Source organism: Sphingobium sp. PAMC28499 (assembly GCF_004795815.1).
Lineage (GTDB): Bacteria > Pseudomonadota > Alphaproteobacteria > Sphingomonadales > Sphingomonadaceae > Sphingobium > Sphingobium yanoikuyae.
In genome coordinates, this window is sequence record NZ_CP039248.1 from 3,228,014 (window position 1) to 3,283,159 (window position 55,146).

Annotated in this window: 56 protein-coding genes and 3 tRNA genes (1 of these 59 running past the window's edge); 36 read left to right on the forward strand and 23 right to left on the reverse strand. The window is 64.2% G+C overall.

What is annotated here, in order from left to right; all coding sequences use genetic code 11:
- A protein-coding gene (purF, locus tag E5554_RS15385; RefSeq protein ID WP_004207288.1) for an amidophosphoribosyltransferase crosses the window boundary here: on the forward strand, positions 1-274 show its end. It extends 1,205 nt beyond the left edge of the window; the window shows 274 of its 1,479 coding nt (coding positions 1,206-1,479); its start codon lies off the left edge, out of view; it ends in the stop codon at positions 272-274.
- A gap of 96 nt (positions 275-370) precedes the next feature.
- A complete protein-coding gene (locus E5554_RS15390; RefSeq protein ID WP_136187339.1) occupies positions 371-1,087 on the forward strand; it encodes an SDR family NAD(P)-dependent oxidoreductase in 717 nt (238 codons plus the stop codon).
- On the opposite strand, the gene E5554_RS15395 is transcribed toward E5554_RS15390, so the two are convergent.
- Both E5554_RS15395 and E5554_RS15400 read right to left on the reverse strand, forming a co-directional pair.
- The gene (locus tag E5554_RS15395) at positions 1,084-2,352 is read right to left on the reverse strand and encodes a cyclopropane-fatty-acyl-phospholipid synthase family protein (RefSeq protein ID WP_136187340.1); all 1,269 of its coding nucleotides are present in this window, start codon (positions 2,350-2,352) and stop codon (positions 1,084-1,086) included. The genes E5554_RS15390 and E5554_RS15395 overlap by 4 nt on opposite strands.
- Before the next feature lie 37 nt (positions 2,353-2,389).
- Positions 2,390-3,766, reverse strand: coding sequence for a deoxyribodipyrimidine photo-lyase (locus E5554_RS15400; protein ID WP_136187341.1), 1,377 nt, complete (start codon positions 3,764-3,766; stop codon positions 2,390-2,392).
- 189 nt (positions 3,767-3,955) lie between these two features.
- Here E5554_RS15400 and E5554_RS15405 point away from each other — a divergent pair, with 189 nt between their 5' ends.
- The 10 genes from E5554_RS15405 to E5554_RS15450 all read left to right on the forward strand — a co-directional run bounded on the left by E5554_RS15405 (position 3,956) and on the right by E5554_RS15450 (position 14,122).
- Positions 3,956-4,441 carry an RNA pyrophosphohydrolase gene (locus E5554_RS15405; RefSeq protein WP_069337025.1) on the forward strand — a complete coding sequence of 162 codons (486 nt, stop codon included), beginning with the start codon at positions 3,956-3,958 and terminating at the stop codon, positions 4,439-4,441.
- A gap of 41 nt (positions 4,442-4,482) precedes the next feature.
- The gene (locus E5554_RS15410; RefSeq protein ID WP_010337856.1) at positions 4,483-5,382 is read left to right on the forward strand and encodes a DUF481 domain-containing protein; all 900 of its coding nucleotides are present in this window, start codon (positions 4,483-4,485) and stop codon (positions 5,380-5,382) included.
- 41 nt (positions 5,383-5,423) lie between these two features.
- Entirely contained in the window at positions 5,424-6,641 is a 1,218-nt protein-coding gene (locus E5554_RS15415; protein WP_136187342.1) for a hydrolase, read from the forward strand.
- Between the two features lie 16 nt (positions 6,642-6,657).
- Positions 6,658-7,677 (forward strand): arginine N-succinyltransferase, encoded by a 1,020-nt coding sequence (locus tag E5554_RS15420; protein WP_210729757.1) that lies wholly within the window; start codon positions 6,658-6,660, stop codon positions 7,675-7,677.
- Complete coding sequence (locus E5554_RS15425; RefSeq protein WP_136187344.1) at positions 7,674-8,933, forward strand: N-succinylarginine dihydrolase; 1,260 nt, start codon at positions 7,674-7,676, stop codon at positions 8,931-8,933. Before E5554_RS15420 ends, E5554_RS15425 begins: the two co-directional genes overlap by 4 nt.
- A gap of 29 nt (positions 8,934-8,962) precedes the next feature.
- Positions 8,963-9,184, forward strand: coding sequence for a hypothetical protein (locus tag E5554_RS15430; RefSeq protein ID WP_029547748.1), 222 nt, complete (start codon positions 8,963-8,965; stop codon positions 9,182-9,184).
- Positions 9,185-9,307: 123 nt separating this feature from the next.
- On the forward strand, positions 9,308-10,216 hold the full coding sequence (locus E5554_RS15435; RefSeq protein ID WP_069336973.1) for a histidine kinase: 909 nt from the start codon (positions 9,308-9,310) through the stop codon (positions 10,214-10,216).
- A gap of 166 nt (positions 10,217-10,382) precedes the next feature.
- The gene (locus E5554_RS15440) at positions 10,383-10,829 is read left to right on the forward strand and encodes a TadE/TadG family type IV pilus assembly protein (protein ID WP_037519947.1); all 447 of its coding nucleotides are present in this window, start codon (positions 10,383-10,385) and stop codon (positions 10,827-10,829) included.
- The gene (locus E5554_RS15445; protein WP_136187345.1) at positions 10,826-12,469 is read left to right on the forward strand and encodes a pilus assembly protein TadG-related protein; all 1,644 of its coding nucleotides are present in this window, start codon (positions 10,826-10,828) and stop codon (positions 12,467-12,469) included. The genes E5554_RS15440 and E5554_RS15445 overlap by 4 nt, the downstream gene beginning before the upstream one ends.
- Positions 12,470-12,673: 204 nt before the next feature.
- Complete coding sequence (locus tag E5554_RS15450; protein WP_136187346.1) at positions 12,674-14,122, forward strand: cobyric acid synthase; 1,449 nt, start codon at positions 12,674-12,676, stop codon at positions 14,120-14,122.
- Between the two features lie 72 nt (positions 14,123-14,194).
- Here E5554_RS15450 and E5554_RS15455 read toward each other — a convergent pair.
- The 4 genes from E5554_RS15455 to E5554_RS15470 form a co-directional block, all read right to left on the reverse strand.
- Positions 14,195-14,271, reverse strand: a tRNA-Arg gene (locus E5554_RS15455).
- Positions 14,272-14,391: 120 nt separating this feature from the next.
- Positions 14,392-14,574, reverse strand: a complete 183-nt coding sequence (locus tag E5554_RS15460; protein WP_136187347.1) for a DUF4175 domain-containing protein — start codon at positions 14,572-14,574, stop codon at positions 14,392-14,394.
- Between the two features lie 93 nt (positions 14,575-14,667).
- Complete coding sequence (locus tag E5554_RS15465) at positions 14,668-14,847, reverse strand: hypothetical protein (protein ID WP_136188388.1); 180 nt, start codon at positions 14,845-14,847, stop codon at positions 14,668-14,670.
- A 106-nt stretch (positions 14,848-14,953) separates the two neighbouring features.
- Positions 14,954-15,030 (reverse strand) — tRNA-Arg (locus E5554_RS15470).
- Between the two features lie 138 nt (positions 15,031-15,168).
- On the opposite strand from E5554_RS15470, the gene E5554_RS15475 reads away from it, so the two are divergent.
- Entirely contained in the window at positions 15,169-15,660 is a 492-nt protein-coding gene (locus tag E5554_RS15475) for a hypothetical protein (protein WP_136187348.1), read from the forward strand.
- Between the two features lie 46 nt (positions 15,661-15,706).
- On the opposite strand, the gene ppdK is transcribed toward E5554_RS15475, so the two are convergent.
- The 3 genes from ppdK to E5554_RS15490 form a co-directional block, all read right to left on the reverse strand.
- A complete protein-coding gene (ppdK, locus tag E5554_RS15480) occupies positions 15,707-18,406 on the reverse strand; it encodes a pyruvate, phosphate dikinase (protein ID WP_136187349.1) in 2,700 nt (899 codons plus the stop codon).
- A 138-nt stretch (positions 18,407-18,544) separates the two neighbouring features.
- On the reverse strand, positions 18,545-20,791 hold the full coding sequence (glyS, locus tag E5554_RS15485) for a glycine--tRNA ligase subunit beta (protein ID WP_136187350.1): 2,247 nt from the start codon (positions 20,789-20,791) through the stop codon (positions 18,545-18,547).
- Positions 20,792-20,897: 106 nt separating this feature from the next.
- A complete protein-coding gene (locus tag E5554_RS15490) occupies positions 20,898-21,770 on the reverse strand; it encodes a glycine--tRNA ligase subunit alpha (protein WP_004207307.1) in 873 nt (290 codons plus the stop codon).
- Between the two features lie 134 nt (positions 21,771-21,904).
- Between E5554_RS15490 and E5554_RS15495 the strand changes: the two genes are divergently transcribed.
- The 4 genes from E5554_RS15495 to pth all read left to right on the forward strand — a co-directional run bounded on the left by E5554_RS15495 (position 21,905) and on the right by pth (position 25,111).
- Positions 21,905-22,831, forward strand: a complete 927-nt coding sequence (locus E5554_RS15495; protein ID WP_136187351.1) for a TraB/GumN family protein — start codon at positions 21,905-21,907, stop codon at positions 22,829-22,831.
- Positions 22,832-22,835: 4 nt separating this feature from the next.
- The gene (locus E5554_RS15500; RefSeq protein ID WP_136187352.1) at positions 22,836-23,726 is read left to right on the forward strand and encodes a TraB/GumN family protein; all 891 of its coding nucleotides are present in this window, start codon (positions 22,836-22,838) and stop codon (positions 23,724-23,726) included.
- A 115-nt stretch (positions 23,727-23,841) separates the two neighbouring features.
- Positions 23,842-24,453 (forward strand): 50S ribosomal protein L25/general stress protein Ctc, encoded by a 612-nt coding sequence (locus E5554_RS15505; protein ID WP_004207310.1) that lies wholly within the window; start codon positions 23,842-23,844, stop codon positions 24,451-24,453.
- An 88-nt stretch (positions 24,454-24,541) separates the two neighbouring features.
- Positions 24,542-25,111 (forward strand): aminoacyl-tRNA hydrolase, encoded by a 570-nt coding sequence (pth, locus tag E5554_RS15510; RefSeq protein WP_136187353.1) that lies wholly within the window; start codon positions 24,542-24,544, stop codon positions 25,109-25,111.
- 6 nt (positions 25,112-25,117) lie between these two features.
- On the opposite strand, the gene E5554_RS15515 is transcribed toward pth, so the two are convergent.
- Positions 25,118-25,924 (reverse strand): hypothetical protein, encoded by an 807-nt coding sequence (locus E5554_RS15515; RefSeq protein ID WP_136187354.1) that lies wholly within the window; start codon positions 25,922-25,924, stop codon positions 25,118-25,120.
- Between the two features lie 18 nt (positions 25,925-25,942).
- Positions 25,943-26,998 carry a linear amide C-N hydrolase gene (locus E5554_RS15520; protein WP_136187355.1) on the reverse strand — a complete coding sequence of 352 codons (1,056 nt, stop codon included), beginning with the start codon at positions 26,996-26,998 and terminating at the stop codon, positions 25,943-25,945.
- A 225-nt stretch (positions 26,999-27,223) separates the two neighbouring features.
- On the opposite strand from E5554_RS15520, the gene E5554_RS15525 reads away from it, so the two are divergent.
- Both E5554_RS15525 and E5554_RS15530 read left to right on the forward strand, forming a co-directional pair.
- Positions 27,224-28,852, forward strand: a complete 1,629-nt coding sequence (locus tag E5554_RS15525; RefSeq protein ID WP_136187356.1) for an alpha-D-glucose phosphate-specific phosphoglucomutase — start codon at positions 27,224-27,226, stop codon at positions 28,850-28,852.
- Between the two features lie 93 nt (positions 28,853-28,945).
- Positions 28,946-29,629 carry a DUF2490 domain-containing protein gene (locus tag E5554_RS15530; protein ID WP_247594284.1) on the forward strand — a complete coding sequence of 228 codons (684 nt, stop codon included), beginning with the start codon at positions 28,946-28,948 and terminating at the stop codon, positions 29,627-29,629.
- A gap of 9 nt (positions 29,630-29,638) precedes the next feature.
- Here the strand turns inward: E5554_RS15530 and E5554_RS15535 are convergent, their stop codons facing one another.
- A complete protein-coding gene (locus E5554_RS15535) occupies positions 29,639-30,874 on the reverse strand; it encodes a hypothetical protein (RefSeq protein ID WP_247594285.1) in 1,236 nt (411 codons plus the stop codon).
- Here E5554_RS15535 and E5554_RS23385 point away from each other — a divergent pair.
- The gene (locus E5554_RS23385) at positions 30,869-31,228 is read left to right on the forward strand and encodes a hypothetical protein (protein WP_247594286.1); all 360 of its coding nucleotides are present in this window, start codon (positions 30,869-30,871) and stop codon (positions 31,226-31,228) included. The genes E5554_RS15535 and E5554_RS23385 overlap by 6 nt on opposite strands.
- A 39-nt stretch (positions 31,229-31,267) precedes the next feature.
- A complete protein-coding gene (ychF, locus tag E5554_RS15540) occupies positions 31,268-32,368 on the forward strand; it encodes a redox-regulated ATPase YchF (RefSeq protein ID WP_007704566.1) in 1,101 nt (366 codons plus the stop codon).
- A gap of 60 nt (positions 32,369-32,428) precedes the next feature.
- Here the strand turns inward: ychF and E5554_RS15545 are convergent, their stop codons facing one another.
- Positions 32,429-33,436: a DUF2167 domain-containing protein gene (locus E5554_RS15545; protein ID WP_136187359.1), complete on the reverse strand. Its 1,008-nt coding sequence runs from the start codon at positions 33,434-33,436 to the stop codon at positions 32,429-32,431.
- A gap of 51 nt (positions 33,437-33,487) precedes the next feature.
- Between E5554_RS15545 and E5554_RS15550 the strand changes: the two genes are divergently transcribed.
- The 5 genes from E5554_RS15550 (at position 33,488) to E5554_RS15570 (ending at position 38,347) form a co-directional block, all read left to right on the forward strand.
- The gene (locus E5554_RS15550) at positions 33,488-34,015 is read left to right on the forward strand and encodes a DNA-deoxyinosine glycosylase (protein ID WP_136187360.1); all 528 of its coding nucleotides are present in this window, start codon (positions 33,488-33,490) and stop codon (positions 34,013-34,015) included.
- A 74-nt stretch (positions 34,016-34,089) separates the two neighbouring features.
- A complete protein-coding gene (locus E5554_RS15555) occupies positions 34,090-35,370 on the forward strand; it encodes an ectonucleotide pyrophosphatase/phosphodiesterase (protein WP_136188389.1) in 1,281 nt (426 codons plus the stop codon).
- A 45-nt stretch (positions 35,371-35,415) separates the two neighbouring features.
- On the forward strand, positions 35,416-36,966 hold the full coding sequence (locus E5554_RS15560; protein ID WP_136187361.1) for an alkaline phosphatase D family protein: 1,551 nt from the start codon (positions 35,416-35,418) through the stop codon (positions 36,964-36,966).
- Positions 36,967-37,082: 116 nt separating this feature from the next.
- Complete coding sequence (locus E5554_RS15565) at positions 37,083-37,547, forward strand: MaoC family dehydratase (protein WP_136187362.1); 465 nt, start codon at positions 37,083-37,085, stop codon at positions 37,545-37,547.
- Positions 37,548-37,720: 173 nt separating this feature from the next.
- Positions 37,721-38,347, forward strand: coding sequence for a LysE family translocator (locus E5554_RS15570; RefSeq protein ID WP_136187363.1), 627 nt, complete (start codon positions 37,721-37,723; stop codon positions 38,345-38,347).
- Between the two features lie 13 nt (positions 38,348-38,360).
- Here E5554_RS15570 and E5554_RS15575 read toward each other — a convergent pair whose 3' ends face one another.
- A complete protein-coding gene (locus E5554_RS15575) occupies positions 38,361-39,014 on the reverse strand; it encodes an MOSC domain-containing protein (protein ID WP_136187364.1) in 654 nt (217 codons plus the stop codon).
- A 73-nt stretch (positions 39,015-39,087) separates the two neighbouring features.
- On the reverse strand, positions 39,088-39,306 hold the full coding sequence (locus E5554_RS15580) for a DUF2945 domain-containing protein (protein ID WP_029547743.1): 219 nt from the start codon (positions 39,304-39,306) through the stop codon (positions 39,088-39,090).
- Positions 39,307-39,429: 123 nt separating this feature from the next.
- On the opposite strand from E5554_RS15580, the gene E5554_RS15585 reads away from it, so the two are divergent.
- From E5554_RS15585 to E5554_RS15600, 4 genes are all read left to right on the forward strand, one after another.
- A complete protein-coding gene (locus E5554_RS15585; RefSeq protein WP_136187365.1) occupies positions 39,430-40,608 on the forward strand; it encodes a glycosyltransferase family 1 protein in 1,179 nt (392 codons plus the stop codon).
- Positions 40,609-40,636: 28 nt separating this feature from the next.
- Entirely contained in the window at positions 40,637-41,950 is a 1,314-nt protein-coding gene (locus E5554_RS15590; protein WP_136187366.1) for a replication-associated recombination protein A, read from the forward strand.
- Positions 41,947-42,804, forward strand: coding sequence for a hypothetical protein (locus E5554_RS15595; RefSeq protein ID WP_136187367.1), 858 nt, complete (start codon positions 41,947-41,949; stop codon positions 42,802-42,804). The genes E5554_RS15590 and E5554_RS15595 overlap by 4 nt, the downstream gene beginning before the upstream one ends.
- Before the next feature lie 28 nt (positions 42,805-42,832).
- Positions 42,833-42,904: transfer RNA gene (locus tag E5554_RS15600), tRNA-Thr, on the forward strand.
- 517 nt (positions 42,905-43,421) lie between these two features.
- Here E5554_RS15600 and E5554_RS15605 read toward each other — a convergent pair.
- Positions 43,422-43,859, reverse strand: a complete 438-nt coding sequence (locus E5554_RS15605; protein WP_136187368.1) for a cupin domain-containing protein — start codon at positions 43,857-43,859, stop codon at positions 43,422-43,424.
- Between the two features lie 121 nt (positions 43,860-43,980).
- On the opposite strand from E5554_RS15605, the gene E5554_RS15610 reads away from it, so the two are divergent.
- The gene (locus E5554_RS15610) at positions 43,981-44,283 is read left to right on the forward strand and encodes a glycine zipper 2TM domain-containing protein (protein WP_004207333.1); all 303 of its coding nucleotides are present in this window, start codon (positions 43,981-43,983) and stop codon (positions 44,281-44,283) included.
- A gap of 77 nt (positions 44,284-44,360) precedes the next feature.
- On the opposite strand, the gene E5554_RS15615 is transcribed toward E5554_RS15610, so the two are convergent.
- Positions 44,361-44,651: a hypothetical protein gene (locus E5554_RS15615; protein ID WP_010337758.1), complete on the reverse strand. Its 291-nt coding sequence runs from the start codon at positions 44,649-44,651 to the stop codon at positions 44,361-44,363.
- Between the two features lie 149 nt (positions 44,652-44,800).
- Positions 44,801-45,208, reverse strand: a complete 408-nt coding sequence (locus E5554_RS15620; RefSeq protein WP_136187369.1) for an EVE domain-containing protein — start codon at positions 45,206-45,208, stop codon at positions 44,801-44,803.
- Between the two features lie 99 nt (positions 45,209-45,307).
- Here E5554_RS15620 and E5554_RS15625 point away from each other — a divergent pair, with 99 nt between their 5' ends.
- The gene (locus tag E5554_RS15625; RefSeq protein ID WP_017499520.1) at positions 45,308-46,255 is read left to right on the forward strand and encodes a 2-oxoglutarate and iron-dependent oxygenase domain-containing protein; all 948 of its coding nucleotides are present in this window, start codon (positions 45,308-45,310) and stop codon (positions 46,253-46,255) included.
- 60 nt (positions 46,256-46,315) lie between these two features.
- Here the strand turns inward: E5554_RS15625 and E5554_RS15630 are convergent, their stop codons facing one another.
- A complete protein-coding gene (locus E5554_RS15630) occupies positions 46,316-46,699 on the reverse strand; it encodes a dihydroneopterin aldolase (RefSeq protein WP_004207337.1) in 384 nt (127 codons plus the stop codon).
- Positions 46,700-46,824: 125 nt separating this feature from the next.
- On the opposite strand from E5554_RS15630, the gene E5554_RS15635 reads away from it, so the two are divergent.
- Genes E5554_RS15635 through E5554_RS15650 form a run of 4 tightly spaced genes read left to right on the forward strand, consistent with a single transcriptional unit; the run spans position 46,825 to position 49,761 of the window.
- The gene (locus E5554_RS15635; RefSeq protein ID WP_136187370.1) at positions 46,825-47,343 is read left to right on the forward strand and encodes an N-acetyltransferase; all 519 of its coding nucleotides are present in this window, start codon (positions 46,825-46,827) and stop codon (positions 47,341-47,343) included.
- A gap of 51 nt (positions 47,344-47,394) precedes the next feature.
- Entirely contained in the window at positions 47,395-47,961 is a 567-nt protein-coding gene (locus E5554_RS15640) for a DUF1285 domain-containing protein (RefSeq protein WP_136187371.1), read from the forward strand.
- Positions 47,958-48,569: a CoA pyrophosphatase gene (locus E5554_RS15645; RefSeq protein ID WP_004207340.1), complete on the forward strand. Its 612-nt coding sequence runs from the start codon at positions 47,958-47,960 to the stop codon at positions 48,567-48,569. Before E5554_RS15640 ends, E5554_RS15645 begins: the two co-directional genes overlap by 4 nt.
- Positions 48,550-49,761, forward strand: a complete 1,212-nt coding sequence (locus tag E5554_RS15650) for a CCA tRNA nucleotidyltransferase (RefSeq protein ID WP_136187372.1) — start codon at positions 48,550-48,552, stop codon at positions 49,759-49,761. Before E5554_RS15645 ends, E5554_RS15650 begins: the two co-directional genes overlap by 20 nt.
- On the opposite strand, the gene E5554_RS15655 is transcribed toward E5554_RS15650, so the two are convergent.
- The 4 genes from E5554_RS15655 to E5554_RS15670 form a co-directional block, all read right to left on the reverse strand.
- Positions 49,725-51,479 (reverse strand): EAL domain-containing protein, encoded by a 1,755-nt coding sequence (locus E5554_RS15655; protein WP_136187373.1) that lies wholly within the window; start codon positions 51,477-51,479, stop codon positions 49,725-49,727. The two genes, E5554_RS15650 and E5554_RS15655, sit on opposite strands and share 37 nt — an antisense overlap.
- Before the next feature lie 68 nt (positions 51,480-51,547).
- Entirely contained in the window at positions 51,548-53,875 is a 2,328-nt protein-coding gene (gene parC / locus E5554_RS15660; protein WP_136187374.1) for a DNA topoisomerase IV subunit A, read from the reverse strand.
- Positions 53,876-53,946: 71 nt separating this feature from the next.
- Entirely contained in the window at positions 53,947-54,177 is a 231-nt protein-coding gene (locus tag E5554_RS15665; RefSeq protein ID WP_017499512.1) for a type II toxin-antitoxin system CcdA family antitoxin, read from the reverse strand.
- Between the two features lie 39 nt (positions 54,178-54,216).
- A complete protein-coding gene (locus E5554_RS15670) occupies positions 54,217-55,137 on the reverse strand; it encodes a LysR substrate-binding domain-containing protein (protein ID WP_210729758.1) in 921 nt (306 codons plus the stop codon).
- Positions 55,138-55,146 lie beyond the last annotated feature (9 nt).

The following is a 55,146-nucleotide window of genomic DNA, read 5'->3' on the forward strand; positions in this document are numbered from 1 at the left end:
TAGCTGCTTCTATGGCGTCGATACGCCCGAGCGCACCAAGCTGCTGGCGCACAAGCTGGACATTGGCGGCATGCAGGACTTCATCCACGCCGACAGCCTGGCCTTCATCTCGATTGACGGCCTGTACAAGGCGCTGGGCGAGGCGAAGCGCGCCGACATCCGTCCGCAATATTGCGACGCCTGTTTCACTGGCGACTATCCGACCAAGCTCACCGACCAGGATGAAGCCGTGGTCGAAAACCAGTTCGAGCTGCTGGCAGAACGGGTCTCCTGACCCACGGGCAAGGCCCGACCGGGCGGGGTCGCACGACCCCGCCCTTTCCTTTTCCCACGACGACACCCGGCATCGGTCGGGGCGAACGGAGAGCCGATGTCTGATACCTTGCCGCTGTTCGGAAAACTTGCGCTCGTCACCGGCGCCAGCCGAGGCATCGGCGCCGCGACGGCAGAGGCACTGGCCGCAGCCGGCGCCCATGTGATCCTGACCGCGCGCACCAGCGGCGGACTGGAAGAGGTGGAAGATCGCATTCATCAGGCCGGCGGCAGCGCCACCATCGCACCGCTCGACCTGATCGACGGCGAAAGCATCGGCCGCCTGGCCCAGGCTATTTCGGGTCGCTGGAAGGCACTCGACATCCTCGTCCTCAACGCCGCGACGCTCGGGTCGCTGGCATCGGTTCCGGCGATCGATGCCAAGGAATTTGCCCGGCTGCTGATGCTCAACATCGCTGCGCCCCAGGCGCTGATCGCCGCCTTCGATGCGATGCTGCGGGCGAGCGTCGATGCGCGGGTGATCGCGCTGACATCCTCGGTCGGTGCCACGCCGCGTGCCTATTGGGGTGCCTATGGCGCGTCCAAGGCCGCGCTCGAAACGCTGGTCGGCGCCTATGGCGAGGAGATGAAGAACATCTCCGCCATCCGCACCCATATCGTCGATCCCGGCGCCACCCGCACCGCGATGCGCGCGCGCGCCTTCCCCGGCGAGGATCCCGCAACTCTAAAGGGGCCGGAGACGGTCGCCAAGGCGATCCATGATCTGGTGCTGAGCGATGCCCCGAACGGCCACCGCCTGCGCGTCGAGGGTTAAGCGGCCGGCTTCACCAGCGTGACCTGGGCGACATCGATGGTGCCGCCCCGGAAACCGCCTTCGCAATACATCAGATAATAGCGCCACAAGCCGACGAAATGCTGGTCGAAACTGGCCGGTAATCGTCCTTCGTCGATCGCCCGATCGAACCGCTCGCGCCAGCGGCGCAGCGTTTCGGCATAATGGTCGCCAAAGTGGCGCACGTCGCGCCATTCCAGCCCACGTTCCCGCGCCAAGGCCCGAAAACGACTTTCGGATATCAGCATTCCGCCGGGGAAGATGTAGGTCTGGATGAAATCGGCGCCGCGCGCATAATGATCGAAGATCGCATCATCGATCAAAATATATTGGATCGCGGCGCGCCCACCGGGCTTCAGCAGGCGTGCGACCGCATCCAGATAGTCGGGCCAATAATGCTGGCCGACCGCCTCCACCATTTCCACACTGGCGATGGCCTCATATTGCCCCTGTGCGTCGCGATAGTCGGTCAGGTCGATTTGCGCGCCGGACCCCAGCCGATCGCGCGCATAATCAGCCTGCTCGACCGACAGGGTCAGCCCGTCATATCGGACGGCGCAGCGCTCCATCGCCTGTTCGGCGAGGCCGCCCCAGCCGCATCCGATTTCCAGCAGTGCCTGTCCGTCGCGCAGGTCCAGCCGTTCCAGCAGGGCATCCACCTTGCGCTGCTGCGCCCGTTCCAGGCTTTCGATCCGATCCTCAGGACTGAGGAACAAGGCACTGGAATAATGCATGTTCCTGTCCAGCCACAGGCCGTAGAAATCATTGCCCAGATCATAATGGAAGGCGATGTTCCGGCGCGAGCCGTTACGGTTGTTCCGCCGCGCCCAGTGCAGCAATCGTCCTGCCCAACGGGCCGGTCCATGGGGCCGAGCAACGCGCCCCAGCGATACGGCGTTAGCCATGAACAGCGCGAACAGCGGAACCGGATCGGCACTGCGCCACTCACCCGCCGTCCAGGCGCGATACCAGCCCGCCGAGCCACCCATCGCCAGCCGCACCAAGGCGCGCCAGTCGACCAGGTCCACAACACAGTCGAACCCCGGCGCCCGTCCGCCCAATAGCCGGCGCGTGCCGTCCGGCAAAGTCGCATCCAGCGAACCCTGCTCCAGTCCCTGGTCGATGCGATCGAGCATGCGATGAAAAAGCGGCGCGAACAGGCGCGCCCGCCATCCCGGCGTCCGCTCTGCCGGCGGTCGCCGGATCGACAATGCGGCCTTGCCGCGACGGGGGTCGACTGCATTCATCGGGCCTCTTTCTGCCCCATGCCGCGCGTCGCCGCAATCACCCCTTCATCTGGCGATAGGCCGCCAGCGCACGCTCACGCCCCTCGCGATGGCCGATCCGCTTTTCGGGATAGGATGATGGCCTAACCCCATGAAAATCCGGATCATGGATGACGCGATCGTCCAGATCCGCCAGTTCCGGCACCCATTGGCGGATATAATCGGCGGCATCGAATTTGTCCGACTGGGTCAGCGGCGCCATGATCCGGGTGAAGAGATTGGCGTCGACGCCGCTGCCCGCCACCCACTGCCAGTTGACGCTGTTATTGGCATAATCCGCATCGACCAGCGTGTCCCAGAACCAGCGCGCGCCATGGCGCCAGTCGATCAGCAGATGCTTGATGAGGAAACTGGCCGCGATCATCCGCACCCGATTGTGCATCCAGCCCGTCTGCCAGAGCTGGCGCATGCCGGCATCGACGATCGGATAGCCGGTCCGGCCCCGTTTCCACGCGGTCCAGTCGCCTCGCGCCTCGCGCAGATCGCGCCAGTGCATGGCATTAAAGCCCGGCTGGGCATTTTCCGATCCATAGGTTGGCAGAGCCCAGACCTGATTATGCGCATAGTCGCGCCAGATCAGTTCCTTGAGATAGACGGTCGCGTCCCCCGGCGCCTGCGCCACCCGATGCCAGACCTTGGCCGGCGAAATCTCCCCGAAGTGAAGATGCGGGGACAGACGGGACGTTCCCTCCTGCGACGGCAGATCGCGCGCGACCGCATAGTCGCCGACCTCTCCCAGAAAACTGTCGAGATAGCGCTTTGCCCCCTCTTCGCCCGGCGACCAGTCGGCAGGGAAGCCGCGCGCCCAGTCCGGGTCGCGCGGCAGCAGCAGCCAGTCCTCCAGCCTGTCGCTGACCGGCCAGTGCGATGGGGCATCGATCCGCTGCGGCGCGGGCTGTGGTGGCGCGGGTGGCATATGCAGCATCACCGCGCGGGAAAAGGGCGTGTAGATGCGATAGGGCGTCCCGCCACCCGTCCGCACCGCCTCCACTGGCAATAGCAGTCCGCCGTCATGAAGCCGCAGGTCGATCTGCCTTGCCACCGCCTTTTCGGCATTGCGCCACCAGGGTTCATGATGGCGGATCGCATGCACGACCTGCGCGCCGCTTTCCTGAGCCACCTGCGCCAGCACATCGGCGCAGCGTCCGCGCCGCAGGATCAATCGCGATCCCTTGCCCCTCAGTCGCTCGTCCAGGCTGGCGAGGCTGTGATGCAGCCACCAGCGGGATGCGCCACCCATCGCCCATTGGCGCGGGCTTTCATCGTCAAGGATATAGAGCGGAATGACCGGGCCGGCCTGCGCGGCGGCGGCGAGCGCCGCCTGATCCGATAGGCGCAGATCCTGGCGGAACCAGATTATGGTGGGGGATGGCATGACCGCCCAATGCCTGCCTAGCCCCCCGGTTCCAAATGAATTTTCCGCGCCCTTCCGGGAGATGAACTGCAAATCCGATGAATGTCGATTCGGCCAATGGACGCGCGCATCGCCGCCGCCTATTCTGGAACCCAATACACTAGCCATGGGTCGTCAACCGGCCATGGCTGCAGCGATGCAGGGGAAGACATGGCGTCGATGCCAGATAATGCAGAACTGAATTACCGGCCGTGCGTCGGGATCATGCTGGTCAACATGGCGGGCAAGGTCTTCGTTGGCCAGCGCCTCGATAATGTGGTGGAAGCCTGGCAGATGCCACAGGGCGGGATCGACGAAGGCGAAGACGCCAAGACGGCAGCGCTGCGCGAACTGGGCGAAGAGACCGGGATCACGCCCGAACATGTCGAAATCATCGCCAAGAGCCGCGACGAGCATTTCTATGATCTGCCGCCTGAACTGATCGGCAAGCTGTGGGGCGGCAAATATCGCGGCCAGCGCCAGATCTGGTTCCTCGCCCGCTTCCTGGGCAAGGACAGCCATATCGATATCCAGACCAAGCATCCCGAATTCCGGGAATGGAAATGGGCTGCGCCCGAAACGCTGCCGGAACTGATCGTGCCGTTCAAGCGCAAGCTTTACCGGGACATATTGCAGGAATTCCACGACTTGATCTGATGGGGGCTTAAAATCCCCGTTCGGTTCGCTATGACAGCGGCATGCGTCACTGTCTGGCTATCCTGCCCTTTCTCTTTGCCACCCAGGCCTGGGCCAACGCGCCTGCGCTGCTGCCGCCGTCCGTCCGCGAGATGCTGGAGGCGGCGATTGCCAATGGCAATGAGACGGAAATTGCGACCGTCGCCAAGATCGCCAAGCAGACCAATCCGCAATCGGCTGACCAGATCCAGCAGATGGTCAACAGCTGGAAGGAACGGACCAAGGCGACCCATGACACGGTGATTCGCGAGGCGCGCTTCACCGAATTATGGACCGGCAAGCTGGAAGCCGGCGGCTTCCGCTCGACCGGTTCGACCAGCGAAATCGGCATCAGCGCCGCGGCGCAGGTCAAGCGCGAAGGGCTGGAATGGAGCCATAAGCTCAGCGCCACGGTCGATTATCGCCGTGCCAATGGCGTCACCTCGCGCGAACGCTACACCGCCAGCTATGAACCGCGCTATCAGTTCGACCCGCGCGGTTTCGCCTATGGCCTGACCCAGTTCGAACGCGATCCCTCGATCGGCTATGACGAGCGCTACACCGCCTCGGCCGGTATCGGTTACAAGGTGATCGTCAGCAAGCCGATCGACCTGTCGCTAGACTTGGGCCCGTCCGTCCGTCATGCCAAATATGTGATCGGGCCGCGCGAAACCAAGCTGGGCGCGCGTGCATCTATGGACCTGGCCTGGCGTCTGGCGCCCAATGTCACCTTCAAGCAGACCGCTGCAGGTTACGCGGAAACTGACGTATTTTCCGTCAATTCCCTGACACAATTGCAAACCAAGGTGAGCACGCGCCTGTCCGCCGGTCTGTCCTACACGGTGCAGTATGAGTCGGAGACCCTGCTGTCCGCGCGCGACTTCGACACGCTCAGCCGCCTGACCCTCAGCTACGATTTCTGATCGGGGTGGAGCAGGCGCCCGCGCTCTGATAGACCTCCGGGATGAACGGCATCCACCCGCCCGTAACAGCCCCTGAAACCGCCCTGCTGGAGCAGGCCGCCGCCCCGCCGATGCTGGCACAGGTCGAGTCATGGGCCAGCATCAACAGCGGATCGCGCAACCTGACCGGGCTTGCCGCCATGGCGGCTACCCTCGCCGACGCCTTTTCGGCGCTGCCGGGCGAGGTAGACCTGATCGAACCCGATCCGGTCGAAACCGTGGCGCCCGACGGCCGCATATCGGTGATCCGCCATGGCCAGCATCTTCGCCTGACCGTCCGCCCCGATGCGCCGGTCCAGTTGCTGCTGACAGGGCATATGGACACGGTATTTCCCGTCGACCACCCGTTTCAGACGCTTCGCTGGCTGGAACCCGGCATTCTCAACGGCCCCGGCGTCGCCGACATGAAGGGCGGCATCGCCGTCATGCTCGCCGCCCTGACGGCAATCGAGCATAGCGAGGCGCCCCGGACGCTTGGCTATCAGGTGGTGATCAACAGCGACGAGGAAGTCGGCAGCCCCTCTTCCGCTGCCTTGCTCCGCCAGGCCGCAGCCGGCAAGCGCGCCGCCTTCACCTATGAACCGGCCCTGCCCGATGGCACGTTGGCCGGCGCGCGGGCGGGCAGCGGCAATTTCTCGATCATCGTCACCGGCCTCAGCGCCCATGCCGGCCGCAATCCCGACGATGGCCGCAACGCCCTGCTCGCGGCCGCCGATCTCGCGCTGCGCCTGAAGGCCGGCAGCGGCAGCGGCTTTTCCTGCAATCCCGCCAAGATCGACGGCGGCAGTCCCAATAATGTCGTGCCCGACCATGCCGTGCTGCGAGTCAATTTCCGCCCGCGCACGCCGGACGATGAAATCGCGGCCCGCGCCCTGCTGGATCGGGCCATGGCCGATGTCGCCCGCGACCATGGCGTCAGCCTGCATCTCCATGGCGGCTTTGGTCGCCCGCCCAAGCCCATGGATGCCAAGGCCGAGCGCCTATTCGGCCTGGTCAGGCGCTGCGGCGCGGACCTCGGCCTCGATATCAGCTGGCGCGACACCGGCGGGGTGTGCGACGGCAACAATATCGCGGCCTGCGGCGTCCCGGTGGTCGACACGATGGGCGTGCGCGGCGGCAGCATCCACAGCGATGCCGAATTTCTGATCAGCGACAGCCTGGCCGAGCGTGCGCGACTGTCCGCGCTGGCGCTGCTGCGGATCGCCCAAGGACAATATTGAGAGAGAGGACCGCCTTTTGAGTTTCTACATGCGCACCGCGCGAGCGGACGACCTGCAGACCTTGTATGAAATGGCGAAGCTGACCGGCGGCGGCTTCACCAACCTGCCGCCCGATCGCGCCGCCCTGACCGCCAAGCTGGAGCGCACCGAACAGGCGCTCAGCCGGCAGGATGGCGGGATCAAGGATGATCTGATCGTCCTGGTGCTGGTCAATGCGCAGACCGGCCAGGTGCGCGGCACCTGCCAGATCTTCAGCACGGTGGGACAGAGCTGGCCCTTCTATTCCTATCGTCTGGGCGTGCTGACCCAGCACAGCCGCGAACTGGCCCGCACCTTCCGCGCACAAATGCTCTCGCTCACGACCGATCTGGAAGGATCGACCGAGGTTGGCGGCCTCTTCCTCCACCCGCGCGAACGGGCCGAGGGACTTGGCCTGCTGCTCGCGCGCAGCCGCTATCTCTATATCCGCAACCATCGCGATCGCTTCGGCGACCGGGTGATTGCCGAATTGCGCGGCGTGATCGACGAAGCGGGCGGCTCGCCCTTCTGGGACGGCCTTGCCGGCCGCTTCTTCGGCATGAATTTCCAGGAGGCCGACGAGTTCAACGCCGTCAACGGCAACCAGTTCATCGCCGACCTGATGCCCAAGACGCCGATCTACACCGCAATGCTGACCGACAGCGCCCGCGCCGTCATCGGCCTGCCCCATCCCAATGGTCGCGCGGCTATGCGGATGCTGGAGACCGAGGGCTTCACCAATGCCGGCTATGTCGACATTTTCGACGGCGGCCCGACCATGGTGGGTCAGATCGACCAACTCCGCACCGTGGCCCAGGCACGCGACGTGACGCTGGCGGCGACCCATGACAAGGGCGGCGACAAGATGCTGGTGTCGACCGGCCTGCTCGCCGATTATCGCTGCACCTATGGCTATGTGCAGGAGGGCGAGGATGGCAGCATCTCGCTCGACGCGGCCAGCGCCGCGCTGCTGCAACTGGACATCGGACAGGCATTCACCATGGCGGGGCGGGCATGAGCGTGCGCGAGATCAATTTCGACGGGCTGGTAGGGCCAAGCCATAATTATGCCGGCCTCAGCCTTGGCAATCTGGCCTCGTCCCGCAATGCCGGCGCGGTGTCGCACCCCCGCGCCGCAGCCCTGCAGGGGATAGAGAAGATGCGCGGCAATCTGCGCCTCGGCCTCGCCCAGGGTATTTTCCTGCCGCAATGGCGTCCTGAAGGCGCCTGGCTCGCGACCTTGGGCACCGACATCAGCAATGCCGATCCGCACATCCGCGCCGCCGCCATGTCGGCCTCATCCATGTGGGCGGCCAATGCCGCGACCGTCTCGCCGGCCGCCGACACCGCCGATGGACGCACCCACCTGACCGTCGCCAATCTCGTCACCATGGCGCATCGCAGCCATGAATGGCCCCAGACGCTGGCGCAACTGCGCCTCGCCTTTTCCGACACCCGCGCCTTTGCAGTGCATGGGCCCATCCCCGCGCCCTTTGGCGACGAAGGCGCGGCCAATCATATGCGCCTGTGCGACAGCCATGGCGCATCGGGCATCGAGGTCTTCGTCTATGGCCAGTCGGGTGGCCCCTTCCCCGCCCGCCAGCATGTCGAGGCCAGCAAGGCCGTCGCCCGTATTCACGGCCTCGATCCGGCCCGCACCCTGTTCGTGCAGCAGTCGCAGGAGGCGATCGCTGCCGGCGCCTTCCACAATGACGTCGTCGCCGTCGCCAATGAGCGCGTTCTCTTCACGCATGAACAGGCCTTTGCCGACAAGCAGGCCTTCTACGCCTCGCTGCGCACGCTGTTGCCATCGGTCGAGATCGTCGAAGTGCCCGCCAGCGCCGTCAACCTAGCCGACGCGATCAAGAGCTATTTGTTCAACGCGCAGCTCGTCACACTTCCTGACGGCACCATGGCGTTGATCCTGCCGAGCGAGGCGCAAGCAGTCCCGGCCGTATGGACCTGGCTGGAACAGATGATCGCCGGCAATGGCCCGATCCGCCGCCTCGTTCCCGTCGATGTGCGTCAGTCGATGGCCAATGGCGGCGGCCCCGCCTGCCTGCGCCTGCGCGTGGTCGCGGATCCAAAGGATATCGACCCGCGTTTCCTAGTCGATGAGCCGCGCCTGGATGAAATCGCCCGCATCGTTTCGGACTATTGGCCTGAAACCATTGCGCCCGACGACCTGTCCGACACGCGCCTTATTGCCCGGATCGAACAATCATGGTTAAGCCTTGTTGACCATTTGCAACTTTCGGGCGACTTAATGCCTTAGAAGATGGACGAAAGCCTCGGATGAGTCTGATGGAACGGATCAAACGCCTCTTCACGATCAAGACCAAGTTCGAGGCTTTTCTCGTGATCTACGCGCTTGCGTTGGGCGCCAGCGAGCGGGGCGTCGTCTATATGCATCAATATCCCGGCGTGGGCGGCCAGTTGCTTGCCCTCGCCTGCTCCGGCGCTGTCTTCATGGCGGGCGGAAAAATGCTCGATGCCTTGGAACTCCAGCGCAGTTACGGCTCTTGATACTGCCTGAACACCATTGCTCGCAAAGCAACACCAGTTCGCCGCACATAAGGGATATTACGTAGCCGCCGCCCGTTGGTGAGGGCCTTTGTGCCTGCACCCAGATTTGGGAGAGGGTCAATCATGCCGGACGACATAAGCGACAGGAGTGTCACCGCTGCGGAACTGGTCCGCAACTTTGCCCATTGGCGCGAGATCGGCGCGCGACACCCCCTGCTGATCACCCATCATGGCCGCGAAACCCATGTCTTCATGGGGCTAGACCGGTTCAAGGCGCTCGCCAGCCAGGACGAGTTCGATCAAAATCCCGATCGATTGCGCGAACTGGCCGTGCGCATGGCCCAGGGACTGATCCTGTGCCGCGCCGATTTTCGCATCGACCTGATCAATCCGGTCGCGCTGGCCATGGCACGGCGCTGGGACCGCCGGCTGGAAGGGCAGATGCTTTGGGATGCGCTGCCAGAACTGGTCGGCACACTGACCGAGGCGCATGCCCGGCATAGCCAGGTGTCCGGCGAAATCAGTGCTGCGGATATTCCATCCCCCTTCCGCGACGATAGCTGGCTCCACGTCGAAACCTTTCCCTTCGCCGACGGGATCGGCCTGCTGCTGCGCGACATCACGTCCGACGTGCAACGCCATCGGCTGGCCGACGTCAAATCGGCCATTCTCAAGGCGATGGGCATCCATGGCGGCGTCGGCTATGCCCGCCTCTCCAACCGGGGTTTCATCGAATATGTCGATGCCACCATCTGCACCCTGGTCGGGCTCCCCGAAGCCCGCCTGATCAACGCCTATATGACCGACCTCATCGCCCTGCCACAGCGGCCGCATTTCCGCCAGGAACTGGAAGCCGTGCTGCGCGGCGAGGGCGACCGCCGGGTCCAGGCCCATCTGCTCACCAACGGCGGCGCCTTGCTTCCCATGGAGGGTGCGCTGGTCCAGTTGCGCGGCACCTACGGAACGGAGGGCGTCGTACTGGTAATGACCCCGCCCTGCTTGAGCGAAAACGACCAAGCTGGCCCCCAATGATGTAAAATCCAGCGGTCGTAGCGGATTTGTCCGTGTAGACCGTTCAGTATCTCCCCGAAATGTCCGAAAAGCCCCGAAAACACTGCCTCTGATTTACACAATTCGCACAAAAGGTGCGCGAATTTCACATACCGCTTTTTGAATGTTGCGCCTCTATTGAGGTGACATGCGGAACCCTCCTCTCCATGCGGTGCTTCGCCTCGCCCGACTGGGCCAGGCCATGTCCCGTCATGAGCGTGGCAGCGTGCTTGTCGAAGCCGCCTTCGCCCTCCCCCTGATGATCGTCCTGTTGCTCGGCATCCTGCTCTATGGCGGCTGGTTGATGACCGCCCATAGCCTGCAGCAGGCAGCCAATGACGCGGCGCGCGCGGCCGTGGCCGGCATGACCGCGACCGAACGACGGGCGCTGGTCGACGAAAGCGTCAATGCCAGTCGCCCATCCTTTCCGCTGCCGGGGGCGCAGACGATCGGCGTCGCCGCCAATGCGAACAGCGGCTATTATACGGTCACGCTGACCTATAATCTCAGCAACGCACCGTTCTTCTCCGCTGCCATCTTCCCGATGCCCGCTGCCCAGATCCAGCGGAGCGCCGTCGTGCGGATCGCGTCATGACCCGGACACGCAACCGCATGGCCCGCCTGATTGCCGACAAGCGCGGCGGCATCAGCGTTCTGTTGGCGGGATCACTGTTCATGCTCGCCGGTGCCGCCACGGTCGCCGTCGACCTGGGTTCGGTCTATCTTGCCAAGCGCCAGTTGCAGGGCGTGGCCGATGCCGCCGCGCTGGCAGCGAGCAGCGGCGGGCGATCGGCCGCCGAAGCGCTACTGACCAAGAGCGGCGTGCCTGGCGTATCCCTTGTGGCGGTCCAGACCGGCTATTATGACCAGAATAGCGCAGTCGCGGTCGGCAATCGCTTTGTATCGGGCGACCCGCGCGCCAGCGCGATCCAGGTCCAGGTCCAGCGCCGTACCCCCCTCTTCTTCGGCCGCCTGCTGGTCGGCAGGGATGGCGTCGACGTGCGCGCCCATGCCACCGCCGCGCGCTCCGACGCGGCAGCCTTCTCGATCGGCACCGGCCTTGCCTCGCTCAGCGGCGGCCTTCCCAACATGCTGCTGTCCGCCCTGGCCGGAACGGAGCTTAATCTGTCGGTCATGGACTATCAGGGGCTGGCCAACCTGAACGTCGACCTGCTCCATTTCGCCGATGCGCTCAAGGTTCGCACCGGCCGCAATGATGCCGCCTATGGCGAGTTGTTCGGCGCCAATATTCCGCTGTCCGACGTCATCGGCGCCATTGCCGACACCGCGGACAATAGCAGCACGGCCGCCCTACTCCGCAATATCGGCGGCAAGCTGCCGGGCAAGAGCGTCCGCCTTAGCGATGTCATCGACCTGGGGCCGATGAAGGGGACCGGCAGTTCGACCGGCCAGCCCAGCCTGCTGCTCGACTCCTTCTCGATGCTGCGCATGGTGCTGAGCCCGCCATCCTCGACCGCCGTGCCGCTGGACCTGACCCTGAACGTTCCGGGCCTGACCAGCACGCGGCTGAAGCTCATCACCGGCACCGGCCAGGCCAGCACCCCCCTGATCAGCATCACCAACGACAAGAATTTCATCCTGCGCACGGCGCAGACCCGCATCTTCCTGGAGAGCCGGGTCGCCACCCTGTTGACCGGGATCGCGACGATCCGCATCCCGCTCTATGTCGAACTGGCATCGGCCGAAGCGCAATTGTCAAATATCGTCTGCGATCAAGGGGCCATCAACAATGGCGTGACGCTGGCGGTCAAGCCGTCGATCGGGACGGCGGTGATCGGTGACGTCGATGAAGCCGCGCTCACCAATTTCTCGACGCCCGCCAATCCGCGTATCGCGACTCTGGCTTCGGTCCTCGGATCGCTGACCCAGGTCCATGCCTATGCCAATGTCGCGCTGGGCGGCGTGACCCAGCAAAATGTGCTGTTCACGCCCAGCGATATTTCGGGGCAGCAGAGCAAGACCGTCAGCACCCAGGATCTGACCCAGGGCGTCGCCTCCAGCCTGGCCAACCAGACCAAGGTCACGGTGACGCTCGCCGGCCTGCAACTGCCGCTCAGCCCCCTGATCTCGCCCGTCATGAGCCTTCTGGGTGAAACGGCGCAGATTCTCGACGGCTTGCTGAACAACCTCACCGCCATCCTTGGCGTGAAGCTGGGCACCGCGACGGTCAAGGTCCACCAGATGCGCTGCGGGATGCCGACCCTGGTCGCCTGATGCGCTAAGAACCTGTCTGGAAAATGCGCGGGACCGCGCATTTTCAATGCGGCACCGGCCCGCACCCCCGACCCGGCCGCCCAGACATGGTATCCTGATGGGTGGCCGGGTGGGGGTGCGGGCCGGTGCGGATGCGCCAGAGGCGCATTTCCAAACAGACTCTAAGCGCTTGCCATCATTGCCGCCGGCTTGCAGGAACAGGCCATGGGCGCAATCATGCTGCAGGGAACCGGATCGGACGTCGGCAAATCGGTGCTGGTGGCGGGGCTATGCCGCGCCCTGCTCCGCCGGGGGTATCGCGTCCGGCCATTCAAGCCACAGAATATGTCGAACAATGCCGCCGTCACCGTGGACGGCGGCGAAATCGGCCGCGCACAGGCGCTGCAGGCGATCGCCTGCGGGGTCGAGGCGCATACGGACATGAACCCGGTACTGATGAAGCCCCAGGCCGACCGGACGTCCCAGTTGATCGTCCATGGCCAGGTGCGCGGCACATTGGGCAGCGGAAATTTCCGCAGTGCGCGCGGGCAGTTGCTGGGCGCCGTGCTGGAAAGCTATGAGCGGCTGAAGGCGCAATGCGACATTGTCGTCGTCGAAGGCGCCGGATCGCCAGCCGAGATCAACCTGCGCGCCGGCGACATTGCGAACATGGGCTTTGCCCGTGCCGCCAACGTGCCGGTGCTGCTGGTCGGCGATATCGACCGGGGCGGCGTGATCGCGGCGATCGTCGGCACCAAGGCCGTCATCGATCCGGCGGATGCCGCGATGATCCGTGGCTTCCTGATCAACAAGTTCCGCGGCGACCCCGCGCTGTTCGAGGATGGTTATCGCCAGATAGAAGCGCTGTCGGGGTGGCGCGGCTTTGGCATCGTCCCCTGGCTGGATGCTACGACCCGTCTGCCCAGCGAGGACGCGGTGGTGCTGGAGCGGACAGCACAGCCCGGAACCGCGCGCACCATCATCGCCTGCCCCATTCTGCCGCGCATTTCCAATTTCGACGATCTCGACCCGTTCAAGCTCGATCCTGGCGTGGAATTGCGCATGGTGCCGCCCGGCCAGCCAATCCCGGCCGAGGCCGCGCTGATCGTCCTGCCCGGCTCCAAGGCGACGATCGCCGACATGGCGGTCATGCGCGCGCAGGGGTGGGACATCGATATCTTGGCGCATCATCGCCGCGGCGGCTCCATCCTGGGCATTTGCGGGGGATATCAGATGCTGGGGCGCCATATCGCCGATCCTGACGGCATCGAGGGACCAGCGGGCACCGTCGCGGGCCTGGGGCTGCTCGACGTCGAGACGCGACTGTCGGCGGGCAAACGACTGGAACGGGTCGAGGGCGTGGCGCTGGGCGCCGTCTTTGACGGCTATGAGATGCATATCGGCGAAACGAGCGGCCCCGACAGCGAGCGGCCCTTCGCACGCCTTGGCGGCAATGCAGATGGCGCGATCAGCGCCGATGGCCGGGTGATGGGCACCTATGTCCATGGCCTGCTCGCCAGCAGCCCTCTACGCGCAGCCCTGCTTGCGCGGCTCGGCATCGATGGCGGCGTGGCGGATTATGACCAGTCGGTCGACAGGGCACTGGATGCGATCGCCGCGCAGCTGGAAGAGCATCTAGACATCGACGCGATCGTCGCCTTGGCGCTCGGCTGAGCGCTCAGCCCTTAAACGCCAAATGGGCCGGAAACCTTGCGGTTTCCGGCCCATTTTACTCCTGCGAAGGAATGGTGCACCCGGAACGATTCGAACGTCCGACCCTCAGATTCGTAGTCTGATGCTCTATCCAGCTGAGCTACGGGTGCGTTGTGGAGGCGCAGATATAAGGGCCCGGCTGATCTGGCAACCCCCAAAAATCATCAATGTGAAATTTATGCGAAAATCACCGACAAAAGCCCGCATTTCCGGGACTTGGCCCTCGCCGCCTATTGCTTGCGACGCGGCCAGGGATGGAGAATCGGGATGTAGATGGCGGCAACAATGCCCAGCGCCAGGAAAGTGAGGCCGATCGCCAGCGCAATCACCCAATAGCGCGGGTCTTCCTGCGACACGAACCAGCCCGCAATCAGCGACGGGATGAACAGAAGGAGGCGTGCGATCCAGACCATGGATATTCCCCGCATGTCGTAACGATGCAATGATCCTAGCATGCTGACTTCGGCAGGGAAAATAATCTGGAAGCCGCTCCAGCCTCCAATCGGTCATTCCCGATAGGGCGGCCGCAGCCGCATGCCCTTGGTCCGGCTGGTCAGATGATATTGGCGACACAGCGCACAGCGATAAGGCCGCAGGACGATATCGGCCCCGTGGACGACAGCCCAGGCCTCCTCCTCCGTGGCATAGCGTGCCTTGCGGGTGCAGATGCCCAATGTCGTGCGCATATAGGGATGCTTCGCCAAATCGCGCCCGGCGTCAATGCCGATTGACGCGGCAAAATCTCAAGCAACCACAGTGAGTTGCGTTCGATCGTTCAGCGATGAAGGAAAATGGTGCACCCGGAACGATTCGAACGTCCGACCCTCAGATTCGTAGTCTGATGCTCTATCCAGCTGAGCTACGGGTGCGTTGGAGTGGCGCTGTTAGAAGCGTCCGGCGGTGCTGGCAAGCACTTTCTTTCACTTTTTTCGACAATGCCCGAACCATGGGCGTTTTCGGCAACTTCCCGGCGGGCTGATCGTTTCGACGCTGGAAAGGATGCCGACATGAGCTTCACACCCAATGAGATTGCGCTGCTGCTGGTGGCGCTGCTGGCCGGCCTGGTGCTTGGCCTGATGATGAGCGGCCGGGGCAAATATAAGCGCCTGTGGCGCGAGGAGCAAAGCGCCCACCACCATGCCATCCGGGATCGCGATGCGCGGCTGAATGCCGCCAATGAACGGATCGCCGAACTGGAGCGCCAGTCCGTGCCGATCGGCCCTGGCACGGCCACCGCCGTGGCCGGCGGCGTGCATGGTCGCGATGACCTCAGCCGGATCAACGGCATCAGCCAGACGCAGGAGGTCGCGCTCAACGAGGCCGGCTATCATCGCTATGGCCAGATCGCGGCGCTGAATGGCGAGCAGGAAGCGACGCTGGAAGCCCGCCTGGGGCTCAAGCCCGGCACGATCGCCCATGAGGACTGGCGCGGCCAGGCGCACGATCTGGAACGGGGCGAGAAGCCGGGCCTGCTGAGCCGCCTCACCGGCCAAGCCTGACCCCCTGAAACGAAGAAGGGCGGGAGTTGCCTCCCGCCCTTTCCTCTTACTTCTTCGCCAGAGCGGCCTGCGCCGCGGCGAGACGTGCGATCGGCACACGATAGGGCGAGGCCGAGACATAATCGAGGCCGGTCTGCTCGCAGAAGGCGATCGAGGCCGGGTCGCCGCCATGCTCGCCGCAGATGCCCAGCTTGATGCCGGGACGGGTCGCCCGGCCGCGCTCGGCCGCCAGTTCGATGAGCTGGCCCACGCCCTCCACATCGATGCTGACGAACGGATCGCGGGCGAAGATGCCCTTGTCGACATATTGCGTCAGGAATCGGCCGGCGTCGTCACGGCTAATGCCGATCGTCGTCTGGGTGAGGTCGTTAGTGCCGAAGGAGAAAAATTCGCCCACTTCGGCGATCTCACCGGCCTTGAGCGCGGCGCGCGGCAGTTCGATCATCGTGCCGACCAGATAGTCGACCGACGCGCCCTGCTCGGCGAACACGTCCTTGGCGACCTGATCGACGATCGCCTTCATCAGCTCCAGCTCCTTCTTCGTCGCGACGAGCGGGATCATGACTTCGGGGATCGGCGCCTCGCCGCTCCGTTCCTTCACGATCAGCGCGGCTTCGAAGATGGCGCGGGCCTGCATCTCGTAGATTTCGGGATAGGTCACGCCCAGGCGGCAACCACGATGGCCCAGCATCGGGTTGAATTCATGCAGTTCGGCGGCGCGACGCTTGAGCGCCTCGACACCGACGCCCGCCGCCTTGGCCACTTCCTCGAACTCCGCTTCGCCATGCGGCAGGAATTCGTGGAGCGGCGGATCGAGCAGGCGGATGGTCACCGGCAGGCCGGCCATCACCATGAAGATCTGCGCGAAATCGTCCCGCTGTTCGGGCAGCAGCTTGTCGAGCGCGACGCGGCGGCCCTTTTCACTGTCGGCCAGGATCATCTCGCGCACGGCGGTGATGCGGGCCGCGTCGAAGAACATATGCTCGGTCCGGCACAGGCCCACGCCTTCGGCACCGAAGTCGCGTGCGGTCTGGCAGTCGAGCGGCGTTTCCGCATTGGCGCGCACCTTCAGGCGACGGACCTTGTCAGCCCAGGCCATCAGGATGCCGAAGTCGCCGGCCAGTTCGGGCTGCACGGTCGGCACTTCACCCGCCATGACTTCGCCGGTGGCGCCGTCGATGGTCAGGATATCGCCTTCCTTCAGCTCGCGGCTGCCGATGCGCAGGATCTTGTTGGCATTGTCGATCGACAGGCTGCCCGCGCCCGAGACGCAGGGACGGCCCATGCCGCGCGCCACCACGGCGGCGTGGCTGGTCATGCCGCCCCGCGCGGTCAGGATGCCCTTGGCCGCGTGCATGCCGTGAATATCTTCCGGGCTGGTTTCGACGCGGACCAGGATGACCGCATCGCCCAGTTCGTTGCGACGCTCCGCGGTGTCGGCATCGAACACGATCGCGCCGCTGGCCGCGCCCGGCGAGGCCGGCAGGCCCTTGGTCAGCACATCGCGCGGCGCCTTGGGATCGAGGGTCGGGTGGAGCAGCTGGTCGAGCGCGGCGGGATCGACGCGGGCGACGGCTTCCTCTTCCGAGATCAGGCCTTCGCTGGCCATCTCGACCGCGATCTTGAGCGCGGCCTTCGCCGTGCGCTTGCCCGAGCGGGTCTGGAGCATCCAGAGCTTGCCCTGCTGCACCGTGAACTCGATATCCTGCATGTCGCGATAATGGGTCTCGAGGATGTCGAACACCCGTGCCAGTTCGGCATAGGTTTCGGGCATCGCCTCTTCCATCGACAGCGGCTTGGCCCCTGCCCGCTCGCGCGCCTGCTTGGTCAGATATTGCGGGGTGCGGATGCCGGCAACGACGTCCTCGCCCTGGGCGTTGATCAGATATTCGCCATAATAGGCGTTCTCGCCGGTCGCGGGATCGCGGGTGAAGGCAACGCCGGTGGCCGAGGTGTCGCCCATATTGCCGAACACCATCGCCTGCACATTGACGGCAGTGCCCCAGTCGCCGGGGATGGAGTTCAGGCGGCGATAGACCTTGGCACGGTCCGCCTGCCAGCTGCCGAACACGGCCGAGATCGCACCCCAGAGCTGGTCGGCGACATCCTGCGGGAAAGGCTTGTTCCAGAGCTTGGCGACCAGCGCCTTATATTCCGAAACCAGCGCCTTCCAGTCGTCGGCGGTCATTTCGGTGTCGAGCGTGTAGCCCTGATCTTCCTTGGCGATTTCAAGGGCTTCCTCGAATGCGCCATGATCGAGTTCCAGCACCACGTCCGAATACATCTGGATGAAACGGCGATAGCTGTCCCAGGCGAAACGCTCGTCGCCCGATGCGGCGGCCAGGCCCAGCACGGTCTCGTCATTGAGGCCGAGATTGAGGACCGTGTCCATCATGCCCGGCATCGAGATGCGCGCGCCCGAGCGGACCGAAACCAGCAGCGGATCGGCGGCGTCGCCGAATTTCTTGCCGGTGACCGCCTCGATATGGGCGATGCCATTGGCGACTTCCGCCTTCAGGCTTTCGGGATAGACGCCGCCATCGGTATAATAGCGGGTGCACATTTCGGTGGTGATGGTGAAGCCCGGCGGCACCGGCAGGCCGATCGCGGCCATGCCGTCAAGGTTCGCGCCCTTGCCGCCCAGCAGATTCTTGTCGCCCTTGCCCCCGTCATTCACGCCACCGCCGAAACGATAAACATAGCGCGTCGAAGTGGTGCTCATCTGGGCCTCTTCCGTCATAACCATATACCGGCTCTCCCTGCACTGATTGCCGAGTTGTGCGTTGCAATAATAATGCCGCAATTAGCGGCTCAAGCCATTAGGGGATAGGACTTATCCCGCTTAACTTCGCATATTTCCCGCAGATTTTGGAATTTCGTTTCCTTATCCTGTAATCTTCGAAAAGTCGGCGACATTGTGCACTGCATCACGGACCCGCGCCAGCAGCGCGAGGCGAGTCGTGCGCTTCGCCGGATCAGCATCATTCACCGTCACGGTCTCAAAGAAGGCGTCGATCGGCGCACGGAGCGTCGCGAGCGCCGCCATGGCGCCCTCGAACTCCTCGGCCGCGACAGCCTGTGCCGCCTGCGGTTCCGCCGCGTCGAGCGCAGCGATCAGATCAGCTTCCGCCTTTTCGGGCTCATAGGAAAGCGAAATCGCCTCCGCCTGCTCCACGCCTTCCTTCTTGAGGATATTGGCGGCGCGCTTGTAGCCCGCGAGCAGATTGGCGCCATCATCGGTCGCGACGAAGGACTGGAGCGCCTTCACGCGGGCGAGCAGGCGGACAAGGTCGTCCTCGCCACCCAGCGCGAACACCGCGTCGATCAGGTCATGACGAACACCCGCTTCCTTCTGCTGGACCTTGAGACGGTCGGCGAAGAAGTCGAGGAGACTGATCTCAAAGCTGGAATCGCCCTGGAGAACCTCCAGCAACCTTGAAACCATCGCCCTAACCTCCGGGAAATGAATGGTTTCTGGATCATTCAACAGTTTCGCTACGATATCCGGCTTATCTGCTATTAGCTCGACACTCTTCATGCGGACTTTTTGAGCCGCGATGAACGCCTCCATCCGGATCGAATCAGCTTCCACTTTAGATGTCATTGCGAGAGCTGCGATTGTGCTCCAAGCTTCCACCGCCGAAGAGACGGAAACTCTTAAGTGAGCATCTGAAATCACGCGCAAAAAGCCGAGCGCCGCCCGACGCAATGCGAATGGATCCCTAGAACCAGTCGGGGTTTCATTGATTAGGAAGAAGGCAAACAGCGTATCCAGCTTGTCCGCCAGGCTGACCGCCACCGTGACCGGCGCGGTGGGGACGTCATCGCCCTGCCCGACCGGCTTGTAATGGTCGCGGATCGCGTCGGCGACGGCGTCGGGCAGGCCTTCGGCGCGGGCATAATAGCCGCCCATAACGCCCTGCAATTCGGGGAATTCACCGACCATTTCGGTGACGAGGTCCGCCTTGCACAGTTCCGCCGCCTGGCGCGCCAGCGCCGGGTCGCAGTTCGGCACGATACCTTCGCTCGCCAGCCATTCGGCCAGCTTGGCGACGCGCTCGACCTTGTCGGTGACGGTGCCCAGCTTCTCATGGAAGGTGATGCGGCCAAGCTTCTTCGCCTGCTCGGCGAGCGGGGTCTTGCGGTCCTGCTGCCAGAAGAAGCGGGCGTCGCTCAGGCGTGCAGCCAGCACCTTGCGGTTGCCGGCGACGATCGCCACGCCGCCATCCTTCGCCTCGATATTGGCGGTGCAGATGAAGGCCGGGGCAAGCTTGCCCGCCGCATCGCGCAGAACGAAATATTTCTGGTTGATACGCAGGGTTAGCTGAATGACTTCAGGTGGAACCTCAAGAAATTCCGGATCGAAATCGCCCAGCAAGGGCACCGGCCATTCGGTGAGGCCGGCATTCTCCGCGACCAGGCCCTTGTCCTCGATCACGCTATAGCCCTTGGCCGCCGCGGCCTCGCCGGCCTTCGCCTCGATGATCGCCTGACGCTCCTGATGCGAGACGATGACATAGGCGGCGCGCAGCTTGTCGGCATAGTCGTCGGCGCCGTCGATGCGGATGGTGCCGGTCGAATGGAAGCGATGCCCCACCGTCTCGCGGCCTGCCCCGATCCCCTCGATCGACAGCGGGACGATCTCGCCGCCGAGCAGCGCGATGATGCCCTGCAGCGGGCGGACCCAGCGCAGGCTTTCGGTGGTAGCGCTGGCCGCGCCCCAGCGCATCGACTTGGGCCAGGGGAATGCACGGATGACTGCCGGTACAGCCTCGGCCAGCACGTCGGTGGTGGCACGGCCGGGCTTGTTCACCACGGCGAACCAGACGCCGTCGCGATCCTCCAGTTGGTCCTGGGTCAGGCCGGTCTTGCGCAGGAAGCCTTCGAGCGCCTGCGCCGGGGCGCTGGTGCGGGGGCCCTTGAACTCCTCGCTGACCGCCGCGGTTTCCAACGGCAGGTCGCGGGCGATCAGCGCCAGGCGGCGCGGCGTGACGAAGCTGTCGATCGACGCGGGCTTGAGCCCGGCCTTGGCCAGCTCCTCGGTGAAGAGGCGCGCCAGATCGTCGGACGCCTTCAATTGCATGCGCGCGGGAATTTCCTCGCAGCGCAGTTCAAGGAGGAAATCGGTCATGCGATTTCCTCCGATGCCCCAGCGCAGGCTGGGGTCGCAAGCGAATGCAGTGCCACATGGCCCGAGATCCCAGCCTTCGCTGGGATGACGATATTATTCATGGTCATCAGGCGGTCCATCCGTTGGTCTTCATCCACGCTTCGCAGCTACCCTTCGCCATGTCGCGGACCTGGCCCATATAGCTGGCGCGCTCCTGCACGGAGATCACGCCGCGCGCCTGCAGCAGATTGAAGGTGTGGCTGGCCTTGATCGCCTGTTCGAAGGCCGCGAGCGGCACATCATTGGCGATACACTGGTCATACTCGGCCTTGCAGTCCTTGAACCAGCGGAACAGCTTTTCGGTGTCGGCGACCTCGAAATTCCATTTCGACATCTGCCGCTCATTTTCCAGGAACACGTCGCCATAGGTGACGCCCTGGTCGTTGAACTTCAGGTCATAGACGCTGTCGACGCCCTGAATATACATGGCGAGGCGTTCGAGGCCGTAGGTCAGCTCGCCCGCGACCGGCTTGCAATCATAGCCGCCCATCTGCTGGAAATAGGTGAACTGGGTGACTTCCATGCCATCGCACCAGACTTCCCAGCCCAGGCCCCAGGCACCCAGCGTCGGGCTTTCCCAGTCATCCTCGACAAAGCGGATGTCGTGGACCAGCGGATCGATGCCGATTTCCCGGAGGCTGCCCAGATACAGCTCCTGCAGGTTGGCAGGGCTGGGCTTCATGATCACCTGATATTGGTAATAATGCTGCAGCCGGTTCGGGTTCTCGCCATAGCGGCCGTCGGTCGGACGGCGGCTGGGCTGGACATAGGCCGCGTTCCAGGGCTTGGGCCCCAGGCTGCGGAGCGTGGTTGCCGGGTGGAATGTACCCGCCCCCACTTCCATGTCGTAGGGCTGAAGAATGACACAACCCTGCTTGCCCCAATAGGCGTGCAGGGTGAGAATGAGGTCCTGGAAGGAAAGCGCTTTGCCCTCGGCCACCGGTGGTCCTTGCAATAATGACAGATTATGGTCGGCCGCGCCTTGGCGCAGCGCGGGCCAAGGGTCAAGGAAAAGCCGCGTCGAACAGGGTTAAGCCGCTTGCCCTGCGCGCCCGGCGCCCGCATGGAAGGGATATGAGACTGACCGCCTTCCCGTCCCGCTGGCTTTCCGCGGGACTTTTGCTGCTCGGCACCTGGGGCCAGACCCAGCCCGTCGCCGCCCGCGAACCCGTCAACATCGCTGTCAACGTCGCCCCTGCCCTGTGGCAGGTGAAGGACGCCGACACGACCATCTATCTGTTCGGCACCGTCCATGTGCTGAAACCGGGGATCGACTGGTTCAAGGGCGGGGTGAAGCAGGCGTTCGACGCGTCGGACGAACTGGTGCTGGAAATCATCGAGCCCGACAATCCCGGCGAGATGGCGCAGATGATGGCGGGCAAGGCGATGGCGACCGACCGGGTCGCCCTGTCCACCCGCCTCGCGCCCGACGCCGCGCAGAAATATCGCGCGGCGATGGTCGCGGCCGGCGTGCCCTGGCAGTCGTTCGAGGCGTTCAATCCGTGGATGGCGGGCATGATCCTGTCGGTCGCGCCGCTGCAGAAGCTGGGCTACCAGTCCGACATCGGCGCGGAGAAGATCTTGCGCGCCGCGGCCGAGAAGGCCGGCAAGAAGGTCGGCGCGCTGGAAACGGTGGAGCAGCAGCTCAATTTCTTCGCCGACCTGCCGATGGCGCAGCAGGTCCAGTTCCTCAACGCCACGGTCGAGGGGATGGACGGGATGGAAGGCGAGTTCGCCGCCCTGCTCAACCATTGGCAGACCGGCCAGCCGGAAAAACTGGCGGACGAAATGAATGATTCGCTCAAGGCCACGCCGGAATTGGCGCAGGTGCTGCTGATCAATCGCAACGCCAATTGGGCCAAGTGGATCAAGGCGCGACTGGATCAGCCCGGCACCGTCTTCGTCGCGGTCGGCGCGGGTCATTTGGCCGGCAAGGGCAGCGTGCAGGATCAGTTGAAGACGCTGGGCATCGCCAGCGCTCGCGTAAAGCAGGGGGAATAAGGCCATGAAAAGCTGGATGATCCGTTTTCTGGCCCTCTGCGGCCTCGCCCTGATCGCCGCCTGCGGCAGCGAGCAGAAGGCCCCCGCCCCCAAGGTCGAGGCCGGCCAGGGTCCGGCGCTGTGGCGGGTCGAACGCGCGGGGCTGGACGGCTGGATCTTCGGCACCATCCATGTCCTGCCCGAAGGGGTCGATTGGCAGACGCGGACGATCAAGCAGGCCTGGAAGGACGCCGACCAGCTGGTGCTGGAGGCCGCCGACCTGCAGGACCAGCAGAAGACGCTGGGCTTGTTCGAAAGCATGGGCCGCAGCCCCAACCTGCCCGCGCTCGACGCGCGCGTGCCGGCGGGCGAGCGCCCCGAACTCGACCGGATCGTCAAGGAAGGCGGCACCAGCGCGCAGGCGCTGTCGGGCTATGAAAGCTGGGCGGCCGCCATGCTGCTGTCCGCCGCGTCGCAGGAAAGCCTGAACGTCAGCCAGGAAAATGGCGTCGAGCCGGTGCTGATCGCTGCCTTCAAGGGCCGGCCGATCGGCGGACTAGAAACAGTCGAGCGCCAGTTCGGCGCCTTTGACGGCCTGCCCGAAGCGGCGCAGCGCAAGCTGCTGATCCAGACCATCCATGAAGCCAAGGACATGAAGGCGCTCTATAATCGCATCCTGACCGCCTGGGCCAAGGGCGACATGGAGGCGATCGCGAAAGAGGACCAGAATGGCGAGCAACCCGACCCGGTGGTCGAGGACGCGATCCTGACCGCGCGCAACCGCGACTGGGTCGGCGCGGTCGACAAGTTGAAGGGCCGCCCCTTCATCGCGGTGGGCGCCGGCCACCTGACCGGCAAGGACAATCTCGTCGACCTGCTCAAGGCCAAGGGCTACAAGGTCACGCGCGTGCAATAAGCCAACGCTAAACTTGCTTTATCGCCGCTTTCTGCTACAGGGCCGCCTTCCCGCGATGGTCATCCCTGGAGGCGTGGCGGGAAAATTGTATCAAATTTGCTTTTGGAGACACGCAATGAGCGAGCAGCTTACGCTGTCGGCCGAGGCACGCGATCGGGCAGGCAAGGGAGCCTCCCGCGCCCTCCGCCGTGAGGGCCGCGTACCCGCCGTCATCTATGGTATGAACGAAGAACCCCTGTCGATCCACGTCGAGGAAAAGCTCCTCAACAAGCAGCTCGGCACCGGTCATTTCTTCAATTCGGTCATCATGGTCGAAGTCGGCGGCAAGACCGTCCGCACCCTCGCCAAGGATGTGGCCTTCCACCCCGTGACCGATCGTCCGCTGCACGCCGACTTCCTGCGCGTTTCGGAACATGCCACCGTGACCGTCGCTGTCCCGGTGCGCTTCGAGAATGAAGACGCCTCGCCCGGCCTCAAGAAGGGTGGCGTGCTGAACGTCGTCCGTCACGACGTCGAACTGGTCGTCGATGCCGCCGAGATCCCCGATGACGTCGTCGTCGACCTCAAGGGCTTCGAAGTCGGCGATTCGATCCACATCAGCGCCGTGACCCTGCCCAAGGGCGCGAAGGCTGCGATCGAAGACCGCGACTTCACCATCGCCACCATCGTCGCTCCCTCGGCTCTGAAGAGCGCCGAAGGCGAAGCCGCCGAGGGCGAAGGCGAGTAATCGTCTTGCAGCTTGCTTGCAGGCTGGAAATTCCGATCCCGTCCGCCTACTCGGCGGGCGGGATTTTTCTTTTCATGCGGGATAGAAGATGCAGATCTGGGCCGGCCTCGGCAATCCGGGGCAGCAATATGCGATGCACCGGCACAATGTCGGCTTCATGGCCGTGGACCTGATCGCCGACATGTATCGCTTCTCGCCGCCCAAGAAGCAGTTCCAGGGCTGGGTGCAGGAAGGGCGGATCGGCCCGGAGAAGATCATCCTGCTCAAGCCCTCCACCTTCATGAACGAAAGCGGCCGCGCGATCGGCGAGGCGATGCGCTTCTACAAGCTGACGCCGCAGGACGTGACCGTCTTCCATGACGAGCTCGATCTTGCACCAATGAAGGTCAAGGTGAAGCGCGGCGGCGGCAATGCCGGCCATAATGGCCTGCGGTCGACCGACGCCCATATCGGCAATGATTTCCGTCGCGTGCGGCTGGGCATCGGCCATCCCGGCCACAAGGACAAGGTCCATGGCTATGTGCTGGGCAATTACCACAAGAGCGAGATGGACGCGCTCGCCGACATGCTGGGCGCGATCGGCGCCGAGGCGGAATGGCTGGCCAAGAATGACGACGCCCGCTTCATGAACGAAGTGGCGCTGCGGCTGGCCGACTGAGGCGGATCAGAAGCGGGCAGAGAGGCCCAGTAGCGGTCCTTCCTGCGATACGTTCCAGCGAAATTGCTGGCCGGTAAAGTCGCGCATCCGATATTGTTGATGGACGAAGCGATAGCCCGCGCGAACGGTCAGTGGCAGGCCGGCGAGGCGCAGCCGATAGCCGATCGTTCCTTCACCATCCATGCTGGATTTTCGATCGCTAAAGCCGCCGGCATTCAGGCGCGCGTCGATCACCCAGTGTCGGTCGATATCGCCCACCGTGCGGACGCCGGCCAGCACCTCCGTCCAGTCAGCCTTGCGATTGGCCGTCAGGCCCAGCGCCGCGACATCGGCCGACAATTTCGACCAGCGCAAACCGACGACCGGCGCGAAGGTGAAGCGCCGCCGATCCCCATGGACGGTCCGCTCCGCCATGCGATGGTCGATGATATTGTAGAAGAGGCCGCCCGACACATGGGTCTTCCTGATGCCCAGTCCCACCTGCTGATGATAGACGGATGCGTCCTGGCTGGTCTTCACATATTGGCCGTCGACATAGGAGCCAACCTTGCCATTGCTCAGGACGACTTCGCCCATGGTGACGAAGTCGAGATGGTCGAATATCTCCGAGAAGGGCATGTCGACCCTGGTGCGGAACCCCGCCAGTTCCGCATTACCGTGCAGCGACGCCGCCCAGACATAGGGCGAGACGGTGAGATGCCAGCCCTGATCGGGCGTGTCATCGGACAGGTGCGCCGGCGCCTCCTGCGCCAAGGCCGGTCCGGCATAGACAAGGGCATTGGCGAGCAGGCAGCATAGAGGAAGATATCGCATGGCGGCGCCCCCAGCCGATCAGGACAGTCCCAGGAATTTGAAGGCCGGCGCATCCTTGAACTGGCCGCTGACCTCGCCCGAAAAGGTTTTCGTCTGGTTCGGGCCAAGATCGAGCTTCTTCACCTTGGCAGAAGGCGCAAAGTCGATCGTCTTCAGATCGACCCAGAAGCTGTTCGGCGTCATCGCGGATTCGAAGAAATAGAGCTTGCGCTTGTGATCCGCGACCGTGCGCCAGCGGGTCGAGGAGATATTGGGCTGGTCCGGGGTCGAGATGCCGAATGGCACCGAGACATTGCGGATCACGCTGAACACGCTGGCCAGCGCCGTCACCGGGTCTTCGCTCTTGGGAATGGCCTTCACATAGAAGGAGGCGCGGGCGAAGCGATCGGCCGAGCGGTTGGTGCCCGGCAACATGGTGGTGCCGCCAATATCCTTCCAATAGGCGTTGAGTGCAAGTTGCTCGTCGAAGATCGGCGAATTGGTCATCACCGGATATTGCGGGCCGTGATGGATCACCAGCTTGCCCTTGATATATTCGAAGATGGCGCTGTCGCCCGACGCATCCGAAATTGCGAGGTGGAGCGTGCCGAGCCGTTCCTCGCCGGGAATATTGTCGGTGACGACGACAAAGCTTTCCTTGCCCAGTGCGTCGACCGCCTCCTTCACGGTGGCGAAATTGTCGAGCACATATTGGGTCCAGATGGCGATGCTCATGCCCGGCTGCTTGCCATCGAAATGCGGATATTCGGATTCGACCAGCCACAGGAGATTGGCGGTCAGCCCCGCCTCGTTCATGCCGTCGGTGGTGGAAATGTCGTAACCGGTGGCGATCACGCTACCATAGCGGGACGTCCATTTGACCGAATTGGGGCCGGCCTCCCCACTGCGCGCGATGCCGCGCGGAAAGATCCAGAGGTTGGTGCCGACGTCGACCTTCCAGTCCATCGACCGGGCGGTGATCACATCGTCATTGGCGCCATGATAGACCAGGCGCGTGCAGGCATCGGCCGACACCGAAGCCAGTTGCGCCGTCAGCAGCGCAAGACCGGACAGGAAAGCGGGCAGACGAGACATGGAACCTCCTACAAAGGTCACGATACTGTCACTGAAAATGCCGATTTTCTGAATAGTTGCCATGGGTGATAACCCGCATGACGGCCTTGGCCAACCCGTCTCTTGCGCAGTAATCGCATCCGATCACGGTCGCCCGCACCTTCGGCGCGACAAAGCGCATTGCGCAGTGCAGCATGAACAAGCCATAGAGGCGTAACGACTTATTAGGCAAAGCAGGGGACAGAGGTGATCCAGACCGTCGCGACCACGCCTTTCGACGACCAGAAGCCCGGCACATCGGGCCTGCGCAAGAAGGTTCGGGTCTTCCAGCAGCCCCATTATGCGGAAAATTTCATCCAGTCGGTGTTCGACAGCCTGGACGGCTATGCCAGCCAGACCTTGGTGATCGGCGGCGATGGCCGCTATCTCAATCGCGAAGTCATCCAGATCGCGCTCAGGATGGCGGCTGCCAATGGCTTTGGCCGGGTGCTGGTCGGTCAGGGCGGTATCTTGTCCACCCCGGCTGCGTCGCACCTGATCCGCTCGTCCGGCGCCTTTGGAGGGCTGGTGCTGTCGGCCAGCCATAATCCGGGCGGCCCGGACGAGGATTTCGGCATCAAATATAATGTGTCGAACGGCGGGCCAGCCCCCGAAAAGGTGACCGACGCGATCCACGCGCGGACAATGACGATCGACAGCTATCGCATCCTCGATGCCGCCGACGTCGATATCGACACGCTGGGGACCAGCCAGTTGGGCGCCATGACCGTCGAAGTGGTCGATCCGGTTGCCGGCTATGCCGCGCTGATGGAAAACCTGTTCGATTTCCCCGCGATCAGGGCGATGATCGCCGGCGGCTTCACCCTCGCCTTCGACTCGATGAGCGCGGTGACCGGCCCCTATGCGACCGAGATTTTCGAAAAGCGCCTGGGCGCACCGGCCGGAACGGTGATGAACGGCACCCCCCTGCCCGATTTCGGCCATCACCATCCCGACCCCAATCTGGTTCATGCCAAGGCCCTCTATGACCGGATGATGGCCACCAATGCGCCCGACTTCGGCGCTGCGTCGGACGGCGACGGCGACCGCAACCTGATCATCGGCCGCCATTGCTATGTGACGCCCTCGGACTCGCTCGCGGTGCTGGCCGCCAATGCCCATCTGGCGCCCGGCTATGCTGGTGGCCTCAAGGGTATCGCCCGCTCCATGCCGACCAGCGGCGCAGCCGATCGGGTGGCGGAGAAGCTGGGCATCCCGCTCTACGAAACGCCAACCGGCTGGAAATTTTTCGGCAATCTGCTCGACGCCGGCATGGCAACGATCTGTGGCGAGGAGAGCGCCGGTACCGGGTCCGACCATGTGCGCGAGAAGGACGGCATCTGGGCAGTGCTGCTGTGGCTCAACATCCTGGCCGCGCGCCAGCAGAGCGTAGCCGACATCATGGCCGATCATTGGGCAACCTATGGCCGCAACTATTATGCTCGCCACGACTATGAAGCGATCGCCAAGGACAAGGCCGACGCGCTGATGACCGCCCTGCGCGACACGCTCGCCAGCCTGCCCGGCACCGACAACAGCGGCGGCACGGTGAAGGCAGCGGACGATTTCGCCTATACCGACCCGACCGACCAGTCGGTGAGCCGGAACCAGGGCGTACGCATATTGTTCGAGGATGGATCGCGCGTAGTGTTCCGCCTGTCGGGCACCGGCACCGAGGGGGCCACCCTGCGCGTCTATATCGAACGCTATGTCGGGCCGGACGGCGATCTGGCGCTGGCCACCGGCGATGCGCTGGCGCCGCTGGTCGCGGCCGCACAAGAACTGGCCGACATTGCCGGCTATACCGGCATGGACCAGCCCAGCGTCATCACCTGAACCGGTTCACCATCGCTTACCCCGCAGCAACGGGACAGCAATGACAGCAACCTAAAGGCGGTGGGAATGTCGCTTTCCACCGCCAGAGGTTTCATGCGTTTCCCGTTGCTTGCTGTCGCCCTGTCCCTTGCAGCCCTCGCCCTGCCCGCTCAAGCTGCAACAAGCGAAGACGAGCAGCTCTGGGTCAATCTGACGGCGATGGGGTCGATCAAGGACGAGTTGGTCTATTTCGCGGAAATCCAGCCGCGCGTCGGCGACGGCGTGTCGCGCATCGACCAGGCCCTGTTCCGTGGCGCACTGGGCGTCAAATTGTCGCGCGATATCACCCTCTATCAGGGTTACGCCCATGTCGTCGTCCCGATCGAGGGTGGCAAGGACGTCAATGAGGAACGCAGTTTCCAGCAGCTGAGCTGGACGCTGGCGCGGCCAAAGGATGCCGAGATTTTCTCGCGCACCCGGCTGGAGCAGCGCTGGCGCTCGAACGGCAGCGACATGGGCTGGCGCCTGCGCGAGATGCTGCGGGTGGAACATGCGCTCAAACCGGGCAGCGACGCGGTCAATGCGCTCGCCTATGGCGAGGTCTTCTTCGCCCTCAACGATACCGACTGGGGCGCCCGCAAGGGCTTCGACCAACTCCGCAGCTTCGCCGGGGTGGAAATCGGCCTGCCGGGCGCGTCGACCATGGAAGTCGGCTATCTCAACCAGCTGATCGACCAGAGCGGCAGCCGCCAGCGCGTCAACCATGTCGCATCGGTGACGCTGTTCTTCCGCCACTGATCCTCCTGGTCAGACAAATTCGTTGGTGGCGGCGGAATAATGTTGCTGCCCCAGCCGCCCCTGATCCTTGGCGACCTTGATTGCCGCGCGCAGCCGATTGTTACGCCCGCTCCAGGCGGCATCATTGACCTTCAGCAGCGCCTCGACCGGATTGGCGCTGCTGAGCAGCGGCTTGACGGCGGCAAAGGTAGATCGCCCCTGATGAAAGATATCCGCCACGATCGCGCAGATGATGTCGGGCTTGCCGTCCAGCGGCAGTTTCCGGGCATAGCGCGCGGACATCTTGCGCTGCAGGATATCGGCGGCGGTCCGCACCTGAGCCAGCCGGGCAGCCGGATCATGCTGCGTCCAGTGGATCAGCCGCGCCGCCTGCAAGACTTCCTGGCGGTCGATCGGCACCCGCTGGGGGTTCAGGTAGTTCATGAACAACATGATCTGCCGTTCGCCGTTGCTGGCGGTGAATTCCTGCTCCAGATCCGTCGCTCCGCCATCGGAATCGACCCGGAACAGGCGCCCGCCCCGCAATTCCAGTTCGGGGAAATAGCCTTTGAAATCGGGCAATTCGGCCAGCCGGTGGAACATCAGGATCAGATTGTCCTGCGGCGTATGCGCGGCCAGTTGATAGAAGCCGAAGGTGAATTTCGCCCGGTCATAGGTGTTGACCAGATTGAAGTGATTTTCGCTCTCGCAGGCCCCCGTCACTTCCAGCAGCGTCGCCCAGGTCCGCAAGCTGGGGCGATACTCCTCCGCCCGATAAATCTCGCCCCAATAGCTGGCGCCCGGCATGAAGATGCCGTGATATTTGCGGGCAGCGTCATTGACCTCCTTCCCCACCAGGAAGAAATCCGGTTCGCCCACCAGTCGCGCCTTCCAGCGGCCATCGACGGGATCGGGCAGTTCGAACTTCTTGTCGGCGCTGACCGATCGCGGCTCGGCCTGCACGTCGAGCAGCAGATTTTCGCCCGGTATCCAGCCATAGAATAGCCCCTGATTGCCGGCATAAAGTTCCTGGAACTTGGCAAGGAAGCTCTCGGGCGATTCCGACGTCACCTGATCGGCGGTGTTGCTGTAATGATAGACCTTCCCGCCATGATAGACGCCGATATGCTTTTGCGGGATGTTGACCATCTCCTTGCGGGCAATGTCGACATTGCTGGCCAGCGTCACGAAAATCAGCTGGGTCTTGGTGATATCGGCATCGTCCCAGCGCCCCACACGCGGGCATTGGGCGAATATCTCATGCACCCGGACATTGGCGCCAGGCTTGCTTCCACCAGCGAACTGCTTGCAGTTAAAGGAAAATGTCAGATCACATATGTGCGAAACAAAATGGGCACAGTGATTCGCTGCCGGATCGTGAAATTTGTTTCCGCATATCTTGTTGATGTTCTTGCCAAGAGCCGCATCAAGCCTTGTCGCGATGGTCATAATCGTCTCCCGATTGCCAGCGCGACCCGCTTATTTTTCAGCCATATTAGAAAAAGGCTTCTTCCCCACAATAAGGGCCACCCCGGAGGAACGCCCGAAACGGCGCCCGCACCCATTGTTTTCCGCCCCCGCATCGTGGAAATGCTGGCCTTGCAGGCGGGAAGGCGCTAGCGGGCAGAGCATCAATCTGCGTCTTCAAAGGTTTCGATAATGGGTTTTCGTTGCGGTATCGTCGGGCTTCCCAATGTGGGCAAGTCCACCCTGTTCAATGCGCTGACCGAGACGCAGGCGGCGCAGGCGGCGAATTATCCCTTCTGCACGATCGAGCCCAATGAGGGCCGCGTAGCCGTGCCCGACGATCGGCTGCAGACCATCGCCAAGATCGGCGGTAGCGCCAAGATCATCGAGACGCAGCTCGCCTTCGTCGACATTGCCGGCCTGGTCCGCGGCGCGTCGAAGGGCGAAGGGCTGGGCAACCAGTTCCTGGCCAACATCCGCGAGACCGACGCCATCGTCCACGTGCTGCGCTGTTTCGAGGATGACGACATCACCCATGTCGAGGGCAAGGTCGATCCGATCGCCGACGCCGAGACGGTGGAAACCGAACTGATGCTCGCCGACCTCGAAAGCCTCGAGAAGCGGGTTCCCAACCTGCTCAAGAAGGGCGCGCAGGGCGACAAGGAAGCCAAGGCCGCCGCATCGGTGCTGGGCCAGACGCTGGAACTGTTGCGCGACGGCAAGCCCGCCCGCCTGACCCAGCCGCGCGACGAGGAAGAGGCCCGCCTGTTCGCCCAGGCGCAGTTGCTGACCGCCAAGCCGGTCCTCTATGTCTGCAATGTCGAGGAAGGCGCTGCGGCCGAGGGCAACGCATTTTCCGCCCGCGTGTTCGAGAAGGCGGCGGCCGAAAATGCCAGCGCGGTGATCGTGTCGGCGGCGATCGAGGCCGAACTCATCACCATGCCGGTCGAGGAACGCGGCGAATATCTCGAAGCGCTGGGCCTGACCGAAGCCGGCCTCGCCCGCATCATCCGTGCCGGCTATGAGCTGCTCGGCCTCATAACCTTCTTCACCGTCGGCCCCAAGGAAGCCCGCGCCTGGACCGTGGCCAAGGGCAGCAAGGCCCCGCAGGCCGCCGGCGCCATCCACTCGGATTTCGAAAAGGGCTTCATCCGCGCCGAAACCATGGCCTATGCCGATTATGTCCAGTTCAATGGCGAAGCCGGTGCCAAGGAAGCGGGCAAGTGGCGTTCGGAAGGCAAGGATTATGTGACGCAGGACGGCGACATCATGCTGTTCCGCTTCAACGTCTGACAGCAAAAGATACGCTGACATGGAAAGGGCCGGAGGAGCGATCCCCCGGCCCTTGTTCGTTCAGCGCGGCGCGCTTTCCTCTTCCGGGGCGTCAGCGGCTACTGGCTCCGGCTCTAGCGGAGCAACCTCCTCCTCCTCGCCCTTGCCCAGGCGGCGCTTGATCCAGCGCCAGCCGCCACCAAAGACCAGGATGATCGGGATCAGCAGTTTCTTGCCAAAGGCCAGGATCAGCGCGATCAGGCCCAGCTTCTTGGCCGCCAGCAGGCCGGCACCCGCCGCGATCATCCCGCCAATGCCATATTCGGCAACCTTGTCGACATTGGGCACATAGTCGGCATAGCGCGCGCCTGCATCATAGCTGACCGAAGCACCGAACTTGGCTGCCGCCGCCTTCACCGATGGCAGTTGCGACATGGTCGACACCATGTTGAGGCTGAGCACGCCATAGCGCCCGAGCAGGCGGACGTCATAGTTCAGCGTATCCTCCTGCGCATTGCCAAAGCGCATGTCGCGGGCCCAGATGACGCTGTGATGCGCCTTGTCATAGGCGGGCCGCTCGGCCCAGCCGACCAGCTGGATCGCGGGATATCCGGCATCGGCGCGCTCCTTGTTGCGCTCCTCCTCACCCGACTTCATGTCGGCCATCAGCGCGTCATAATCGGTCGAGGCGGCGTCATCGTCCTTCACATAGCCGCTCTGCTCATAGGTGATGACCGCGCCCCAGGCATCGTCATCGACGAAGGTCTTGCCGGCCGGAAAGACCAGGCCCAGCACACCATCGGCCTGGGCCGACGGATTGCCCCACATGTCGACGATCACCTCGCGCGCCTGCGCCGCGTCGAGATAATAATAATCCTGGCCCAGATGCAGCACGGCCTTGGCTTCGGTCAGGGTGATGTCGCCATTTTGCGGGCGCTGCTTCGCCAGCACCGCCTTCACCTTGGCCTCATAGGCGCGCTGTTCCGCGCTCGCCGCCGGACCGGCAGGCTGGTCCGACTGGGCAAAAACCGCTACCGGCATGGCGCCGAGCAGCAACATGGCGCCAATGGCGCTCCACATCTTCTTCATCAGATCCCCCTTGTGACGCGCAATCTTTTAGAAACAAAAGCTTGGAAGGCAATGACCCAACCGCCCCGCATCATGCCCGTCCGCCGCAAGGCCGCCTTCCCGCCCAGCGTGGATGCGGGAACGCGGCTGCTGATCCTGGGCAGCCTGCCCGGCGACGCCTCCATCAAACAGGGCGAATATTACGCCCATCGCGGCAATGCCTTCTGGGCGCTGGTCAGCGATGTGCTGGGCGAGGATCTGCGCAGCGCGCCCTATGCGATGAAGCTCAAGCGACTGCGCGCACGGGGCGTCGGCCTGTGGGACGTGATCGAGAGCGCCGATCGCAACGGCAGCTTGGACAGCAGCATCCGGGGTGCGGAACTGCGCGACCTCAGCGCCTTCCTGTCCCGCCTGCCCAATCTCCGCGCGATCGCCTTCAACGGCAAGACCGCCGCCCAGCATGGCCGTCGCCAATTGGGCGAAAGGTCCGATCTGGTGATGATCGATCTGCCCTCCTCCAGCGGCGCCTATGCCAGCCTGTCGCGTGATTCCAAGCGCCAAGCCTGGAGCATATTGGCGCGCTATGTCGATCCGACATGAACCATTCGTCACTTTACCGACATGGTTGGACTGCTAAGCAGCGGTCAAATCTTCCTTTTTGCCATGAGGCCATGATGTCCGCCCGTCGCCTGTCGCTCGCATTTGCCCTGTCCGTTTCCACCCTGCTCGGTGCCTGCGCCCCGGTGCAGCAGCATCCAGCGAGCGTCGCCGCCGCACCGGCCGAACAGCGCGCGCCGGTGACGATCCTGGTGTCGATCGACGGCTTCCGTCCCGATTATCTGACCCGTGGCGTCTCGCCCAATCTCAACGCGCTGGCGGCCGGCGGCACCGAAGCATCGATGCGCCCCTCCTTCCCCACCAAGACCTTTCCCAATCATTGGGCGATCGTGACCGGCGACCGGCCCGACCGCAGCGGCATCATCGCCAATAATATGGAAGATGACAGCCGGCCCAAGGACAAGTTCACCATGGCCAGCGACGATCCCTATTGGTGGAACGAGGCCGAGCCGATCTGGATCACCGCCGAAAAGCAGGGCGTGCGCACCGCGACCATGTTCTGGCCCGGCTCCAACGTCGCCTGGGGCGGCAACAAGGCGGCCGACTGGCCCTACAGGATCAGCGGCGGGTCGCGCCCGAGCGACTGGGCGCAGTTCAACGAAGCGATCAGCCCGACCCAGCGCGTCAACGGCGTGCTGGACGTGCTGCGCCGCCCGGCCGACATCCGCCCGCGCTTCGTCACCCTCTATTTCGATGAGGTCGATACCGCTGGGCATGTGAACGGACCGGCCGCACCGGAAACGACCCAGGCGGTCGCCGATGTCGATGCCCATATCGGTGACCTCCTCGCCGGCCTCAAGACGCTGGGCCAGCCGGCCAATATCGTCATCGTGTCGGATCATGGCATGGCCGCCAAGGCCAATGATCGGGTGCTGCCGATCGACAAAATCGCCGACCCGGCCGACTATCGCGTGGTCGAGGCCGGCCCCTATGCCAGCCTGGTCGCCAATCCCGGCCGCGAAAAGGCGCTGGAGGCCGCGCTGTTCAAGCCGCGCGACCACATGCAGTGCTGGCGCAAAGGCGAAATCCCGGCGCGCTTCCACTATGGCATCCATCGTCGTATCCCGCCCTATTTCTGCCTGGCCGAAACCGGCTGGGTGTTCCAGAACACGACGCCGACCAAGCCGGTCACCGGCGGCGACCATGGCTGGGATGATCGCGCGCCCGAAATGCAGGCTTTGTTCATCGCGAACGGCCCGGCCTTCGTCGGCGGCTTCCGTCCCTCGGCCGATTTCACCAATGTCGATGTCTATCCGCTGCTCGCCCGCCTGCTGGGCGTGACGCCGGTGGCGAGCGATGGCAATCCGGCGGTGCTGCAGGGGCTGGTGAAGCCCTGATCGGGCGACATGCATTTGTCATAAAGCGGTTCTAGGCGGCGCGTCATGTTCACGCGCCGCTCGCTCCTCTCCGCCGCCGCCATCGCCCCGATCGCCGGCGCGCCCGCCATTCTCCACGCCCAGAGCTGGTTTGCCGGCTACCCCTTCGCGTTGGGCGTGACATCGGGCGATCCGGCGCCAGACGGCTTCGTCATCTGGACCAAGCTGGCACCGCGCCCGTTCGAGCCGCATGGCGGCATGCCGATGACGCCTATCCCGGTGAAATGGGAGGTCGCGGCCGATGATCGCTTCAGGACCATCGTGGCCGGTGGCGAAGCGATCGCCCGGCCAGAACTGGGCCACAGCGTCCATGTCGAGGTGACCGGCCTTCAGCCCGATCGGCCCTATTGGTATCGTTTTGTGCTGGGCAATGACCAGTCGACGCGTGGCCGCGCCCGCACCCTGCCGCTGGCGTCGGCGAGTCCCAAGCTGCTGAAATTCGGCGTCGCGGGTTGCCAGAATTATCAGGACGGCCTGTTCACCGCCTTCCGCCATTTGGCGCGCGAGGACGACCTCGCCTTCGTCTATCATTATGGCGACTTCATTTATGAATATAGCCAGCGCGGGCCGGACTATGACAAGGACGGCCTGCCCGGACCGCAGGTGCGCGACCATATCGGCCAGGATTGCTACGACCTGGCCGACTATCGGCTGCGCTACGCCCAATATCTGAGTGATTATGACCTGCAGGCGGCGCGTTGCCGTCATACATGGTTCCCGACCTTCGACGACCATGAGGTCGCCAACAACTGGGTCGGCGACATCGACGCCAGGGGCGCGCCGGCCGATGCCTTCCGCATGCGTCGCGCCGCCGGCATGCAGGCCTGGTATGAATATATGCCGGTCCGCGCGGCGATGGCGCCCCGCAGCGAGATGATCGGCACCATGTATCGCCAGGCCCGCTTCGGCGACCTGCTGTCGATCGACTTCCTCGACACCCGGACGTTCCGCACCGATCAGCCCTGTGGCGACAATTTCAAGCCGGCCTGCGCCGAAATGGCCGCCACCCAGGCACAGGTCATTTCCGCTGAGGAGGAAGGCTGGCTGGCTCGCAACCTTGCCCGCCGCGACGCCAAGTGGAACTGCCTGGCGCAGCAGGTGATGATGATGGCGCTCGACCGCCGCAACAGTGCGGACGCGGCAGGGCCGATCTACAATATGGACACCTGGGCCGGCTACAAGGTGCAGCGCCAGCGGCTGCTCGGCCGCATGAAGGGGTTGGACAATGTCGTGGTCCTAACCGGCGACGAGCATCAGAATTTCGCCGGCCTGTTGGATGACGGCACAAAGCCGGTCGCGGTCGAGTTCGTGTCGACCTCCATCTCCTCGGGCGGCGACGGATCGGACCTGCGGCCGGGCAGCGACATCATCCTGAAGAACAACGCGCAGCTCAAGTTCATCAACGACCAGCGCGGCTATCTGACCTGCGAGGTGACGCCGGACGCCTGGACGACGCGGGCGATGGTGATGGATCAGGTATCGGCGCCGGGCGGCCAGATCCGCACCCGCGCGACGATGACCGTTCCGCGCGGCACGCCGGGGCTGACCATTAGCTGACAGTTGACGTAAACGGAAAGCTCACCTACCTTTTTATCCGTTGAAGAATGATGGCGCGATTTCCGAGCCGGCAGATGTGCCATCTGCCTCGAAATCGCTTCGAGGAGACGGATGATATGGACGACATTCTCTATTTCGAGGATATCGTGGTGGGCGACAGCGTGGAGTTCGGGCCGCTGACCCTGTCGCGCGAGGAAACGGTCGCCTTTGCCGCCGAGTTCGATCCCCAGCCCTTCCATCTGTCCGACGAGGCAGCGGCCACCACCCATTTCCGCACCATCTCGGCTAGCGGCTGGCACACCACAGCGCTGTTCATGAAGATGTTCGTCGCCGAAATGCAGAAACAACCCGGACGCCAGGCCGCCAGCCTGGGCGCGATGGGCGTCGACGAATTGCGCTGGCTGCGCCCGGTCCGCCCCGGCGACACACTGCGCGGCACCAATGAAGTGATCGACAAGAAAATTTCGCAGAGCCGCCCGGAAATGGGCATCGTCCGCAACAAGGTGACGCTCTACAATCAGAAAGACGAACCCGTGCTGACCATGTGCCCGATCGCCATGTGGCGCACCCGCCCGGCATAAGGCCGCCACATCCGTTCTGTTCGAGCCTGTCGAGAAACGCGAGCGCCGTCCGTGCCGCCTCTCGACGATGCCCGAACCGAACGGATGAAAATGCCAGTTCCTTCCGCCCGGACCTGTCGGCGCGGATCGCCTCTCCCTAGACGAAGCCGAACGCTCATCCGGGGAACCCAGCTATGCCCAGCGCCGCGCATCTTGCCGCCTTCGCCCTCATCTCGCTCGGCATGGTGCTGACGCCGGGTCCGAACATGATCTATCTGATCTCGCGCTCGATCAGCCAGGGCCGCGCCGCCGGCATGGTCTCGCTGCTCGGCGTCGCCTGCGGCTTCCTCTTCTACATGGTCGCCGCCGCCTTCGGCATCACCGCGCTGCTGATGGCGGTGCCCTTCGCCTATGATGTGCTGCGCCTGGGCGGCGCGCTCTATCTGCTGTGGCTCGCCTGGAATGCGGTGCGGCCCGGCGGCCGCTCGCCTTTCCAGGTGAAGCAATTGCCGCTCGATGGCCCGCGCAAGTTGTTCGCCATGGGGCTGCTGACCAATCTGCTCAATCCCAAGGTAGCGATGATCTATCTCTCGCTGCTGCCCCAGTTCGTCGATCCGGCGCGCGGCCATGTGCTTGGCCAATCGCTGATCCTGGGCGCGACCCAGATCGCGATCAGCCTGTCGGTCAATGCGATCCTCGCCTGCCTGGCCGGATCGATCGCCGGCTTCCTCGGCACCCGGCCGCGCTGGCTCACGATCCAGCGCTGGCTGATGGGCACGGTGCTGGGCGGCCTCGCCGTGCGGATGGCAGTGGAACGCTAGGCGACCTCAGCCGTCACGCCGCCAGCTTGCGCGCCCGTTCACGCCAGGCCTCCGCCAGGGCTGGCATCTCGGCCAGCGTACGCACCGCATCGGGATCAGCCTTGTGGCCGCCGCCGATCAGCAGGCGGAACACCCGTTCGATGCTCCAGTCGGGCAAGGGCCGCTCCAGCAATATCATCTGTGTGCCGGCCTCCGCCTCACCTTCGCGGATCACCCGGAAATAGATGCCGCAGCGCGCGGTCTTGACGATCGTCGCCATCACGTCGCGGGCACCGAAACGATGGTCGAGTTTCCAACAAGGCTGGCGGCCATGGCTCACCTCCACCACCGCACTGCCCAGGCTGAACCGATCACCCAGGCAGATCTCGCTTTCGGTCATGCCCCGGCTTGCAATATTCTCGCCAAAGGCACCCGGCGCATCGAGCAGCGGATGATCCGGCTTGCGATCGCGCCACCAGCCATAATGATCCTGCGGATAGAGATGGATCGCCTTGTCCCAGCCGCCATGATGAACGGTATCGGCCACCCCGTCGCCCGCAAACCCCAGCCAGTTGATGCGGATCGGGCCAGCGACGGGCTGCTTGGCGATGGCGCTATGCTCGTCATCGCGAAAGGGCCGGGGTGTGCCGATCAGCAGCGCATCGATGGTCATGAAAGGCTGGGTCATGCCGCTCCATGCCATGGTTGCAGCGCGATGACGATGGCCAGTTGCGGCCAGCTTGCCCCGTCCGTCCCTAAGATCAGGCGGCGCTCAGTTCCGATCCCAGCTTGAGCACCAGGTCACCCTTGTCGGTCTGGACCAGATAGGCGGGATCGCGGGTCGACCCGTTGCGACGGATCAGGGAGCCGGCGATCATCCGCTCCACATGCCGCTCGAACCGCTCAGCTATGCGTCCCCGGCCGACACCCTGCCCCCAATTCCACCTGACCCGTGTTCCCTTGCGGAATCTCTCGGCCATCAGCAGACATCCTCTCCTTCAGGGGCAATCATGCCGGCCGGCTTTCCCGGTCAGCCTCAGCAAAATTCCCGAGACCTGCTCTGGTTCCTTGGGTTTTTCGCCGGTCTGGTCTAAGGGGCCGCGATGGATGTTACCGGACTTCGTGTCGCGCTGTTCAGCGGCAATTATAATTATGTGCGCGATGGCGCGAACCAGGCGCTCAATCGCTTCGTCGGCTATCTGCTGCGTCAGGGTGCGCAGGTGCGCGTCTATGCCCCGACCACCGATACCCCCGCCTTCCCGCCGACCGGCGACCTGGTCAGCGCGCCGTCCATCCCCGTGCCCGGCCGCCCGGAATATCGCATCCCCACCCGCCTGTCGCGCGCGCTGCGCCGGGACCTAAAGGCGTTCGCGCCCAACATGATCCATCTGTCGAGCCCCGATCCGCTCGGCCATCGGGCACTGACCTGGGCGCGCGATCATGACCTGCCCGCCGTTGCTTCGGTCCACACCCGGTTCGAAACCTATCCGCGCTATTATGGCCTCGCCTTCCTGGAGCCGGCGATCGAGGGCATTCTCCGCCGCTTCTACCGCCGCTGCGACGCCATCGTCGCCCCGTCGGAATCCATGGCCCAGTTGCTGCGCGAACAGCGGATGAGCTATGATGTCGGCATCTGGACCCGTGGCATCGACCGCGAGATTTTCAATCCGCAGCGCCGCGATTTCGACTGGCGCCGGTCGCTCGGCTTTGCCGACGATGTGCCGGTGATCGGCTTCATCGGTCGTCAGGTGATGGAGAAGGGGCTGGACGTCTTTTCCGACACGATCGACCAGCTGACCGCGCGCAAGGTGCCGCACAAGGTGCTGGTGGTCGGCGAAGGGCCGGCCCGCGAATGGTTCCAGAACCGCCTGCCCGATGCCATCTTCACCGGCTTCCAGGGCGGTGCCGACCTTGGTCGCGCGGTCGCCAGCATGGATATGCTCTTCAATCCGTCGGTCACCGAGACGTTCGGCAATGTCACGCTGGAGGCGATGGCCTGTCGCCTGCCCACCGTCGCCGCCCGCGCCACCGGCAGTGAAAACCTGGTGCAGGAAGGCATCACCGGCCGGCTGATCCGTCCCGGCGCGATCGGCAAGTTCGCCGATGCGCTGCAAATCTACTGCACCGACGCCGCCGCCCGCGCCAGCGCAGGCGCTGCCGCCGAGGCGCAGGCCGAACATTTCGGCTGGGATCGGGTGAACCAGGCGCTGGTCGATACCTATTTACGGATCATCCGCCAGCGCACCCAAGGCGCCAAGATCCGTTCCAGCCCTGTTCCCTGATCGGCGCCGCTTGCCTATATCAGGGCCGATGGCTGATCTTTTCTCTTCCGACGATGTTCTTCCCGCCGGCATCGACCATGCCCCGCTGGCCGATCGGTTGCGTCCGGCCGTCCTAGCCGATGTGGTCGGCCAGGAGCATCTGACCGGCCGGGACGGTGCGATTGGCCGCATGGTGGCCGCCGGCCGCCTGTCCTCGATCCTCTTCTGGGGCCCTCCCGGCACTGGCAAGACCACCATATCGCGGCTGCTCGCCGATGCCGTCGGCATGCGGTTCGAGCCGATCTCGGCCGTCTTTTCCGGCGTCGCCGACCTCAAGAAGGTGTTCGCCGCCGCCAAGGACCATGGCCGGCGCGGCGAAAAGACCCTGCTCTTCGTGGACGAGATCCACCGCTTCAACCGCGCCCAGCAGGACGGTTTCCTGCCCTTCGTCGAGGATGGCACGGTCACGCTGGTCGGCGCGACCACCGAAAATCCCAGCTTCGAACTCAACGCTGCGCTCCTGTCCCGCGCGCAGGTGCTGATCCTGCGCCGGCTCGATGCCGCCGCGCTCGAACAATTGCTGGACCGGGCCGAAGCGCTGATCGGCCGTCCATTGCCGCTGGATATGGCCGCGCGCGAAGCGCTGCTGGCCAGCGCGGACGGCGACGGCCGCTTCCTGCTCAACCAGGTCGAAACGCTCTATTCGATCGACATTCCCGCGCCGCTCGACCCGGCCGGGCTCTCCGCCCTGCTCCACCGCCGCGTCGCGGTCTATGACAAGGATCGCGAGGGCCATTACAACCTCATATCCGCGCTTCACAAATCGCTGCGCGGCTCCGATCCGCAGGCCGCGCTCTATTATCTCGCCCGTATGCTAACCGCTGGCGAGGAGCCGCTTTATGTGCTGCGCCGGCTCGTCCGCTTCGCCACCGAGGATATCGGCCTCGCCGACCCGCAGGCAGTGGTGCAGTGCCTTGCCGCCAAGGATGCCTATGAATTTCTCGGTTCACCCGAAGGCGAACTGGCGATCGTTCAGGCCTGCATCTATTGCGCCACCGCGCCCAAGTCGAACGCCGGCTATATGGCAATGAAGACGGCCTTCCGCACTGCGCGCGAAACCGGATCGCTGATGCCGCCGATGAACATCGTCAATGCCCCGACCAAGCTGATGAAGCAGGTCGGCTATGGCAAGAATTACCAATATGACCATGATGCCGAGGGCGGTTTTTCCGGCGCCAATTACTGGCCGGAAGAGATGAGCCCGCAGACCTTCTACACGCCGACCGAGCGTGGGTTCGAGGCGCGGATCGCCGAACGCATTGCCTATTGGAACAAGCTGCGCGCCGAGCGCGGCGCGGCGTGACGCCCCGTTTCGCGCGCTTCGCAGCGATCGACTGGTCGGGAGCAAAGGGCGCGCGGCACAAGGGGATAGCGGTCGCCATCTGCGGCATCGGTCAGGATGCGCCGGAACTGGTCGAGGCGCCCGGCGGCATCTGGTCGCGCCAGGCGGTCGCCGACTGGCTGATCACAACGGCGCGCGAGGCACCGATCCTGTTCGGCTTCGACTTCAGCTTCGCTCCGCCCTTCGCGGAACGCGGCGCCTATCTGCCCGGCGATCCGACGCCGACCGACGCACCGGCTTTTTGGGCCTATGTCGATGCGGTCTGCGACGATCCGGATCTGGGCGCCGCCAGCCTGCTGGAAACCACCCATCGTCGCCATTTCTATTTCGGCAAGGCCGATGGGATGAAAGCCGACTTTTTGCACAATCGCGCCTGCGAAGCCCATTATAATGCCGGCGGCGGCGGCAAGCCCTCGACCATCTATGACGAGATCGGCGCGGCGCAGGTGGCCAAGGTCAGCTTTGCCGGCATGCGCCTGCTCCACCATATCCGCCCGCATGTGCCGGTCTGGCCGTTCGATCCGCTGCCCGCCACCGGATCGCTGGTCGTCGAAATCTATACCAGCATCGCCGCACGCGCCGCCGGGCGGCCCAAGGGCCGGACCAAGATGCGCGATCTCGCCGCGCTCAACGACGCGCTGACCATGTTCGCAACCGCCCCCTACCCCGGCCCGCTCGCCGCCGACCATCAGGCCGATGCCTTGCTGACTGCGGCCTGGATGCGCGAAAGGGCCGAAAATCCCGCACTTTGGACACCTTTGCCCCTGACCGGCGAAATTGCGCGCACAGAGGGCTGGACGTTCGGCGTGATCTGATAGTAAGGGCGTCCGACCCGTCGGGTGCGCCGGCTTAGCACAGCGGTAGTGCAGCGGTTTTGTAAACCGAAGGTCGGGGGTTCGATCCCCTCAGCCGGCACCGACGGACTCTTGAACAGTGCGCTCATGCGCACTCGATGGCACTCGGCATCCCGGAAACAAAATGGGGGCCGACATTGCTGCCGGCCCCCACTAACGTCGGTTCCTTTCGGCCACATGCCCTTGCGGATTGCGCCTTCCGGTCCGGCGATGTGATGTGTTGCCACATCTTCGCGCGGGAGAACGAGCCCTAAGGTCTGTTCACCTCTGCTATCCTTCCGTTTGAAGCCCGACGTTCACTTTCGCGCGTACCCGGCATCATCCTGAAAGGCTGGGATCCGATCGTCCCTGCCATCCTCGCGCATGGCAGCTTCCAACGGACCATCAGGGCAAAAAAATCCTTGATTTCTCTTGGATTTTCCGGCTTTGGATCGCTCCTTGCCGACTGTCCCGATACGAGGATGCTGTCACGATCCGCGAGTCGCACAAAGCGGATTCAGACAGTTTGAAGACAGGCCGCGCCACAAATCTGTGGATAACTTTGGATAAGTCTGAAAATCGGCGGAAATCCGCGCGCTTCAGGCGGGCGCCCAATTGGGCGGCGCGAGCGTGAAGCCCGCAAAGTCGAAGCCCGGCGTGACCGTGCAACTGACGAGCGCCCATCCGCCGACCGGCCGCGCCGCCTGCCAATGATGCGCCGGGACCAGGCGTTGCGGCATCTGTCCCGCGGCGATATCCGGGCCCAGGTGATGATCGACGCCAAGCCCCTCCGGCGGAGCGATGCCAAGGATGATCGGCGCCCCTGCGTGCCAGAACCACATCTCGTCGGCATCGACCCGATGCCAGTGCGATCGCTGATGCGCCTCCAGCAGGAACAGGATCGCGGTGCCCGCCGCTCTCTGGCCCGCAGCCGCCTGGGCCCGCCAGGTCTCGCGATACCAGCCGCCTTCGGGATGCGGGGCCAGGTCGAGCGCCCGGATCAGTGCGGCAGCATCCTGCCCGTCGCCTGCGTTCATCGCTTCACCTCAAATTTAATTTCCGCTGAAACAAAAACTTATGCCGTTGTCAGAGGTTCATGCAACCTAGGTCAATAGGCAGGGGTTCAATCGGCTGACAACGCAATTCGGAGGAGATATTATGCGTAACGCCCTGATGGCCATGGCCGCCCTGTCGCTGGCCATTCCCGTGTCGATGGCCGTTCCCACGGACGGCGCACAGGCCCGCAAACATTATCGCTACAAGGAATGGCGCGGTCGCGACGGGCGCACCTATTGCCGCAAGTCCGACGGCACGACCGGCCTGATCATCGGCGGCGTCGGCGGCGCGCTGGTCGGCCGCGCGATCGACACCCGCGGCGACCGTGCGACCGGCACCATCCTGGGCGCTGCCGGCGGCGCGCTGCTCGGCAAGGAAATCGACAGCAAGCGTCGCTGCCGCTGATCCCGTCGTCAAGGACAACGAAAAAGGGCGGCTTCCCAATGGGAAGCCGCCCTTTTTGATGGCCGAGGCCAAAAGGCTTAGTTGGTCGCGCCCGAAGCCGCGCCGCGCGCGTCATCGACCTTGAACGACACGGTCTGGCCGCCCGAGACGCCCGAAACCTTGTCACCCTTGACCTGCAGGTTGAAGGCGACGGCGTCGGGGTAACGACGGCCCGAGATCACCTTGCCGGTCTTGGTATCCTTGACGTCATAGACGTAGGTGTAGCCTTCGTGGGTGAAGCGCTGCTTGGCGGCGTCCTGCGCATTGGCGGGGGCAGCGACGGCAACGATGGCGCTCAGGGCGCCGGCGACAACAAACTTGGACAGCATTCGCATGGGTGTGCTCCTTGTGAATGCCCTCAAACACCTCTTGGACATTCTGTTCTGTTGCCACCCATATGTTGCAGCGCAAAAACTCATACAATCGCAAAAAACGGCGTTCCAGTTGCGCGGAACGCAATCGAGGCAGTCTCGTTTTTCTAAGCCTTTGACAAGGCGACGATATGCTCGAACTGCTGCGGCGTCAGCGGCGCGACGGACAGGCGCGATTGCCGTAACATCACCATGTCGGCCAATGCCGGGTCCGCCTTCATCGTCTTCAGTGTCACCGGGCGATCCAGCTTCTTGTGCGGCGCAACATGTACCGCGATCCACTTGCCGGTCTCGTCGGTGCTGTCCGGCGCCGCTTCCTCGACAATCTCCATGATGCCGACCGCCTCGACGCCGATATTGCTGTGATAGAAGAAGGCCAGGTCGCCCTTGCGCATCGCCTTCATGTGCAACTGGGCGGTATGGTTGCGCACCCCGTCCCATTCCGCCTTCCCCTTCTTGACCAGGTCGGCATAGGAAAAGACGTCGGGTTCCGATTTCATCAGCCAGTAGTTCATGACGCATCCTTGCATCAGGCGCCAAGGACGATCAAGGATGGGAACCAGCGCGGCTGATCGCTATATCATCCGCAAGCCAAATCGATCTGGAGAATATACGTGTCGCAATCCGTGCTGGACCAGGTGCCCGTCCTGTCCATGGCAGAGATGAGCAAGGGCGATTTCGCCGCCGCCTTCGGCGGCTCCTTCCAACGCTTCGGCTTCGCCATGGTCAAGGACCATGGCATGGACCAGGCGCTGGTCGACAAGGGATGGGCGCTGGCGCGCGAATTCTTCGCCCAGCCGGTCGAAATGAAGCGCGCCTATGATGCCAAGTTCAATGGCGGCCAGCGTGGCTACACCGCTTTCGGCGTGGAGATTGCCAAGGGCGCGAGCGAGAATGACCTCAAGGAATTCTGGCATGTCGGCCGCGACCTTGCGCCCGGCGATCCGCTCGCCGAAACCATGCCCCCCAATGTCTGGCCGACCGAAATGCCGGCGTTCCGCGACGTGTTCGCGCCGCTCTATGCCGAGTTCGACCGGGTCGGCGCGGAACTGCTGTCGGCGATCGCCCTCTATCTGGGCCTGCCCGAACGCTGGTTCGACGGCCCGATCAAGGATGGCAACTCGATCCTGCGCCTGCTCCATTATCCGCCGGTGTCACCCGAGGCGCCGGGCATCCGCGCCGGCGCGCATGAGGATATCAACCTCATCACCCTGTTGCTGGGCGCCGAAGAAGGCGGGCTGGAGTTGAAGGATCGCGACGGCAACTGGCTGCCGGTCGTGCCGCCGCCGGGCGCGCTCGCCATCAATGTCGGCGACATGCTGCAGCGGCTGACCAATCATGTGCTGCCCTCGACCAGCCACCGCGTCGTCAATCCGCCGCCCGAACGGCGCGGCCATTCACGCTATTCCATGCCCTTCTTCCTGCATCTGCGCCCCGACTTCATGATCGACGCGCTGCCGCAATGCGTGACACCGGACAATCCGCGCCGCGAGGCGCCGATCAGTGCGCATGACTATCTGACCGAGCGGCTGATCGAGATCGGCCTGATCAAGAAGGCGTAAGAAAATGCCCGCCGCTGCGTCCGGCAGCGGCGGGCCTCTCATTCTCAGCGCAAGCGGCGCTTATTTCCGGCCGCGGCCCAGGGTGATGCCGATTTCCTCGCCCCGCTCGCTCAGCGCCAGCTTGACGATCTTCACCTCGACATGGCGGACCTTGTCGTCCTGCAGGAAGATGGTCTCGATGATATGGTCGGCCACGCCTTCAATCAGGGTGAAGTGCAGCCCCTCGGGCAGCGCGGTCGACGCGGCATGCTTGAGGTCCATGTAGTTTTTCGACTCGCTGAGCGGCGTATCAGGATCATAATGGTCCGCGATCCGCAGCTTGGCCCGGATCGAGATGCGCAGCGGCTGGGGCAGATGCGTCTCTTCCGAATAGATGCCGGTCAATACGTCGACGTGCAGGTTGTTGACCTCCAGCGTCAGATAATCGTCAAAAATGCTGTCCATAGCTCGCCATGTCCGGTCGCGCGAAGGGCGCGGGTCCAGTTTGATCTTTCCTTTTGCGGCATGGACGCTATAGGCCCGCCGCTTCCGGCGCGGTCCATGCGCCATTGATGGCGGATCGGCAAGACATGTCAGCAATTCTTCCCCTCGACAGCCAGCCCGCCGACGCGATCGAGGGCCTGCTGGACGCCGCCTTCGGTCCCGACCGGCACGGCCGCACCGCCTATCTGATCCGCGATGGCATGCCCTGGCTGCCCGCCCTGTCCTTTGCGGTGCTGGACGAAAAGGGCGAGTTGATCGGATCGCTGCAAAGCTGGCCGGTGGCGCTAACCCACGAAGATGGCAGCCAATTGCCGCTGATCATGGTCGGCCCGGTCGCGGTTGCGCCAGCGCATCAGAAGGGCGGCCATGGTCGCGCGATGATGGATGCAGTGGTCGCCGCCGCCCGCGCACAGCCCTGCGAACCGCTGATGATGATCGGCGATCCGGAATATTATGGCCGCTTCTGGGGCTTCACCGCCGACGGCACCGCCGGTTGGGATTGCCCCGGCCCGTTCGAGGCCCGGCGCCTGCTTGCCTTGTCGGTCGATGGCCGCCCGGTCGGCGGAACCGGCATGCTGTCGCCGCGAATCACCGTTACCGCCTGACCCGACCGAAAGACCTTTGCCAAGCGGGCCGGCCGCTCCTATCTGCTTTCCATGCCGATGGAGCCCCTGCCCGACCTCGCCGACCTGTCGCTCGCCGACATTGCCCGCCTAGCCGCCGAAAAGCGACTGCCGCCGGTCGAGAAATGGAATCCCGACCATTGCGGCGACAGCGAGATGCGGATCGCGCGCGACGGCACCTGGTTCCATCAGGGATCGCCGATCGGGCGCGAAGCGATGGTGCGGCTCTTTTCCACCATATTGCGGCGTGAGGGCGACGGCTCCTATGTGCTCGTCACCCCGGTCGAGAAGCTGAGCATCGCGGTCGAGGATGCTCCCTTCGTTGCGGTCGAACTCAAGAGCGAGGGCGAAGGCGCCAGCCGGAACCTCGCCTTCCGGCTCAACACCGGCGAACTGGTGCCGGCCGGCCCCGATCATGCGCTGACCCTGCGCGAGAAGGATGATGGTCCCCATCCCTATCTCCACGTCCGTGCCGGGCTCGACGCGCTGATCGTGCGCAGCGTCTATTATGAACTGATGAACCTGGCCCTGGATGAAGGGGGCGAGCGGGTCGGCCTGTGGAGCGAAGGCCGCTTCTTTCCACTGGATGGCCCGGCATGACGCTGGCCGAGCGGCTGCGCGCCGCCCTGATCGACGGGCATAGCCGCGACATCCAGTTGCTGCCGTCCGAAACCCGCGATCCGCGCATCGTCGGCGACATGGCACTGGCCCCCGCCGCCGTGCTGGTCGCGATCACCGACCGGGCCAATCCCGGCCTGATCCTGACCCAGCGTTCGGAAAAGCTGCGCAAACATGCGGGGCAAGTCGCCTTTCCCGGCGGCCGGGTCGATCCCGACGATGCCGACGAGATTGCCGGCGCGCTGCGCGAGGCCCGCGAGGAAATCGCCCTGCCCTCCGACCGGGTCGACATCATCGGCACGTCGGACCGCTATCATACCTTCACCGGCTTCGACATCGTGCCGGTGCTGGGCGTCATCCCGCCCGACCTGCCGCTGCGCGCCCAACCGGGCGAAGTGGCCGACTGGTTCGAACTGCCGCTTGACTATGCGCTCGATCCGGCCAATCGGGTGCGCCGCAGTTTGATGTTCGAAGGCATCGAGCGGCAATATTATGAAATCGACTGGCAGGGCCGCCGCATCTGGGGCGTGACCGCTGCCATCCTCGCCAATCTTTCCCGCAGGCTCGGCCATGACCCGCATTCTTCCTGACGCCCCGTGGCGCCACCGCTCCGGCCTTTCCGGCCTTCTCGCCGCACTCGACGCAGACCAGGGCCGCGCCCGCTATGTCGGTGGCGCGGTGCGCGACGGGCTGCTTGGCCTGCCGGTCAATGATCTCGACATCGCCACCAGCCTGATGCCGCAGGATGTAGTCGATCGGCTGAAGGCGGCCGGGATCAAGGCGGTGCCGACCGGGATCGAGCATGGCACGATCACCGCTGTGTTGCCCGACGGGCCGGTCGAGATCACCACGCTGCGCCGCGACGTCAGCACCGACGGCCGCCGCGCCACCATCGCCTATACCGATGACTGGCAGCAAGATGCCGCCCGCCGCGACTTCACCTTCAACGCCCTCTATGCCGATCCCCTGACCGGCACGATCAGCGACTATTTCGGCGGCGTGGCCGATCTCGACGCCCGACACCTGCGCTTCATCGGCGATGCCAGCGCGCGGATCGCCGAGGATCATCTGCGCATCCTGCGCTATTTCCGCTTCCTGGCCCGCTATGGTGACAACGAAGTTGACGCATCGGCCTATGATGCCTGCGTCGCCGCAGCCAACAGCCTGATGGCCCTGTCGCGCGAGCGGATCGCCGACGAACTGCTCAAATTGCTGGTGGTGCGCGATCCCGTGCCGGCGCTGCGCCTGATGGTGGACGGCGGGATCTGGCTGCCGGTGCTGCCCGAAATCACGCACGAAGGCATCGACCGGCTGGCAAAGTTGATTGCGCGGGAAGAGGAGGCGAGCATGGCGCCGTCGGCACTGCGCCGGCTGGCCGCGCTGGTGCCGGCCGACGCGGCGCTGGCGGACCAGATCGGCGCGCGGCTCAAACTCTCCAACAAGGCGCGCAAGCGGCTGATCACCGCGCTCGAAACCGCCTCCGCACCCGAAGGGCCGCGCGCGCTGGCGCACCGGATCGGCGTGGAAGGCGCGATCGACCGCATTTTGCTCGATCCTGCCGCCTCCTTGTCGGCACTGGCCCCCCTCGACGGCTGGACCCCACCCAGCCTGCCGATCGGCGGCGGCGCGCTGATCGCGCGCGGCCTTCAGCCCGGCCCGGACATCGCCCGTGCCTTGCAGGAAGTGCAGAAATCATGGGTGGCGGAGGATTTCCCCGACGCCGACCGGGTCGACGAAATCGCCGATCAGATCGTCTCGAAATTCCAGCGCACGCGCCAATAGTCGAAGGCATCGGCTTCGCTCATCGGGCGGGCGAAATAATAGCCCTGCCCCTGCCAGCAGCCCATCTTCTGCAGCATGTCGGCCAGTTCCTGGGTTTCGATACCCTCGGCCGTGACCCGCAGGTTGAGCGATTCCGCCAGTGACAATATGGTGCGGACGATCACAGCTTTATCGTGATCTTCCAGCATGTTGGACACGAAACTTCGATCGATTTTTAGGATGTCGATCGGCAGGCTGTGCAGGCTCGCCAGGTTAGAGAAGCCGGTGCCGAAATCGTCCATCGCGATCGGCATCTGCAAATCCTTGAGCGCGAACAGCAATTTGCGCGCCTTGTCCGGATCGGCGATGATCGCGCTTTCGGTCAGTTCGGCGGTCAGGCGATGGCCGCCAATGCCCGAATAGCGCAGCGCTTCCTCGAACATCGACGCGACATCGTCGCGCGCCATCTGGATCGGCGACAGGTTGACGTTGACGCCGACCGGCAGGGCCTGGCCGAATTTCGCGTCCCAGCGGCTCAGCGCCTGCGCCGCTTCATAGGCGGCCCAGCGACCGAGCGGGGTGATGAGACCGCTCTCTTCCGCGACCGGCACGAACTCGACCGGCGAGACATGGCCCAGTTCCGGGTCATCCCAACGCGCCAGCGCCTCGAAACCGGTAATTTCGCCGGTCTGGAGATGGATCAGTGGCTGATAGGCCAGGGTCAGCCCGCCATGGGCCAGCGCATCTCGCAGCCGGCTCTCGATCGAAAAGCGGCGCTGCGCTTCCTTGAGCACGCCATTGCGATAAATCTCGACCTTGCCGGTGCGCTTGGCGATCTTGACCGCCGCCTGCGCCTTGCGGACGACATCGTCCGGATCATCCTCCAGATGCGTCGACAGGGCGCAGCCGATCGCGCAATCGACGCGGATCTGCAGGTCAGACAGGCGGATCGGCGAACTCAGCGCCTCCCTGATCCTCTGAACGATCTGAAGAGAGTCAGACAAGCCATTGTTCAAGCGTGCAAAAATGGCAAAGTCATTGCCGCCGATGCGGGCCAGCACATCGCCCTGACGCAGACAGGATTTGAGCCGCTTGGCGACCGTGATCAGCAGTTCATCACCGGCCATCGGGCCAAGCGATTCATTCACCCGGCTGAACCGGCTAAGGTCGATCGCGATGATGCCGAACTGGGCATTGTCCGGCCAACTGCCATTGGCCAGCCGATCATCGATTTCCTCACCAAAGCCGGTGCGGTTGGGCAGCGCGGTCAGGCCGTCGGAAAGCAGCTCGCGCCGCAAATTCTTCTCCATCGTCCGCTCGCTGGTGCGATCGATCGCGGTGAAGAGAAATTGTTCGGCGCGCGCGCCGGTGGCCCGCAGCCGTCCGAGCGTGCAGAGAAAATATTCAGGGCCAAGCTTGCCGTCGCGGCGGATTTCGAAACTTTCCGAATCGCGATTCGACTGGGCAAAACCGGTGACTCGCGCGCGCCATTCGGCCGATGCCTGGGCCGTTGCGGCCGTCCGTTCGCGATGTTCCCGAAACGCCTTGAGGAACGGCTCATTCGCCTCAACAATGTTTATTGCATTGTTTTCACATGATAAAATTGCCGCAGCCTGCGACAGGGCGGTGAGCCATTCGCTCGCTCCGATCATGTGCGGCAGATGCGTGTCATCACCCCCGGGCAAGGGGAGGCCACTGGTCTGTTCAGGGGGCCAGCTACGCACCGACATGGCTTTCATGCCTCTGCCTTATCCGCCAAGGGTAAATATTCGGGAAACGAACATCTGCCGATGGTGCTGAATTTGCGTCAGAACTTGTTGTCGCGCGGGAAGCCTGTCGGTGGCATGCGACCGGCGGCACCGCGGGCTACCCGCCATGGCGTCATGTCCGCCTCGGTCCGGGTCCGGCCGGTCTCGCCGCCCATAGCCCAGCTGATCCCGTCGCTCAGGCGGAAAGCGATCGCGTCGGACAGCCCCCCGTCGCGATAGCGCTGCATCTGCACACCCTGCCCGCGCGCCATCTTGGGCATTTCGATGATGGAATAAACCAGCAGCTTCCGGTTCTCGCCGATGACGGCGATGCTGTCCGCCTCCGGATCGACCGCATGCACCACGGCAAGCTTCGCGCCCGTGCGGACATTGACCACCTGCTTGCCCTTGCGCGTTTCGGCCAGGATATCGGCCACATCAGCCAGGAAGCCGCGTCCGTCGGACGAAGCCAGCAGCAATTGCCCGCCCGTCCTCGCCGGCATCAGCGCGACGATGCCGCCCTGATCGTCCATGTCGACCATCATCCGTACCGGATCGCCAAAGCCGCGCCCGCCCGGCAGCTTGTCGGCGCCCAGCGTGTAGATGCGCCCGCTCGACGTCGCCATCAGCAGCTTGTCGGTGGTGTATGCGTGGAAGGCGAATTGCGGCCCGTCGCCTTCCTTGAACTTCAGCGTATCGGCCGCGGCCAGGTCGCGATGTCCGCTCATCGCGCGGATCCAGCCGCGTTCGGACAGGATCACCGTCACCGGCTCGCGCTCGATCATCGCCTCCAGCGGGATCTCACGCGCCGGCCCGGCTTCCTCGACCAGCGTGCGCCGCCGTCCGATCACCGTATCGGGACCATAGCGCTTGCGCAGGTCGGCAATGTCGCGCTTCAGCCGCGTGCGCTGCCGGGCCGGGCTCTCGACCAGCTTTTCCAGCTCCGCCTGTTCCTTGACCAGCTCGGCATGTTCGCGGCGCAACTCCATTTCCTCCAGCTTGCGCAAGCTGCGCAGCCGCATGTTGAGGATCGCTTCGGCCTGACGGTCGGTCAGGCTGAACTCGGCCATCATCACGTCTTTCGGCTCATCCTCGGTGCGGATGATCTCGATCACCCGGTCGAGGTTGAGATAGGCAATGATATAGCCGTCGAGCAGTTCCAGCCGCGCGGCGATCTTCTCCAGCCGGTGCTGCGCCCGGCGGACCAGCACCTCGATCTGGTGCTTGAGCCATTCGACCAGCACCGCGCGCAGCCCCAGCACGCGCGGCGTATGGCTGGCGTCGAGCACGTTGAGGTTGAGCGGAAAACGATTTTCCAGGTCGGTCAGCCGGAACAGGCTGTCCTTGAGCACGTCGACCGGGACATTGCGGCTCTTGGGGACGATGACGATGCGGATCGCCTCGTCGCTCTCGTCGCGCACATCCTCCAGGATCGGCAGCTTCTTGTCGTTGATCAGCGCCGCGATCTGCTCGATCAGCTTGGACTTCTGCACCTGATAGGGGATTTCGGAAATCACCAGCTGCCAGGTGCCCCCGGCCAGCTTCTCGATCCCTTCCGCTTCCCAGCTGCCATCCTCGTTGCGGCCGGTGGAGAAGCGGGCACGGGTGCGGAAGGAGCCGCGCCCGGTGCGATAGGCTTCGGAAATGATCGCCTGATTATCGACCAGCACGCCGCCGGTCGGAAAGTCCGGTCCCTTGACGATCTCCATCAGCGCGGCGTCGTCCGCCTCCGGACTGTCGATCAGCAAGGTGGCGGCATCCAGCAATTCGCCGACATTGTGCGGCGGGATGCTGGTCGCCATGCCGACCGCGATACCGCTGGCGCCATTGGCCAGCAGATTGGGGAAGAGGCCGGGAAAAACCTCCGGCTCCTCATCCTCGCCATTATAGGTCGGACGGAAATCGACCGTGCCTTCGTCCAGCCCCGCCATCAGATCGGCCGCCGCCTGGGTCAGCCGCGCCTCTGTATAGCGCATGGCCGCCGCATTATCGCCGTCGATATTGCCGAAATTGCCCTGGCCATCGACCAGCGGCGTGCGCAACGAGAAATCCTGCGCCAGGCGCACCATCGCGTCATAGACCGATGCGTCGCCATGCGGGTGATATTTACCGATAACGTCGCCGACGACGCGGGCGCATTTCTTGTAGCTGGTGGTGTTGCGCGCCGGATTGGCGACCAGCACGTCCGGGTTCGCGCCGCCCGGCTCCATCCGCAGCAGCCGCATCGCCCAGAGCAGGCGCCGGTGCACCGGCTTCAGCCCGTCGCGCAGGTCCGGCAGCGAACGCGCGGTGATGGTGGAGAGCGCATAGACCAGATAGCGCTGCGAGAGCGCCGCGTCGAAAGGATGGTCCTTGATAGCGTCGAACGGGTCGCGAAAATCGGTCATCGGGAGTGGCTTAGCAGGACGGAACGTGAACGGAAACGAGAATTATTCAGCCCAGAGGCTGGGCGCCGCGATCAAAAATTTCGATATTTATCGAGCGGGAGGCCATGCTTCTCGACATACGCATTCCAACTTTCCATCGCGTCCCTATTGGCTTCCATCCAGCGCTGGCGAACTTCCTCCACGAAACCGGGCTCGGACCGTAGACTGAGATCCATCCCCAGTTCTTCGGCAGCAGCAATCAGGTTTCGCTCTCGCGCGGCTTCGACCCGCGCCCGGCTTACCGCAAACTCATCGTCATCCATTGGCCGATCACCTTTTGCAGGACGATATCATGCCATGGATCAACGCGGCAAGAAACGCGCGTCCGGATCGGCGGCGATGGCGGAAGCAAACTCGGCGCTGATCCAGTCCCGAAAAGCCTTGATCTTGGGCGTGTTGCGGGCGTGAGGCGGATAGACCAGCCAGTAGCTGGCGATTTCGCGGACATAGGAGGGCACCGCCTCCACCAGTTGCCCCGCTTCCACCTCCGCCTTCCAGAGGAAATGGTTGAGGATGGCGATCCCCTGCCCGGCGATCGCGGCGCGCCCCTCCATCACCTGGCTGTCGAGCGCGATGCCGGGCGGGCCATCGGCCGGGTCGGCCTCCACGCCCATCGCCGCGAACCATTCATGCCACCACATGTCGTCGGGCGACAGGCGCGGCAGGGCATGGAGCGCCTGCGCATCGGCGATCGGCCCGTGCCGGTCGCGCCAGGCCGGGCTGCACATCGGCACCAGCCGGTTATGGGTCAGCAGCTTCGCCTCCAGCCCCGGCCATTCTCCCTTGCCGCCGCGCACCGCCAGATCGATGCCGTCGCGCGCCAGGTCGACCACCGCGTCATCGGCCATGATCCGCACGGCGAGGTTCGGATGGCGCATCTGGAAGGCGCCGATGCGCGGCGCCAGCCAGAGATGCGCGAAACTGTTGGTGCAGCTTATGCTCAGCACCGCCGAATGATCCTGGGTCAGCGCGACAAAACCCTGCCGCATCTGGTCGAAGGCGCGGGTCAGGATCGGCGCGATCTCGCGCCCCTTCTCGGTCAGCGCCACCTTGCGCCCGGTTCGCTGGAACAGGCTGATGCCCAGCCGCTCCTCCAGCAATTTCACCTGATAGCTGACCGCCGCCTGGGTCATCCCCAGCTCCTGCGCGGCGGCCGTGAAATTCTCCAGCCGCGCGGCGGCCTCGAACACGCGAATGGCGGACAGGGGCGGCAGCGGCGACATGCGCCATTC

Excerpts from the sequence above, each read along its gene's own strand:
- E5554_RS15390 (WP_136187339.1), top strand. The coding sequence starts at position 371 with ATGTCTGATACCTTGCCGCTGTTCGGAAAACTTGCGCTCGTCACCGGC.
- E5554_RS15650 (WP_136187372.1), top strand. The coding sequence starts at position 48,550 with ATGACCCGCATTCTTCCTGACGCCCCGTGGCGCCACCGCTCCGGCCTT.
- parC (WP_136187374.1), bottom strand. The coding sequence starts at position 53,875 with ATGACCGATTTTCGCGACCCGTTCGACGCTATCAAGGACCATCCTTTC.
- E5554_RS15530 (WP_247594284.1), top strand. The coding sequence starts at position 28,946 with ATGCGTTTCCCGTTGCTTGCTGTCGCCCTGTCCCTTGCAGCCCTCGCC.
- E5554_RS15620 (WP_136187369.1), bottom strand. The coding sequence starts at position 45,208 with ATGAACTACTGGCTGATGAAATCGGAACCCGACGTCTTTTCCTATGCC.
- E5554_RS15495 (WP_136187351.1), top strand. The coding sequence starts at position 21,905 with ATGAGACTGACCGCCTTCCCGTCCCGCTGGCTTTCCGCGGGACTTTTG.
- E5554_RS15610 (WP_004207333.1), top strand. The coding sequence starts at position 43,981 with ATGCGTAACGCCCTGATGGCCATGGCCGCCCTGTCGCTGGCCATTCCC.
- E5554_RS15670 (WP_210729758.1), bottom strand. The coding sequence starts at position 55,137 with ATGTCGCCGCTGCCGCCCCTGTCCGCCATTCGCGTGTTCGAGGCCGCC.
- E5554_RS15630 (WP_004207337.1), bottom strand. The coding sequence starts at position 46,699 with ATGGACAGCATTTTTGACGATTATCTGACGCTGGAGGTCAACAACCTG.
- ychF (WP_007704566.1), top strand. The coding sequence starts at position 31,268 with ATGGGTTTTCGTTGCGGTATCGTCGGGCTTCCCAATGTGGGCAAGTCC.
- E5554_RS15575 (WP_136187364.1), bottom strand. The coding sequence starts at position 39,014 with ATGACCCAGCCTTTCATGACCATCGATGCGCTGCTGATCGGCACACCC.
- E5554_RS15555 (WP_136188389.1), top strand. The coding sequence starts at position 34,090 with ATGTCCGCCCGTCGCCTGTCGCTCGCATTTGCCCTGTCCGTTTCCACC.
- E5554_RS15615 (WP_010337758.1), bottom strand. The coding sequence starts at position 44,651 with ATGCTGTCCAAGTTTGTTGTCGCCGGCGCCCTGAGCGCCATCGTTGCC.
- E5554_RS15550 (WP_136187360.1), top strand. The coding sequence starts at position 33,488 with ATGACCCAACCGCCCCGCATCATGCCCGTCCGCCGCAAGGCCGCCTTC.
- E5554_RS15430 (WP_029547748.1), top strand. The coding sequence starts at position 8,963 with ATGGAACGGATCAAACGCCTCTTCACGATCAAGACCAAGTTCGAGGCT.
- E5554_RS15590 (WP_136187366.1), top strand. The coding sequence starts at position 40,637 with ATGGCTGATCTTTTCTCTTCCGACGATGTTCTTCCCGCCGGCATCGAC.
- E5554_RS15655 (WP_136187373.1), bottom strand. The coding sequence starts at position 51,479 with ATGAAAGCCATGTCGGTGCGTAGCTGGCCCCCTGAACAGACCAGTGGC.
- E5554_RS15635 (WP_136187370.1), top strand. The coding sequence starts at position 46,825 with ATGTCAGCAATTCTTCCCCTCGACAGCCAGCCCGCCGACGCGATCGAG.
- glyS (WP_136187350.1), bottom strand. The coding sequence starts at position 20,791 with ATGACCGATTTCCTCCTTGAACTGCGCTGCGAGGAAATTCCCGCGCGC.
- E5554_RS15410 (WP_010337856.1), top strand. The coding sequence starts at position 4,483 with ATGCGTCACTGTCTGGCTATCCTGCCCTTTCTCTTTGCCACCCAGGCC.
- E5554_RS15475 (WP_136187348.1), top strand. The coding sequence starts at position 15,169 with ATGAGCTTCACACCCAATGAGATTGCGCTGCTGCTGGTGGCGCTGCTG.
- ppdK (WP_136187349.1), bottom strand. The coding sequence starts at position 18,406 with ATGGTTATGACGGAAGAGGCCCAGATGAGCACCACTTCGACGCGCTAT.
- E5554_RS15580 (WP_029547743.1), bottom strand. The coding sequence starts at position 39,306 with ATGGCCGAGAGATTCCGCAAGGGAACACGGGTCAGGTGGAATTGGGGG.
- E5554_RS15605 (WP_136187368.1), bottom strand. The coding sequence starts at position 43,859 with ATGAACGCAGGCGACGGGCAGGATGCTGCCGCACTGATCCGGGCGCTC.
- E5554_RS15585 (WP_136187365.1), top strand. The coding sequence starts at position 39,430 with ATGGATGTTACCGGACTTCGTGTCGCGCTGTTCAGCGGCAATTATAAT.
- E5554_RS15465 (WP_136188388.1), bottom strand. The coding sequence starts at position 14,847 with ATGCGCACGACATTGGGCATCTGCACCCGCAAGGCACGCTATGCCACG.
- E5554_RS15570 (WP_136187363.1), top strand. The coding sequence starts at position 37,721 with ATGCCCAGCGCCGCGCATCTTGCCGCCTTCGCCCTCATCTCGCTCGGC.
- pth (WP_136187353.1), top strand. The coding sequence starts at position 24,542 with ATGCAGATCTGGGCCGGCCTCGGCAATCCGGGGCAGCAATATGCGATG.
- E5554_RS15435 (WP_069336973.1), top strand. The coding sequence starts at position 9,308 with ATGCCGGACGACATAAGCGACAGGAGTGTCACCGCTGCGGAACTGGTC.
- E5554_RS15445 (WP_136187345.1), top strand. The coding sequence starts at position 10,826 with ATGACCCGGACACGCAACCGCATGGCCCGCCTGATTGCCGACAAGCGC.
- E5554_RS15500 (WP_136187352.1), top strand. The coding sequence starts at position 22,836 with ATGAAAAGCTGGATGATCCGTTTTCTGGCCCTCTGCGGCCTCGCCCTG.
- E5554_RS15520 (WP_136187355.1), bottom strand. The coding sequence starts at position 26,998 with ATGTCTCGTCTGCCCGCTTTCCTGTCCGGTCTTGCGCTGCTGACGGCG.
- E5554_RS15560 (WP_136187361.1), top strand. The coding sequence starts at position 35,416 with ATGTTCACGCGCCGCTCGCTCCTCTCCGCCGCCGCCATCGCCCCGATC.
- E5554_RS15400 (WP_136187341.1), bottom strand. The coding sequence starts at position 3,766 with ATGCCATCCCCCACCATAATCTGGTTCCGCCAGGATCTGCGCCTATCG.
- E5554_RS15395 (WP_136187340.1), bottom strand. The coding sequence starts at position 2,352 with ATGAATGCAGTCGACCCCCGTCGCGGCAAGGCCGCATTGTCGATCCGG.
- E5554_RS15640 (WP_136187371.1), top strand. The coding sequence starts at position 47,395 with ATGCCGATGGAGCCCCTGCCCGACCTCGCCGACCTGTCGCTCGCCGAC.
- E5554_RS15545 (WP_136187359.1), bottom strand. The coding sequence starts at position 33,436 with ATGAAGAAGATGTGGAGCGCCATTGGCGCCATGTTGCTGCTCGGCGCC.
- E5554_RS15665 (WP_017499512.1), bottom strand. The coding sequence starts at position 54,177 with ATGGATGACGATGAGTTTGCGGTAAGCCGGGCGCGGGTCGAAGCCGCG.
- E5554_RS15440 (WP_037519947.1), top strand. The coding sequence starts at position 10,383 with ATGCGGAACCCTCCTCTCCATGCGGTGCTTCGCCTCGCCCGACTGGGC.
- E5554_RS15505 (WP_004207310.1), top strand. The coding sequence starts at position 23,842 with ATGAGCGAGCAGCTTACGCTGTCGGCCGAGGCACGCGATCGGGCAGGC.
- E5554_RS15460 (WP_136187347.1), bottom strand. The coding sequence starts at position 14,574 with ATGGTCTGGATCGCACGCCTCCTTCTGTTCATCCCGTCGCTGATTGCG.
- E5554_RS15515 (WP_136187354.1), bottom strand. The coding sequence starts at position 25,924 with ATGCGATATCTTCCTCTATGCTGCCTGCTCGCCAATGCCCTTGTCTAT.
- E5554_RS15405 (WP_069337025.1), top strand. The coding sequence starts at position 3,956 with ATGGCGTCGATGCCAGATAATGCAGAACTGAATTACCGGCCGTGCGTC.
- E5554_RS23385 (WP_247594286.1), top strand. The coding sequence starts at position 30,869 with ATGCACCCGGACATTGGCGCCAGGCTTGCTTCCACCAGCGAACTGCTT.
- E5554_RS15415 (WP_136187342.1), top strand. The coding sequence starts at position 5,424 with ATGAACGGCATCCACCCGCCCGTAACAGCCCCTGAAACCGCCCTGCTG.
- E5554_RS15645 (WP_004207340.1), top strand. The coding sequence starts at position 47,958 with ATGACGCTGGCCGAGCGGCTGCGCGCCGCCCTGATCGACGGGCATAGC.
- E5554_RS15450 (WP_136187346.1), top strand. The coding sequence starts at position 12,674 with ATGGGCGCAATCATGCTGCAGGGAACCGGATCGGACGTCGGCAAATCG.
- E5554_RS15425 (WP_136187344.1), top strand. The coding sequence starts at position 7,674 with ATGAGCGTGCGCGAGATCAATTTCGACGGGCTGGTAGGGCCAAGCCAT.
- E5554_RS15565 (WP_136187362.1), top strand. The coding sequence starts at position 37,083 with ATGGACGACATTCTCTATTTCGAGGATATCGTGGTGGGCGACAGCGTG.